Origin of the sequence: Pedobacter hiemivivus, from assembly GCF_004331685.1 — a bacterium.
Lineage (GTDB): Bacteria > Bacteroidota > Bacteroidia > Sphingobacteriales > Sphingobacteriaceae > Pedobacter > Pedobacter hiemivivus.
The window spans coordinates 346,029-403,699 of sequence record NZ_SJSM01000001.1 but is presented as its reverse complement, the minus strand read 5'-3'; the positions used below and the strand labels follow the sequence as shown (position 1 = coordinate 403,699).

The following is a 57,671-nucleotide window of genomic DNA, read 5'->3' as shown; positions in this document are numbered from 1 at the left end:
AAGCCAACCTTATCGTATAATGGCTATGTTGGGGTTTCAGATGCCACCAGAACTCCGGAAATGTTATCGGCCTACGATCAGGCTTTACTATTAAATGATGGCTACCGCCAATCGGGTGCACCGCTTTCCAGTTACTTTTTACCGGCTGATCTGGAGCTTCTTCAAGGTCAGAATTATAAAAGTTGGTATGATGAAATCTGGCAGGCTTCTACTACTCAGCGTCATAACCTTAGTATCTCAGGTGGTAGTGATAAAATCACATTCTTTGCCGGAGGTAGTTACCAGAACGAGGATGCAAACTTTAAAGGCATGAACTTCGATAAATATAGCTTCAGAAGTGGTGTGGTAGCTACTATTGTTAATGGTTTAAAAGCAGACATAAATTTCAATGTGGATTGGAATATCAGAAATGCACAACATAACCTTACGGATCAGGATGATGCATTTTTCGAGAAAATTATTACCGTACCAAGGTGGGTTCCAAACAGTATTGACGGGAAATTTGTAAACTTCAACAATGCGGTAAACCCAAATGCATTACTTAACTCTGGCTATTACGATAGACGTAAATCAAAAGGTTATAGAATAAATGCAAATTTAACGTACCAACCTGTATTCCTGAAAGGCTTTACCGCAAAATTTCAGGTTTCTCAGGGAAGTAATTCGACAAATAGCAGAACTTATATTCCGCCGTATCAAACCTATAACTTCGCTAAAATTGGTAACAATGGCCAAGTGTATACGAATCAACTCGCTGCAGTTTCTCCGGTTGTAGAACAGGTTGCTACTGGAAACCAAAGAATTAATCCTGGACTTTCCGAAAGTAATAGCTATCAGGGATTTTTAACGTTACAATATGGAAGAACATTTGGTAAACATACATTTGATGTTCTTGCAGGTGGGGAACAATCAGAGTCAAATAATGAAACTTTATCTGTATACAGATCAAACCAGTTGATACCAGGCAGTGAAGATTTATGGGGATTCGATGTGAACACACTTACTTTACAGAATAGTTCACGTGGTGAAACCGTAAAAAGATCAGTATTTGGTCGTGCATCATATGATTTTGATAAAAAATACCTGCTTGATTTTGTAATCCGTTCCGATGCATCCTCCAATTTTGCACCGGGTAAACGCTGGGGTTTATCTCCCAGCATAGGTTTAGGCTGGATTATTAGTCAGGAGAATTTCTTTAAAAATACGCCGTTCCTAAGCTTTGTTAATTATCTGAAGTTTAAAGTGAATTATGGCGTAACAGGGGATGATCGCGTGGATCAAAGATTATGGCAGGCACGTTATACCATTGATACGAACAGCGGCTATATTTATGGTGATGCAAATGCCAATGGTTTAAATCCATCATATTTTCCTAATCCAGACCTTACCTGGGAAAAGAAAAGAACGCTTAATGTTGGTATCGAAACAAGCATGTTCAACAATAAACTTGATGTCAATATTGAGGCGTTTCAAAACCGTAACTATGACGGAATTGACAGGGGTGGAAATAACCTGTACCCACTATACGGAGGATTTACCGCTCCAATTGTTAACTATAGGGAGACCTATAACTGGGGCTCTGAGTTCACAGTTGGTTATAAAGCAAAACTGACCACTGATCTGTTTATGAATGCAAGTGTAAACTTCACGTATGGCAATTCTGTAAATACAAGCTTGATTTATGCATCTGGCGACTTGATAAATAACGTAGCTCCGGATTGGGTTACTTCATTCGGTACTAATCCAAATAAATATAACTCCAGTAACATTGGTTTAAGAACTGCAGGTATGTTTAGAACTCAGGCTCAGGTTGATGCTTTTATGACGAAAAATCCTAATTATAGGATATATACCAGAATTCCGGAACCGGGTTTTCTATATTTCGAAGATACCAATAACGACGGTGTAATTACCGATAACGATATGGTTCCGCTTTATGATAAAACGAATTCCTGGTTCGCAGGAGGTTTCAATTTAAACTTTTCTTACAAAGCATTATCTCTGCAAACCAATATCGTTGCCAGGTTTGGCGGTAAAGCATTTTACGATAGTAAGGCGAGAAACGCACCAACTACTACTAGAAACGTATTATCGATCTGGAAAGACCGTTGGACACAGGACAATCCTATGGAAGGAAAATATCCTCGTTTCGATGATCCTTCAATAGCCAAAAACTCTGATTTTTGGGCTGTTGATGGTACCACAATCCGTATCAATACCATGACACTGAGCTATAAGGCACCCACTAAGTTTGTAAATAGACTTGGATTAAGTGGAGCCAGATTGTTGCTTACCGGTAACAATTTGTGGACTTTGGTGAATCCGTTAGATTATAAAGATCCGTATTCGTCAACTGCATATGATTATCCAATCCTGAGAACAGTTTCTTTAGGTTTAAATGTTAACTTATAATTTTTGAATCATGATTAAGCAATTTAAAACCAACATAAAAAGATCTTTAATTATCCTTTCTATGGCAGCTTGCCTGCCAGCTTGTAAAAAGGGCTTTTTCGATCTTCCTGATCGTGGCGGCGTTGATAATGCCATTTGGAGTACAGACGGAGCCGTTCAGCTTCATCTCAACAGGACATACGATGTCGTTATTCCGACATTCCCTTTTCAGGTAATTATTAACGAACGAAATGGTGTCCACCTGGCCAGCGATGAAAATTATTTCTCAGAGACAGATCAATATACACGTGCAGCCCTGGGCTTACAAGGTGTTCTGACGAATAATGATGTAAGATGGACTGGTAATAGGTATAACAATAATTCCGCTATAGGTGAAAATAAATATTTCGACATTCAAAGATGTAACGAAGCTATAAAATTTCTTCCGGAAGGTACTTTGTCTGAAGCAAAAAAGAATGAGTATCTGGGACAATATTATGCCTTAAGGGCGATGACTTTTTTTGAGCTGGTTAAGGTATATGGGGGTATTCCTTTGCCGATTGAGCCTCAAGCTCCGGAAAGCGTTTATACCGGAGGCAGAAAAAGTGCTAAAGTGTGTTTTGATCAGATCATTTCTGATTTGGATAAAGCAATTACCATGCTCGAAGGTTTCAATCCGCAAGACGGGAATGGTCGTGGAAAGATCACAAAGCTGATTGCAGTTTGTCTTAAGGCCAAAGTATTATTTTATTGGGCTAGTCCACAATTCAATCCGACTAATGATGGTAAACATCCTTATCAGCCTGGTAGATGGACAGATGCTTTAAATGCGAACAAATTAGCCTACGATATGAGTATAGCGGCGGGAAGAAGACTACAGGCTAACTATGCGGATATTTTCAGGGTAGAGGGAGGACTAAACACAGAAGCAATTTTAGTTAGAACACATTCAGCTACAATTGAAAGGAGAGGTCATGATACAGAATATAGATGCAGACCTGCTTCTGAAAGCGGAGGCCCTACAACAGGCTTTATGCCTTCTATCAAAATGCTTGAGGCCTATCCGATGAAAGATGGACTTCCGAGAAATACATCAACGGCTTATCCTTACGATCCGATTATGTTTTGGCAAAACAGAGATCCAAGATTTGATGCTACAATAGCCTATAATGGCGGGCCCTGGGCTTTAAGCGGTAATGCTGCAAGAAGGCAATGGACGTATAACCAGGCTGTAAGTGAGAGTAATGGCAATGGTATATATTGTAAACGCTTTACCTCTCCTACTTTAGTCGCAGGAAACGTAAGATATACAAATAATATCGGAGGAAATGGGTTTGACTGGATCGAACTCAGACTAGCGGAAGTGATGTTGAATTATGCGGATTGTTTAAATGAAACCGGAAATTTAGGTGGAGCGAAGGACATGGTTAGACAAATCAGGGTAAGGGCCGGAATAGTAGCCGGTACAGCTGATTATGGATTGAATCCAGCGGGTGGCCCTGACGCAATGCGGACACTGATTCTTAATGAGCGAATGGTCGAGTTTGCTTTCGAAAATAAACGCAATTCTGATTTGAGAAGATCACGCACCATGCATTTGTTAACCGGAAGCATGCAGAAGCTCGAAATTACGTTGGTAAAACCTCCTGTTGGAACTGTGCTAAATGATAAAGGTGTTTTGGAAGCAGTGACAGGTGGTGTCATGTTCAGGGAAACGCTGAATACTAACGATAAAACTGTCTATACCAAATACTTCAATACAGTTATTACTACAAATGGCAGCTACTCACCTTATAACGTTCCAGAGTTTCATTATTTCTATACCTTCCATGATGATTTCGTAAATAATGGTCTCAACATAGCCCCAACAATTGGATGGGCTGGAGGTACATTTGATCCGCTTGATTAAGCTGAATTTATAGAGAATTGCATTTTAAAACTTAAAGAAATGAAAATTAAAAATATATCAAAGTTCTTCCTTCTGGCGTCAAGTGTATTTATGCTGACGTCTTGTAAGAAAGAAGCCGACAGTATTTTCGATATGTTCGAAGATGTTACTGTTACATTTAACAACAGCGACCCTAAAACTGTAGTTGATTATAAACAAGTGGATGATAATACAGAAGTCTGGATTGACTTTACCATCAATTCGGCAAAGGAAGATATGTATACGGTTACTGTGGAAAGAACAACGGGTACAGGTTTTGATCGCTCTACAGTATATACTTTGACCAATGACCAACGCAGAAGTTTTTCTACTATTTTCAAATATAAATTACAGCGCGACGGTCAAACCAGTTTCCGTGTTTTTGCGAGGAACCAAAAGGGAGTTTATATAGGAGATGGATATAAAAAAGTTGTTGTGGATGGAAAAACAAGTTATAAAGTGTTTTTGAATAGAAACATTTATTTGCCTGATACTGTTGCAAAAGTATTGCCATCATTCTTTTCATTAAATGAAGGAACATTGTTTAGTTATAACGATGGTGCGGCAAATGCGGCTAAAATTGATTTTGGAGTTTATAGAAAGGCGTACCTTAATTCAAGTGGTCAGACAGAATATGCTGTAAATCTGTACTCCATTAGTACGCCTACAAGTCCATTAACTGTCTATGACGTGAGTACCTGGAGCCCAAAAAGAACTACGAAATTCAGTGCTCCGATTGCAACTCAGGTAGCTATTTTTGGGGGGAATGCAGTTTCAGGATCGACTATTGAAACATTAGCTAAAGCAAGAACCATTAATCTTAATGCGACTGTAGGCGCGACAGCAGCTGCAGGATTGGTTACAGGAAGTGCTATATTTTTCCTGACACCCGAAGGGAAGTATGGAATGATGCTGATCAATTCAGTTACTTCTGATTTTGAGAAGAAACCATTATTGAATGTAAGTGTGAAAATGCAAAATTAATTGTTGTGAATGTTTATATAAAGCCGCTACCGAAAGGAGCGGCTTTTTTTGTGAATCTTCTATTGAAAAAGTTGCATGTGGCTGACATTTCTAATTTCTGATTCTATCGTTTGTTACACTCCTGTTATATATTCTAGTGGTAGTTTTTTGTAAAATATTCGAGACATAAAATGTTAATTAGACATTTAAAAAATGAATTGGTAAGATTGTACAATTCCTTGAAAAAATGCTACAGTAAACAATGTGCTATTGATTGCATTTTTGAAACCTGGATCAACAACCCTATTTATAAACTTAAACAGCAATCAATTTCAGATTTAAAATTCTGATCATATAAACCATCTACGATGATTTTTGTCTTCGGATAAACTGACCATCAATTCCGCACTCTTTTATTAGAAATACAAAGAAAACTACCAAATTTTAAATCGTTTGACGAGAAGAAGTATGAAACAAAAACCGCTTTTTAAAAGCAAGGGATTAAAGGGGATATGGGCTCCTTTGGTCATGGCACTTTTTTTACCCGTATCAAGTTTTGCAGCAGAATCCAATATTAAAAGTGCTGACAAGGGTGGCATGTTTTTCCACCAGGTAAACATTACAGGAACAATCAAAGATAGCAAAGGGCAACCCCTTCCTGGTGCGAGTGTTAAAATTAAAGGGACTAGTACTGGTACATCAACCGATGCAAACGGTGCTTTTAGATTGAACCTGCCCAGTGGAGCTGAGACGCTAGTCATTAGTATGATGGGTTACAAAACTCAGGAAATACCAGCTGCTGGTAAAACAACTATTTCAGTCACACTTGCAGATGAAACTTCAGATTTGGATGAAGTGATTGTAGTTGGTTATGGTACAGTGAAAAAACGTGATCTTACCGGTGCTGTATCCTCCGTAAAAGCAGATGATATTGTCCTTACACCAACTGCTAATGCGATGAATGCCCTGCAAGGAAAAGTATCGGGTATGGATATCACGACACTTTCGGGTAAATCGGGATCGAGCCCAAAAATCAGACTCAGAGGTAACCGTTCAGCTTTTGGTAGCAATGACCCTTTGTACATCATTGATGGTATTCAAGGTAGTTATGCTGAGCTTAATCCGAATGACATTGAGTCGATTGATGTGTTGAAAGATGCTTCGTCTACTGCGATATATGGTTCCGCTGGAGCAAACGGGGTGGTAATGATCACCACTAAAAAAGGAAAAGCAGGAAGTAGCACCATCAGCTTTGATTCTTTCTTTGGATATAATGGGTTTCCTAAATATCCGCACGGGCTTACCGGAGACAATTATATCAAGTTGAAGCGTGAAGCTTATCGTGGAGCTAATGATGTTTATCCCGAGTTTATGAGTAACATTTTTACCATACCGGGTCAGCTTGCCGCATACGAAGCCGGTAAATGGGTAGACTGGGTAGATTTGGCCCTGAGAGATGGAACACAGCAGAATTATAGCGTGGCCGTTACCGGAGGAACAGAAAAAACAAAAGCTTACCTGTCTTTAAACTATAACAATGAACAAGGCTTGATCAAAAATGATCAGAATAAAAAGTATGCGGTACGTGCGAATATAGATCATACCTTATCTAAGATTTTTAAGGTAGGAACCAATTTGCAGTTAACCTATACTGACAATGATGCGGCTGCCCAGAATATTTTCGGAAACAGTCTTACCTTCGCTCCGCTGGGAGATGCCTTTGATGCTAATGGAAAGATCAACAATAAACCTGTGGAAGGCGTTACCAACCCATTGTCTGATCAGATCGAAAACCAATATGAAAACAATACCTTAAATACCTATTTTGCGGGTAATGCTTATCTGGAAGTTAAACCCATCAACGGTTTATCTTTCCGTTCAGTGATTGGAACTACTTTAGTGTCTTCCAGGAATGGGAAATACTTTGGAACTCAATCTATTGCTAATCCCGTGGCGGGTTATAAAATCCCTGCTGCAGTAATTGAGAACCAGAGAACGGTCAATTATCGTTGGGAAAATATCCTGACTTATGATTTTGACATCAAAGATAACCACCATTTTAGCGTTACTGGCGTAACCTCTCTTGCTAAAAACCGGACTGAAAGTAATTCTGCAGGTGCTTCTGGATTTGATATGGATTCCTATTCTTACCATAACCTCAGTGCCGGAACATCAGCAATTATCAATTCGGCCTATATGCAGGATCAATCCACGTCATTCGTAGGTAGAATGAACTATAACTATAAAGGTAAATACCTATTGTCATTGTCTAACCGTTGGGATGGTGTATCCAGATTATCTGTAGGGCACAAATGGGACTCGTTTCCTGCAGGTGCTGTTGCCTGGAGAATTAGCGATGAAGATTTCTTTAAAGAAGTTAAAAGTCTATCCAGTCTTAAACTTCGCATAGGATATGGTGTAACAGGAAACTCAGGAGGTGTACTTGCTTATGGGACACAGGCAGGAGGCTATAATGCACCACGGCCAGTTGGCTTTGGAGATGTTGCTGCCCCTACATTTATTCTGAACCAGTTGCTGGCAAACAGGGAACTGGGTTGGGAAAAATCTTACAATACCAATATAGGTTTGGATGCTGAATTTTTTAAAGGCATTGTAAATCTGACGGTGGATTGGTATAATACTGATACGAAAGACATGTTGTACCAGCGGGATCTTCCAGCTTCTCTTGGTGGGTCATGGGGGGCGCCATTTAAGATTTGGCAAAATATCGGTGAAATGAACAATAAGGGATTAGAGATCCTGGTCAGCACACGCAATATCGAACGCGACAATTTTTCATGGGGCAGTACATTTACTTTTGCAACCAATAAAGAAAAAATTACCTCACTTCCTGGAGGTAAAGACCTGATATCAAGTAAGTTTTTTTACGGTCAACCGCTAACGGCACACTACGACTATAAATACTTAGGCATCTGGCAAGAAAATGAAGCGGTAGAGGCGGCAAAGTATAATTCTGAACCTGGCGACATTAAGGTGGCTACTGATGGTACATTTAATGCTGATGGAAAGCATCCCTATAGTGCCACTGACAAGGTTGTATTAGGTTCTGAGGTTCCTGACTGGACAGCTGGTTTACAGAATAATTTTAGATATAAGAATTTTGATGCCAGCGTAATGCTTACTGCGCGTTGGGGGCAAATGATTGCGAGTAACCTGATTACACGCTACAATCCGATTAGTGCAACTACAGGAAATAGCCCTGATGATATTGATTATTGGACACCTGAAAATCCAGGTGCATATTTACCAAGACCTGGAATTCATTCCAGCACATCTGGTTATATAGGTTTTGATGCCTTAAAATATGTAAACGGATCTTTCTTTAAAATCAGAAACCTCACTCTGGGTTATACTTTGCCAAAAGGTTTATCGAAGAAAGTTGCATTGCAAAAACTTCGTTTTTATGCTACAGCAAACAATCCATTCATCTTTACCAAAAGTGATTTGTTAAAGTATCAGGATCCGGAAACAAATGGTTCTGATAATTTTCCCTTAACTAAACAGTTTGTACTCGGACTAAACGTTACATTTTAATTTTTTACAGACATGAAGATCAAAAATATATACATTGCCATGCTAGGACTGGGACTATTTACCGGTTCTTGTTCACTGGAAGAGATAAATCCTTCGGGGGTAACGGTAGATAAAGTTGCGGCTAACAAAGCTGGATTCAATAAGCTGGTAGCCAGTTGTTATTTTGACTTGTCAAGATATTTCTATGGACGTAACTTACTACTGGTGACGGAAGGTGGAACGGATATCTGGACCGCTGATCTTAATACCAACAACAATCAAAATTACATGAAGTATGCTTCTGGCGGTGCAATGTCGATTGATATGGCAAAAGACTACTGGAATGGCGCGTACGATGCCATCAACTATTGCAATGTCGTTATCCTAAGGGCAAACGAGGTACAGGATTTTAGCAGTGAGCAGGAAAAGAATGCACTTGTTGCCGAAGCTCACTTTTTAAGAGCATTGTATTATTTCCACCTGGTGGAGCAATTTGGTGCAATTCCACTAAGTACTACAGAAACCGATGCACCTGTTTTAGAGTCATTCCGTACTTCACAGCTGGAAGTTTATGAAAAAGTCATTCTACCTGATCTACGTTTTGCCGTTGACAATCTGCCTACTACCGTAACAGTTGCTCAAGCAGGACGCCCGTCAAAAAAATCGGCTCTTGGTCTTCTAGCAAAAGCTTGCCTTCAGACTAAGGAATATGGAACGGATAAATACCTGGAAGAAGCAATTACTGCTGCTAAAAAGCTAATAGATGCACCAGCCACTTATAACACACGTCTGTACAATAACTTTGTTGACAATTTTAATGCAGCAAATAATAAAAATAACCTTGAAGCACTTTACCAGCTTCCTTATTCACAAAATTATGGTTCTACAAACCTTTATGATCATAATAACGACTTTAAGCGTTTTTATTGTACGCCAACGGCATTTGGGGCGATTGTATCAGGAGGATTTGAAACTGTGGTGGGTCGCTGGTCAGGTGGTAACTTTATGCCAACAAAATACCTGATGGATGTATTTAAGAATCCTGACGGAAGCCTGGATCCAAGATATGCGTTGTCGTTTCAAACCAGCTGGACCGCTAATACAAATTACAGCTGGAATGCAGATGCCATCAGGCAGTTTGATCGGGTAGGTGCTGCGGTACCTGCAGGCACTACAGTTGCAACTGCTGAGCTGTCGATTAAAATTATACGCCCTGAGGAAGCTGGTTACACTGCGGAACAGGCTACAAGATTAGCTCAGAAATATATCGTTGTTGATTACAAAGATTTATATGGTGACGACCAAAAAGTTAAAATGAAATATACAAGGGTAAACCAGGCTCCAGGAGAAGTAGAAAATCCTTTTATCCGTTTTTATCCTTCTTTAACAAAGTTTAACTCAGGCTCACTCATCAGTCCGAAAGCTAATAATTATACTAGTGATGCTTTTGCAACGGTAATGCGCCTAGGTGAAGTGTACCTGATTGCTGCAGAAGCTGAGTTTTACCTGCGTGGAGCAAACGGAACTGCAGCTGGATTTGTTAATGCATTGCGCAGCAGGGTAGTGGGGCAACAAGTTAATGCTGGAGATATCTCTGTGCAATTCTTGCTTGATGAAAGAGCTAGAGAACTTTGTGGTGAGTATACCAGATGGTATGATTTGAAACGTACTGGAAAGCTGAACAAAACTTACTTGACACAAAAGAACCCAGATGTAGGGCAATATTTTATAGACAGTACACACGGATTGAGACCGATCCCACAAGGGCAAATTGATGCGATTAGTAATCCAGCTGGATTCCAGAACCCTGGTTATTAGAATAAATTCAATTTACATAGCTAGACACAAAAGGCTGTTATCGAAAGGTAGCAGCTTTTTTGTTGGTGGTTATTTTTAAGAAAGTAGTTCTCATATTATGAAATGTTTATTGTTAAATTATTGGTATAAGTTTATATATTCGGGGCATCTTAATTAACGAAATAAAATATATGAGAAAATTATTTACAGTTTTACTATTGGCAGGAACCTGTTTTACTGCATTTGCACAAGAAAAAGGTAGTTTTGAGTTTGGATTCAACGTAGGTTATAATGCTGCAACTGTAACAAGTGGTTCAATGACGAATACTAGTTATAGAAGTGGATTTAATGTTGGTGCCGTTGGCGACTACTTTTTTTCAGATAGATGGAGTATTAAAGCAAAATTAACTTACGATCAAAAAGGTTGGGATAAGGGTTATATAACAAACACGGATAATGGACAGAGTTTTGCGACCAATTATCGCTTAGATTATTTGACGATTCCAGTTATGGCAAACTGGCACTTTGGTAAAAAAAGAAATTGGTATCTGAATTTTGGTCCTTATGCAGGAATTTTATTGAGCGCTAAAGAAACAGCGTTTAATATGGATTTAAAAGAATTTTCAAACAATACTGATTTTGGGTTAGCATTCGGCATAGGTGTTAAAATTCCTATTGCAAAAAGGGTGAAAATTATATTTGAAGCCGATAGCCAAAGTGGCATTACAGATTTTCTTAAAGAAAATCAGGGACAAACCATTAGAAGCGCTAGAAGTAGTCTTAACACTGGATTAGTATTCGACTTTTAAAATAGAGTTCGGGAAATTTTTATCGAGGGTGTATCATAAATCATGATCACCCTTTTTTCATTGGAGTTTTAATCTGTTTTAGCGCTCCGCTTGTAACATCTCCGCGACATAAAACGTTATTCTGACGCATATAAAATCAATCTGATAAGATTGTACAATAGCTAGAAAAAATGCTATAGTAAAAGCCATTTTATAGATCGCATTTTTGAATTAATATAGCATCTAACCAAATTTATAAACCGAACATGTCAGACTGATTTCGTATTTATAGTTGAATATATTTTTTATATATAAATTAATTGCGTACTTTTTGTTGTTCAATTATTCGAGACATTGATGAAAAAGAGATTTTTGCACTTCGTATTTTCTGCGGCACTTGTTGTTGCGGCACCCTCAGCTTTCGCACAATATCCTAACATACCGTCTGATATTAAAAAAGAATCAGAAGATATGATGAAAGAAGCTTACCGCCAATCAGACCTTGCGTGGCAAAAAGCACTTCCTATTATAGAAAAAGAAGCTAAAGAGGGGAAACCTTATGTTCCATGGGCAGGCCGCCCGGTAGATCTTCCACAATCAGAACTTTTGGCTTTTCCGGGTGCTGAAGGTGGTGGTGCTCATAGTTTTGGTGGTCGTGGTGGTCGTGTAATTGTCGTTTCCAATCTAAACGATAGCGGTCCCGGTTCTTTGCGCGATGCCTGCGAGCAGGGGGGAGCAAGGATTGTCGTATTTAATGTATCAGGAATTATCCGCATTAAAACACCTTTAATTATAAGAGCACCTTACATTACCATTTCAGGTCAGACTGCTCCTGGTGACGGAGTTTGTGTGGCTGGTGAGTCGGTTTGGTTAAACACTCATGATGTGATTGTTCGTTTTATGCGTTTCAGAAGGGGTGAAACCTTTGTGGGGCGTAGGGATGATGCTATTGGAGGAAACCCGGTAGGTAACATCATGATTGACCACGTATCGGCAAGCTGGGGACTAGATGAAAATATGTCTATGTACCGCCACATGTACAACGATAGCACAGGTAAAACCGAAGTTAAGTTGGCGACTGTAAATATTACTATTCAGAACTCTATCTTCTCTGAAGCTTTAGATACCTGGAATCATGCCTTTGGTAGTACTCTGGGGGGTGAGAACTGTAACTTTATGCGTAACCTTTGGGCAGATAATGGTGCCCGTAACCCATCAATCGGATGGAATGGCATCTTTAATTTTGCTAATAATGTGATCTTTAACTGGAACAATCGTTCAACAGATGGTGGCGATTATACAGCTATGTATAATATTATCAACAATTATTATAAACCAGGTCCGGTAACTTCATTAAAGGATCCAATCAGTTATAGAATATTAAAACCTGAATCCGGCAGGAGCAAATTGCCTTATGTAGTATTTGGAAGAGCTTATGTAGAAGGAAACATCATTGAAGGCAATGAAAAAGTAACTAAAGACAACTGGGACGGTGGTGTGCAGTTAGAAGATAAGAAAGGTAACCTGATGACTTACGAGCAGGCGAAATCATATTTTGCTGCGATGCGGGTTAAAAAACCTTTCCCAATGGCAGAAATGACCATTTTACCAACAATGGAGGCCCATAAATACGTACTAGCCAATGTTGGTGCTACTTTACCTAAACGTGATGCCGTGGATACACGTGTAATTGAGCAGGTGAGAACGGGTAAAATTACTTACGCTGCTAATGTTAAACTATCAGATAAGCCAGATTTTGAGCACCGCAGATTGCCAAAAGATTCTTATAAAATGGGAATCATTACTGATATCAGTCAAGTAGGTGGGTACCCAGAATATAAAGGAACACCATATAAAGATTCGGATAATGATGGTATGCCAGATAGCTATGAGACAAAAAACGGATTAAATCCTAAAGATGCTTCAGATGCAGCTAAAATCACAAAAAGTGGTTACTCAAATATCGAAGTTTATTTAAATAGTGTTGTTCCAGTAAAAACCGTTAAGCCATAATAACATGAAAGTATTTTCTTTGATATTGGCGGTTGCCGCTGTTGGAATTGGAAATAATGTCTTTGCACAATATCCGGTAATTCCGCCGGCAATGGAAGCTAAAGCCGATTCTATTTTAGCGGTTATTGAGCACAATTCAGATCTTCAGTTCGAAAAAGTTAAATCTATTCTAGATCGTGACACAAAAAATGGTAAGCCGTTTATTCCATGGGCAGCTAAACCATCTGATCTTCCACAAGCAAAAATACCTGCATTTCCTGGAGCAGAAGGTGGTGGTGCATTATCATTCGGTGGTCGTGGTGGTAAAGTCTACGTAGTGACTACATTGGCGGATTCAGGTCCTGGCTCGCTGCGAGAAGCTTGTGAGCAAGGTGGTGCCCGCATCGTTGTATTCAATGTAGCAGGTATCATTAAACTGAAAACGCCCCTGATTATTCGCGCGCCTTATATCACTATTGCAGGGCAAACAGCTCCCGGAGATGGCGTATGCGTGGCTGGGGAGTCTGTATGGATGAATACACATGATGTGGTGATCCGCTACATGCGTTTCCGTCGTGGAGCAACTGATGTGACTCGTAGAGATGATGCCATTGGTGGTAACCCTGTAGGAAATATCATTATGGATCATGTGTCAGCAAGCTGGGGATTAGACGAAAATATGTCTATCTACAGGCATGTATATGATCCAAAAGATGGTTCAAAACCCATCAAGCTACCTACAGTAAATGTAACCATACAAAATTCTATATTTTCTGAAGCACTAGATACCTACAACCATGCTTTTGGCAGTACAATAGGTGGTTTAAATAGTACGTTTATGCGAAACCTTTGGGCATCCAATATTAGTCGCAACCCTTCGGTGGGTATGTACGGTGATTTTGGTTTTGTAAACAATGTAATATTCAACTGGCGGAACCGAAGTGCGGATGGGGGAGATAATAATTCCTTCTATAATTTTATCAACAATTACTACAAGCCAGGACCGATTACCCCCTTAGATCAGCCTATTGCCTATCGGATTTTAAAACCTGAAAGTGGAAGAGATAAACGGTATGCCCATGTGTTTGGAAAGGCTTATATCAATGGGAATATTATTGAAGGCAATGAAAAGGTAACTAAGAATAACTGGGATGGTGGTGTACAGGTTGAAGGTGTAGCCAATAAACAAAGTTTATTAGACTCTATGCGTGTAGACAAACCTATGCCCATGGCTAAAGTAACTATATTGGATACTCGTAAGGCTTATGATTATACCCTCATGAATGTTGGTGCAAATTTGCCTGTTCGAGATGTGGTAGATAAAAGAATTATTGAGCAGGTGAAGACAGGTAAGATTTCTTATATTGATGGTGGCAAAACAGGATTGGGTAAATCGTATGTGAAACGTCGTTTACCTGAAGATTCTTATAAGAAAGGTATCATATCTGATATCAGTCAGGTGGGTGGATATCCAGAATACAAAGGCACGCCTTACAAAGATTCTGACAATGATGGTATGCCTGATACATGGGAAGTTAAAAATGGCTTAAACCCTAAAGATGCGTCTGATGCAACAAAGATCACTAAAAATGGTTATTCAAATATTGAAAATTACCTCAATAGTGTGGTATCTTTAAAAGAGGTGAAACCATAAAATCATTCCTTAATTCAACATCTTTAACCAAATATGATACTGACAAATCAACATTCTTTAAAAAAGCAATGCATGGAAAAAGTAAGGCCCGCTTTGCTTTATGCATTTTTGGTTTGTTTAAATGTAAGTCCTGTACTTGCACAAAAAGTAAAAGTAGTTGAGCCACCCAAGCCCATATTTAAAGGTAAAGATGGCAAACTGAACTATACACCTGATGAAAAAGGTAACCGTATCCCCGATTTTTCTTATGTAGGTTTCATGGCTGGTGAAAAGGCCATTCCTGATGCCTTGGTGAAGGTTGTCGTGCCTGTTAAGGAAGGCGATGCAACGCTAAGAATCCAGTCGGCCATAAACTATGTGGCTTCTTTGCCTGTAGGAAAAGATGGTTTGAGAGGAGCTGTTTTACTGCAAAAAGGGAAGTATGAGGTGGCGGGTACGCTGAAAATCGGGGCTTCCGGGGTGGTTTTGCGTGGTAGCGGCATGGAGACAGACGGAACGATTTTATATGCCACAGGACTGGATCGGCTAGGTGTGTTGCGTGTTTTAGGGAAGGATGACCGTGTGAAAGAAAAGCCAGTTATCATTACAGATAAGTATGTTCCTGTGAATGCCTTGAAAGTTATACTAGCTAATGCTTCAGCATTTAAAAAGGGCGACCAGGTGATCGTACGGCGGGCATCGACAAAAAACTGGATTGATGTGCTGGGAACAGATCATTTTGGCGGAGGCATTACTTCACTGGGATGGAAACCTGGACAGCGAGATATCAATTGGGATAGGAAAGTAGTTGCCATAAATGGTAGTGAATTAACTTTAGATGCACCTTTAACGACTGCACTGGATGCAGATTATGGTGAAGCCACTGTATCAAAATATACATGGAATGGCAGAATTTCGAATTCCGGAGTAGAAAATTTAAGATTTGTATCTGCTTATGATGAGCATAATCCTAAAGATGAATACCATCGCTGGACAGGTATTTCATTAGAAAATGTTAAAGACGCATGGGTAAGACAAGTGGTATTTGAACATTTTGCAGGTTCGGTTGTAACTGTTCAGGAAACGGCAAACAGAATTACCGTAGAGGATTGTAAATCATTAGCTCCCGTCTCGGAGATTGGCGGTGAACGCAGGTATACTTTTTTAACTACCGGTGGCCAAACCTTGTTTCAAAGACTTTATTCTGAATATGGTTATCATGACTTTGCAACAGGTTTTTGTGCGCCAGGCCCTAATGCTTTTGTTCAGTGTCAAGCCTATTTGCCATTTAGCTTTAGTGGGGCAATCGACAGTTGGGCATCAGGAGTATTGTTTGATGTGGTAAACATTGATGGACAAGCGCTGAGTTTTATGAACCGTGGACAAGATGGACAGGGGGCTGGATGGGCTGCAGCAAATAGTGTTTTTTGGCAGTGTACAGCGGCAAGAGTAGATTGCTATCAACCACCAACAGCACAAAACTGGGCTTTTGGTACCTGGGCACAGTTTGCCGGGGATGGGTATTGGGATATGTCGAACGAACAGATTCAGCCACGTAGTTTATATTATGCGCAATTAAAAGACAGAATAGGAGTAGAAGCAGATTCGTGCGCATTTATTATGCCTGTGGAAACCGAGGCTTCTAGTAGTCCACCTGTAGATGTTGCTATGAAATTAACGAAGTTATCTGTTAAGCCTGCAATGACCCTTATAGAATATATAGATCAGGCATCCCAAAGACAAAAGATAAATACAGCTGTTGGTTCAGCTAAAAGTATAGATAAGATTGGGATAGAAAAACCAGTACAATCTCGATTGGCAGCGGCAATGTTGTTAAGTAATGGCTGGTTGGTACGTGGCAATGCGGTAGTAACCGGAGATAGGCAGGATGTACAATGGTGGAATGGAAGCGCAAGACCATATGGCTTGAAAAGCACTAAACCGCATATTACCCGTTTTGTTCCCGGACGTTCAGGAAAAGGTTTAACGGACGACCTTGATCAAGCCACTGATTCTATGCAAAATGGAACAGTAAAGATTTTAGATCACAACTATGGGTTGTGGTATGATCGCCGTCGTGACGATCATGAACGCATCAGGAGGATGGACGGGGAGGTTTGGACACCTTTTTATGAATTGCCTTTTGCCAGAAGTGGGCAAGATAAAGCCTGGGATGGTTTAAGTAAATACGACTTGACGAAATATAACTTATGGTATTGGGACAGGCTTAAACAGTTTGCTGATCTAGCCGATCAAAAAAGTTTGGTACTGATTCACCAGAACTATTTTCAGCACAACATTATAGAAGCTGGAGCGCATTATGCGGATTATCCATGGCGTACCGCCAATAACATCAATAATACTGGTTTTCCAGAACCGGTTCCTTATGCGGGAGATAAGCGCATATTTATGGCCGAACAGTATTACGACATTACCAATCCAACTCGTAGAGAATTACACCGTGCCTATATCCGCAAGTGTTTGGATAATTTCAAGGACAACACTGGGGTAATCCAATTGATAGGAGCAGAATTTACTGGCCCTTTGCATTTTGTGCAGTTTTGGATTGATACTATAAAGGAATGGGAAAAAGAAACAGGTAAACATCCAGTAATTGGTTTAAGCACGACTAAGGATGTACAAGATGCGATCCTTGCTGATAAAGACAGAGCAGCTATGGTTGATCTGATCGACATTCGTTATTGGCATTATCAGGCCGACGGAACAGCATATGCGCCGCAAGGTGGACAGAATCTGGCTCCACGTCAACATGCACGATTACTAAAACCTAAAAAGACATCATTTGAACAGGTATACCATGCAGTTTCAGAATACCGTTTACAATATCCTGAAAAAGCAGTTATCTATTCGGGAGATAGTTATGATGCTTTTGGTTGGGCTATTTTTATGGCTGGTGGATCGCTGTCAGATATTCCTGGTTTTAACAGTACTTTGCTTTCGGCAGCTGCAGGAATGAAGTCTGCTGCAATGACAGGGGCGCATGCCGGACAGTATGCTTTGGCAAACCCTGGTAAAGCATATATATACTATAACAATTCAGCAGCTTCATTAAAGATCGATCTAAGCGCTGCTGCCGGTAATTATACTGTAAAACGTATCGATCCACGTAGCGGTGCTATGGTTAATGAGGAAAAGATCAAAGGTGGATCTGTCATCGAATTAAAGAAACTTTCATCAGGAGACGAAGTAGTTTTCATCAACAAAATTTAAAAATATTATTACAATGAATAAAAGGGGACTCTTATTTGCCATGATCTCGTTAGCGCTGTTTGGTTGCGCTTCTAACAAGAAACCTGTGGACTCTAAAGGTTTACAGGTTTCAGAGAATGGCAGGTTTTTAACAGAAGATGGCAAACCATTCTTTTGGTTAGGTGATACAGGATGGCTTTTGTTTAATAAAACCACACGTGAACAGGCTGATCAATATCTGGAAGACCGCAAACAAAAGGGATTTAATGTGGTGCAAGTGATGGTATTACATAGTGTGCCATCCGTAAATATTTATGGCGATTCCTCATTGGTAAATGGTGACATCTCTAAGCCAAAGATTACCGAAGGCAGTTCTTTTGCAGATTCTACACAGTATGATTTCTGGGATCATATTGATTATGTGGTTGATAAAGCTAAAGAAAAAGGTATTTATATGGCGATGGTACCGGTTTGGGGTACCAATGTGAAGAACAAGAAAGTATCTCTTGAGCAGGCAAAGATATATGCAGAATTTTTAGCCAAAAGGTATAAAGATAAAAGCAACATCATTTGGTTAAATGGTGGCGACATCAAAGGCTCCGAAGGTGCTAAAGTTTGGGAAATGATTGGAAGCACGCTTCAGGCTAATGACCCAAATCACTTGGTTACCTTTCATCCAAGAGGCCGAACTGGCTCCTCAGAGTGGTTTCATGATGCCAAATGGTTAGATTTTAATATGGCACAATCGGGTCATCGTCGCTACGATCAGGATACCTCAGCTAAAGAGAAATGGCATTATGGCGAAGACAACTGGAAGTATATTGAAAAAGATTATAACCTAAAAGTGGTTAAGCCGACAATTGATGCTGAGCCTTCATATGAGGGGATACCACAAGGTTTACATGATGTAAAACAGCCAAGATGGAAGGATGCTGATGTAAGAAGATATGGTTATTGGTCGGTTTTTGCAGGTGCATTTGGTTATACTTATGGTGATAACTCTGTAATGCAATTTTATAATCCAGCAAGTAAAGAGGCGGCAGCCTATGGTGCAACAAAATCATGGCAGGAAGCTTTAAATGATCCAGGAGCAGGACAAATGCTGTATTTGAAAAATCTGATGTTATCTCGAAATGCTTATCTAGATAGAGTGCCAGATCAATCCTTAATTGTAGGTGCAGTGGGTGGTGATGGCGAAAAATACAATAGATTAATGGCTACCAAGGGCGAGGATTACATTTTCGTATACACCTATACTGGTAGAAATATTCCATTGAAAATGGGTGTGCTCCCTGGTGATCAGGTTAAAGCCTCATGGTTTAGCCCAGGTGATGGGAAAACGACCCCTATTGGGGATGTTGAAAATAAAGGAACACATCAATTCGATCCACCGGGAGAAGAAAAGAACGGTAACGATTGGGTATTGATTGTAGATAAAATATAATGATGAATGGCATGAAACGTACCTATCGTTTGTTTTTGTTATTTGGTTTGGTGGTAACATTTAGCTCTTGTGCTAAAAAGGGCTATTTGTTTACCTCTTTTCATGAGCCTGCAAATGAAGGATTGCGTATGTTATACAGCTATGATGGTTATAAGTGGGTGGACCTGAATAAGATTTATCTGAAACCTGAGATTGGAAAGCAAAAGATTATGCGAGATCCTTCGATGGTGCAAGGGCCTGATGGTGTTTTTCATTTGGTATGGACTTGTGGTTGGAAAGGCGAGAGGGGCTTTGGTTATGCCAGCTCTAAAGATTTAATTCATTGGTCTGAGCAACAATTTATTCCTGTATTACAAAATGAGCCGACAACAGTAAATGTTTGGGCACCAGAATTGTTTTATGATGAGGTTAAGAAAGAGTTTATTATCATTTGGGCATCGACTATCCCTTATCGTTTTGCAAAAGGGGTAGAAGAGGAAGAGAACAACCACAGGATGTATGCAATTACCACTAAGGATTTTAAAACGTTTAGTGAGGCAAAGTTATTCCTTGATCCGGGATTTAGTGTAATTGATGCGGTTATTGTAAAGAAAGCCACTGAAGATTATGTGTTGGTATTGAAAGACAATACCAGGCCAAACAGGAATTTAAAGGTCGCCTCTAGTAAAGATGCCTTAGGGCCATACACAGGAGTTTCGGAAGCATTTAGTGGTAAGCTTACTGAAGGCCCAACCGTGGTTAAGCTGGGGAAAGATTGGTTGATTTACTATGATGCCTATGGCGAGAAAAGGTATGCGGCCATAAAAACCAGTGATTTTAAAAGTTTTAAGGATGTTTCTGCCGAAACGGTAATTCCGGAGGGGCATAAGCATGGGACAATAGTGCCGGTAAGTAGGAAAGTAATTAAGCGCCTTCGTCATCCTGAATTTATTTCAGGATCTCGAAAGAGAAAGGTGGAATAGTGAGTGCGAGGTCCTGAAATAAATTCAGGATGACGGCTCAAATAAATTGAAATAATAACAATGAAGATATATAACAGAATTTGGTTAGCCTCCGTACTATTCATATCAGTACAAGCGGCACAAGCACAAGATACTTTGCGGTATACCGGTACAACAATCGTTAATGCCGATTACCACCATGGTCAGCTTGTGCCTGCCGTAGGGGTACATAATATCCAGACATTTCGTGCAAATAGGGAACATCCTGAGCTTGCAGATGGACTAAACTGGACTTATAACCATGCACCAATGTTGGCTTATTGGAACAATACATTTTATCTGGAATACCTAAGTGATCCAGTAGGAGAGCACATTCCACCAAGCAGAACTTTGTTGCAAACTTCTAAAGATGGCTACAATTGGTCTAAGCCCGACATTATTTTTCCACCCTACAAAATTCCTGATGGATGGAAAAAAGAAGGTGTTCCTGGGGTGGCAAAAGATTTATATGCCACCATGCACCAGCGTGTGGGTTTTTATGTTTCGAAAGCAGATCGCTTGTATGCTTTAGCTTACTATGGCATTGCTATGGATAAAACAGATGATCCTAACGATGGAAAAGGAATAGGCAGGGTAATCAGGGAGATTAAAAAAGATGGAACTTATGGTCCAATTTATTTATTGAGACCGAATTCTACCTGGGATATGAAGCATACGCTTTATCCGATGTATACCAGTAGTAAAGATAAAAGCTTAGTAATTGCCTGCAAAGAAATTTTGGCCAGTCCGCTGATGATGCAGCAAATGGTAGAGGAAGCAGATAGAAATGATCCTTTAATACCGCTAAACAGACCTGTAAAGGCTTTTAGTTATTATCACATGGCTAATGGCAAAGTAGTAGGCTTATGGAAACACGCCTTAACTTCTGTAAGTAATGATCATGGTAAAACATGGCAGTATACTCCTTTAAGGGCGCCTGGGGTGGTAAATAGCAATGCTAAAATATGGGGGCAACGGACGTCAGATGGTCGTTATGCCATTGTGTACAACCCTTCAGAATTCCGCTGGCCATTAGCGGTTTCAACCAGTGATGATGGTTTGAATTATAAAGATCTTTTGCTCGTAAATGGTGAAATATCGCAAATGCGTTATGGTGGCAATTATAAATCCTATGGGCCGCAGTATATCCGTGGAATTCCGGAGACCGATGGTAAACCAACAGATGGAAACATGTGGCTTACCTATAGTATGAATAAGGAGGACATCTGGGTAGCAAAAGTTCCAGTGCCGGTAACGGCTAAAGTGTCTGGCCCTGTAAATGAAGCATTCAATTCTCTTCCTGATGGACAAGAACTGAAACTATGGAATACTTTTAGTCCACTTTGGGCCTCTGTGAAAATTGAAAAAGCACCTGATGGCACAAAGGTACTTACCTTAAGAGATAAAGATCCTTATGATTATGCGAAAGCAGATCGGGTAATTCCTGCAGCAAGAAAAGTAAACGTAGAATTTTCGGTAACGCCAGTACAAAACAATACGGGATCATTGCAGATAGAGTTTCAGGATGCAAAAGGTACTGCAGCGGCTAGATTGATATTTGGCGCTGATGGCGAGTTTACAGCCAAAGTGGGCTACCGCAATTCTGGAATCATGAAGTACGAAGCTGGAAAAACATATAACGTTCGTGTAGAATTGGATATGAACAAGCGGATGTACAACATTTTTGTAAACGGTGAAAGCAAAGGAACACGTTTAATGTTTGTTCCGGTAGCTTCATTTGAACGGGTAGTGTTCAGAACAGGTGATGTACGTCGTTATCCCGATGTAGATACCCCTACAGATCAAGATTATGATCTGAAAGATCCTGGTACTCCGGTAAAAGAAGCCATTTACTATATCAAATCATTAAAAACAGCAGCATTTTAATATAAAGGATGATGGGCTTAAAAAGATATTTTCTGTTGATTGCGTTACTGGGAATGATGGTTGAGGCCAATGCAAAGATACTTTTGCCGCAAATTCTTTCTAATAATATGGTTTTGCAGCGCGATAAGCCTTTAAATGTCTGGGGTTTTGGCACAGCAGGTGAAGCTGTAACCGTAAGCTTTGCTGGTCAGGTTAAGCAAACCCAAACCGATGCAAATGGCAAATGGAAGGTGGTTTTAGCACCTTTACAAACTTCTGCGGTTCCAGCTAGTATGACCATTAAAGGTACAAACACGATCATTCTTGATAATATCTTAGTTGGAGAAGTTTGGCTTTGTTCGGGACAATCAAACATGGAGTATGGCATGCGCAAGATCGCAAAAGTGAAAAAGCCTCTAAAAGAAAAGCTGGGTTACCCAGTTGATGAACTCGAAAGGGCCAATAACTCCCAAATCCGTATCTTTTTAGTCAACAGAAAGGAGCTAAGCAAACCAGATTCTATCCATAAAAGCTGGAGTATCGCTCAGGATCCTGCTTTAAAGAATTTCTCAGCAGCAGGCTATTTCTTTGCCAAAGAGTTGTACGAAAAACTACATATACCGATAGGGATCATCTCTTCGGCAGTAAGTGGTAGTCCGATTGAACCCTGGATACCCAAAGAAAGTTTGGAAACAGGGTATTTTGAAGGACAGAAGGTAGGGAATGATCCCGGTAAGTTTTATACGCCAATGATTGAACCATTAACGCTCTTCGCTTTGCGAGGGTTTTTGTGGTATCAAGGCGAAACCAATTGCTTTTTAAAGGAGAAGATCAGCTATAGTTATAAAATGAAAGCCCTAATCAATAGTTGGAGAACGGCTTGGAGCAATGCTTCCGGTGTATCTGGCAAAGGAGCCGAACTGCCATTTTATTATGTACAAATTGCGCCATTTAATTATTCAACAACCAAAGGTAAGGTGGTATTAGATGCTGAAACGGAACCTGAATTCTGGGAGGCACAGGCACAATTACTAAGGTTGCCTAATACAGGAATTGTAGTTACTACCGATTTAAATGATTATCCCGAGGATTTGCACCCTACTTATAAATGGGAGATAGGTCGCAGGTTAGCCCTTTGGGCCCTGGCCAATAACTATGGTAAAAAGATAAATTATTCAGGCCCCATTTATCAGTCGGTAACCCTTAAAGGGAAAACTGCTGAATTGGAATTTGATCACATTGGCAAAGGACTGCTAAGTGCAGATGGCAAAGCATTAGATTGTTTTACCATAGCTGCTGCCGATGGGAAGTTTATACCTGCCGACGCCCAGATCAAGGGCAATAAAATTATTGTATCCGCAAAAGGCTTGAAGAAACCAATTGCAGTACGTTTTGGATGGAATGAGGCCATGCGACCTAACCTGTATAATAAGGACGGTTTACCCGCTTTGCCATTCAGGACAGATAACCCATTAACAAAACAATTTAAACCTATATAAATCAGATCCTCTATTCATGAAGCTTACGCTGATCCTTTCTTTTATTTTGCTGATGCTATTCAGCTCTGTCCGCGCCCAGCAGACGGAGCAACTCTATTTGTCTGGAACCGGGAATGACCATACTGTAAAATGGGATTTTTTCTGTACTGGAGGAATGAACTCAGGAAAATGGTCAACTATATCGGTGCCCTCAAATTGGGAGCTGCAGGGTTTCGGTAAATACGATTATGGTTTCTCGAAAGACAGCGTAAGAGGTAAGGAGCAAGGTTTATATAAGTATAATTTTAAAGTCCCTGCCGGCTGGAAGGAGAAAAAGATCAACATCGTATTTGAAGGATCGATGACCGATACTGAAGTAAAGATCAATGGTAAATCGGCCGGAGCAGTTCATCAGGGAGCCTTTTATGCATTTCGTTATGATATAACTGCGCTTTTAAAATACGGAGCAGATAACTTGCTCGAAGCAAAAGTGTCAAAGCACTCGGCCAATAAATCAGTGAATGAAGCGGAGCGAAAGGCTGATTTCTGGTTGTTTGGTGGAATCTTCAGACCCGTATATCTGGAAGCCTTGCCTTTACCACATATAGAAAATGTAGCTATAGATGCGAAAGCAGATGGACAATTTAAAGCAGAGGTTCAGGTAGCTGGGAACGCAGATGAGGTAGCCGTGCAGTTGTATACTGTCGATGGTGAAAAGTATGGTTTGCCGTTTGAAGGAAGCTTGAAAAAAGGATCAGCAGTGATTAATGGAATATTCAATTCCCCTAAATTATGGTCTTCCGAGTTTCCTAATTTATATAAAGCAACCTTTACTTTATATAAAAAGAATAAAGCTATTCATACCTTATCTAAAAAGATCGGTTTCAGGACTGTGGAGGTCAAAGAACGAGACGGTATATATGTGAATGGTGTTAAAATGAAATTTAAAGGGGTAAATCGTCATTCTTTCCGCCCTGAATCCGGCAGGACTTTAAGCAAAAAGAACAGTATTGAGGATGTTGAATTGATGAAGGAGATGAATATGAATGCGGTACGCATGTCGCATTACCCACCCGATGGTCATTTTCTGGATGTATGTGATTCTCTAGGTTTATATGTAATGGATGAGCTTGCCGGTTGGCATGGACATTATGATACCCCAACAGGTACAAAGCTGGTCAAAGAGATGATGAGACACGACCTAAATCATGCCTCTATTGTAATTTGGGCAAATGGAAATGAAGGTGGTCACAATCGCGAGCTTGATCCCTTGTTTGCACAGGAGGATATTCAAAAACGTCCTGTTGTGCATCCATGGGAAGATTTTAATGGTTTTGATACACAGCATTATCGTGAGTACAATTATGGCATAGGTAACTACAGACATGGCCATAGTATTGTGATGCCTACTGAATTTTTACACGGTATGTCTGATGGTGGTCATGGTGCCGGATTAGAAGATTACTGGAATGATATGCTTCTTAATCCATTATCAGCAGGTGGTTTCCTTTGGGATTTTGCTGATCAGGGGGTAGTTCGTACCGATAAAAACAACACGATAGATACTGATGGAAATCGTGGTGCAGATGGTATTGTGGGGCCTTACCACGAAAAAGAAGGTAGCTTTTTTGCCATTAAAGAGATTTGGAGCCCAGTGTTTTTTGAGCACCGTGAAATGACAGCTGGATTTGATGGGGTATTTAATATAGAGAACCGTTATCATTTTGCTAACCTCAATACCTGCCAGTTTGATTGGAAATTATTGAACCTTAAAACTAAGGAAGAGCTAAAAGGAAAATCCACGGCACCGGCTGTTAAACCACTTGAAAAGGGTCGATTAACAGTAGGACTTCCTGTAAACTGGACTTCTTTCGATGTCTTGTATATTACAGCTACAGATATGCATGGAAAAGAGCTGTACACTCGGAGTTTCCCGATTACCCTTCCGAAAAAAGAAGCTTTAATGTTGGTTAAAAAAGAAGGGACATCTGGTGTAACGATCGCAGAAAGAGATTCGCTATTTACGACTACTGCTAATGGTGTTTCCTTGAGTTTTAGCAAGAAAACAGGTGTTCTTCGTGAAGTGAGAAATAAAAAAGGCATTATTCCTTTTACGAACGGACCTATAATCCAGGAAGGGGCAACTAATTTCAGAAACATCAGCCACCGCATGGAAGGGCAGAACCTGATCATTGAATCCTCATTCGATAGAAAAGAAGCTTATAATACTTTGCAATGGACAGTTTATCCTTCAGGTATGTTAAAGCTGAATGTAAAATACTTCCCTGCAGAATACCAGACTAACTTCATTGGATTGAACTTCTCTTTCCCGGAAGACCAGATTAAAGGGGTAGAATATATGGGAAGGGGGCCATCCCGTGTTTGGAAGAACCGTTTAAAAGGAAATCAGTTTGGTATTTGGAAAAAGGATTATAACAATACAGAAACTGGTGAAACTTGGGTATATCCGGAGTTTAAAGGTTATCATTCCAACGTGTATTGGTGTAAATTCATTACGAAGGATCAGCCATTTACAGTGATTACCGAGAATGAGGATATCTTTTTAAGATTGTTTAGTGCGGCTTGGAAAACAGATCAATGGCATAATTATGAACCGTTGTTCCCTTCGGGCGATATTTCGTTCATGCATGGGATTCCGGGAATAGGTACAAAAACGCAAAGAGCAGATAGAAGTGGTCCGATGGCCATGAAGAATATTTTTTACGATTATGAGAAGGACCCTGCCAGGGCGCTGAACATGACGCTATATTTTGATTTTTCAACCAATAATTAATTGCTTAAATTCAATCGAAAAAGCCTGACCAAATGATACTTAAACGATATACGATACTCGCAGCCATTTTAATGCTAAGCTTTACTGGGGCGTTTGCCCAGGTATCGTTGCAAAACTTGCGCTGTGAGCTGCTACAAGATCCTTTGGGTATTGACGTGGTTCAACCGAGATTAAGCTGGGAAATTACCTCAGTGCAACGCGATGTTAAGCAAACAGCTTATCACATTCTGGTGGCTTCGTCGGTAGATAAGCTGACAGAGAAAGATGCAGACATATGGAATTCAGGCAAGGTAAATTCATCTGAATCGATTTACAACCAATACGCAGGGGCGACATTAAAGAGTAAAAACAAATATTATTGGAAGGTTAAAGTTTCCACAAATAAAGGCGATGCCAATTGGAGTACTGTGGCTTCATGGTCAATGGGATTACTACAGTATAAAGACTGGGAAGGCCGATGGATAGGGTTTGATCGCTACTTTCCATGGGATAATCAAACTGAGGGGCGTTTATCTGCTCGTTATTTCAGAAAAGAGTTTTCAACGAATAAAACTGTGGCATCCGCTACCGCGTACATTATGGGTATGGGCTTATATGAGCTGTATATTGACGGTAAAAAAATCGGTAATCAGGTTTTGGCTCCTGCGCCTACGGATTATACAAAGAACATAAAGTACAATGCCTTAGATATTACAGCGCAACTTAAGCAGGGTAAACATGCTATTGGCGTTATCCTTGGAAACGGTCGTTTCTTTGCCATGCGTCAGGCCAAAGCCTACAAGGTGAAAACATTTGGCTTCCCTAAATTATTGGTACAAGTGGTCATTAAATATACAGATGGCTCCACTGCATCAATTAAAACTGATGATACCTGGAAAGGTACTGCTGATGGGCCAATTCTTGCCAATAATGAATACGATGGCGAGGTATATGATGCCCGTAAGGAGTTTAAAGGCTGGAGCGAGCTCGGATTTGACGAAAGTAAATGGCTTAAAAGCGAGTATGTGCAGGAACCTGGTGGGACCTATGAAGCGCAGCTGAATGAAGGGATGAAGGTGATGAAAAATATTGCAGCTGTATCGATTACCAAGCGCCCGAACGGTAAATACATCATAGACTTTGGGCAAAACTTTGCTGGTTGGGTGAAATTTAATGTTAAAGGAACTAAAGGTAATATTGTTTCTTTGCGTTTTGCGGAGTCGTTGGAGCCAAACGGGGAGCTATTCAGAACAAACTTACGTGATGCAAAAGCGACCGATACGTATACGCTTAAAGGAGAGGGGACAGAGACCTGGTCGCCAAGATTTACTTATCAGGGCTTCCGTTATGTAGAATTGAGCGGCTATCCTGGAATTCCTCAAAAAAGTGATTTTATCGGATGTCTGGTTTCTGATGACATGCGGACGGGAGGGACTTTTGAATCCTCAAATAGCCTGCTCAACCAGATTTTTAAAAACTCATGGTGGGGCATTGCATCTAACTATAAAGGGATGCCCGTTGATTGTCCACAGCGCAATGAGCGCCAGCCTTGGTTAGGCGATAGGACTGTTGGTGCCTATGGAGAAAGCTTTTTATTCGACAATACCGCTTTATATAAAAAATGGTTGGACGATATTCGTTATGCTCAAAAAGAAGATGGTGCAATACCTGATGTTGCCCCGGCATTTTGGAGGTATTATAGTGATAATGTGACCTGGCCTGCAACCTTGCTTTTTGTGTCTGATATGTTGTATAAGCAAACAGGTGATATTACTGTGCTTCGGAAAAACTATCCGGCAGTGAAAAAATGGATGGGATATATGAAGGACAGGTATATGAACACTGAGGGGATCATGACGAAAGATAGTTATGGCGACTGGTGCGCGCCACCTGTAACTGCTGAAGATGGAAAAGGTGTAAATGCCGATCAGAAACATCCTAGTACGTTAATTGCTACCGCTTATTATTATCAGCTGGCTACAATGATGGCCGACTACAGTACGATTACGGGCAACGGAGGTGATAGCGCCGGTTATGTTGCATTGGCTTCTGAATTGAAAAAGGCCTTTAACGGTAAATTTTATAATGCACAAGGGTATTATGGCGAAAATAAGCTAACAGATAATCTGTTGCCTGTTTATTTTGGAATGGTTGAAGAGCGGCATAAGGAGAAAGTAGTAAAGCAGATCTGTTACATCATTGAAGAAAAGAATAAAGGACACCTGAGTACTGGAGTACAGGGTACAAATTTTCTGATGCGTACGTTGACTGCAATTGGAAGAAGTGATCTTGCTTACCGGATAGCTTCGCAGAAAACCTATCCTTCATGGGGATATATGATCGAAAATGGTGCTACAGCGATCTGGGAGTTGTGGAATGGAAATACTGCTGCCCCTAAAATGAACTCGCAGAACCATGTGATGATGCTTGGTGATTTATTGATCTGGTATTATGAAAACTTGGCCGGTATTAAAGCTGCAGCACCAGGTTTTAAAGAAATTGTAATGAAACCAGAGCTGATTGAAGGGCTGGATAAAGTAAACGGGGAGTATAATTCTGTTTATGGCTTAATTAAAAGTAGCTGGACTAAATCTGCAACTGATTTTAAATGGAATATAAGTATTCCTGCTAATACAACTGCAAGGATCAATATTCCTGCAAAATCTGTTGGACAAGTAAAAGAAGGTAAAGATAAAGCAACTGATGTTAAAGGATTGAAATTTATTAAAATGGATGAAGATAGAGCTGTATTTGAATTGGGCTCAGGTGATTATTCATTTGTATCTGAACTATAAATTATAGAAATGATGAACAAAACCACTAAGTTTTTGGTGATCTGCGGGATGATGGCAGGTATTTCTTTTTCTTCATTGAATAGGGCGCATGCTCAGAATGATATTGTTATTCCAGGTGACGTGTTGGTGAAGGCAACAGAATATGCCACTGCATTGAAACTGGATGACGCTGCCAAAAGCAAGCGAATAGAAACTGTAGTGGCTATTCATATGACCAAAGTAAAAGACTGGCACAATGATCATCCGGCAACAACAGTGCCGTCGGGTATCAATCCGGTAACCGGGAACAAGCTAAGTGATCTGGATAAACAAATTATAGCAGATTCGGCAATGCCCGCATCTGTACATCAGGAATTGATGGAAGGACTGCGCAAAGACTTAAGCCCGGAGCAGGTAGAAACGATATTAGATAAGTATACGATAGGCAAAGTAGCTTTTACAATGGCAGGTTATAAAGCTATTGTGACCGATTTGACTGCTGCAGAAGAAGCTAAAATTTTGGGCTTTTTGAAAGAAGCAAGGGAGATGGCGGTAGATTATAAGAGCATGAAACAGATCTCTGCCATTTTTGAGATCTATAAAACAAAAGCGGAACAATTTCTTAACAACAACGGTCGTAGTTGGAGGGCCTTATATAGTGATTATACAAAAAAGATTAAGGCTGAAAAGGCCGCTAAGAAACAATAATATTCAATCATTAAGCAATACAAAAATGTTAAAAAGAAGAGCAGGGGTAATAGTTTTACTGATTTGTCTGGCAAGTTTGGGCGTAAATGCACAATCGCAAAAATGGCGGTCAGGTATTATCACAGATGAATTTTTATATGAAAGGGCAGCGTTCCCGTCATGCCATTCGGCAACCATTGCCGAAACTCCAACAGGTTTGGTGGCAGCTTATTTTGGCGGGACTAAGGAGCGTCATCCAGATGTAGAAATTTATATTAGCCGTAAAGTAAACGGGACATGGATAGCGCCTGTTTCAGTAGCCAATGGCATACAAAATGATAAATTAAGATTACCAACATGGAACCCTGTATTGTACCAGGTGCCTGGCGGCGATCTATTACTTTTTTATAAAATAGGCCCTAAACCATCTGAATGGTGGGGAATGATGCGTACATCTAAAGATGGCGGGATTACCTGGTCTGACGCTAAAAAGTTACCTGATGGATACATAGGCCCTGTTAAAAACAAGCCTGTTCTGCTAAGCAATGGCAATTTGTTCAATCCTTCGAGTAAAGAAGGAGATGGCTGGAAAGTTCATTTTGAAGTAACGAAAGACAATGGTCAAAACTGGCGTACAGTTGGTCCAATAGCCGGGAACGGATTGGATGCTATACAGCCAAGTATTTTAGATCATGGAAAAGGTAAGTTGCAGATTTTAGCTAGAAGTAAAAACAGGGCGCTTGTAGAATCATGGTCGGCCGATAACGGAGAGACCTGGTCGCCCTTAGCAAAAACAACTTTGCCAAATAATAATTCCGGGACTGATGCGGTCACTATGAAAGATGGTCGTCATGTATTGGTTTATAATCATGTATTGCCTCCTGGTGATTTGGCTAAAGGGCCAAGAACACCATTAAATGTGGCTATTTCTAAGGATGGCAAAGAATGGTATGCAGCCTTGATTTTGGAAGATTCTCCGATCAGTCAGTACTCTTATCCGGCCGTGATTCAGACCGCCGATGGTATGTTGCATTTCATTTATACCTGGAGAAGAGAGAAGATCAAACACGTCGTAGTCGATCCGTCCAAGCTGAAACTTAAAAAGATTGTAAATGGCGTTTGGCCAAAACTAAAAGGATATACCGCACCTGTGATTACAGAAGTTAAAAACGAGGAGTAAGCTGATGAAACGAATAGCCCTATTTCTAACCCTTGGATTTTCGCTGATTATAAGCGGCGCTATTGGACAAACGCAAAATTCAGACCTGTTATACCGGCAGTCGCTTAAAACGGTGCTGGCGGAGATAGAAAGTCGTTTTAAAGTGAAGATAAAATACAATGATGATCAAGTAAAGGATCGTTGGGTGAATTATGCACTTTGGCGTTTCAGACCAGAACTAGACGAAACATTGTCTAATGTGTTGGCCCCATTGGATTTAAAGGTAAATAAGGAGAAAGAAGGCGTTTATAAGTTAAAGGAATACGAATATTACCGCTGGAATGTACAAGATGGGCAGGATAAGCTGGACCAATTGGCTAAGCTATATCATGATAAAGCCAGTTGGGAAAAACGTAAGGCTTTAATCAAACCAGGTTTATATGAAGTGCAGGGCTTGTCGCCTTTGCCGGCCAAACCTTCATCAGAACCCATCATTACTCCTAAGAGAGTAATGGATGGGTATACTGTAGAAAACATTGCTATCGAAATATTACCCGGACTGTACGTGAATGGTTCATTGTACAAGCCTTTAAAAGTTAAAGGAAAGATCCCGGTAATGCTAAGTCCAGATGGACATTGGGCGCAGCAACGTTATCGGGCCGACTGTCAGATTCGCTGTGCAATGATGGCGCGTATGGGCGTAATGGCTGTGAGTTACGATCTGTTTGCCTGGGGCGAATCTTTGCTTCAGTTTAAGTCGGAAGACCATAGGCGAAGTCTGGCGCATACCATACAAACACTTGGTGGTATCAGGATACTGGATTACGTTTTATCCCTGAAAGAAACCGATAAGGGTAGGGTGGGGATAAGTGGTGGATCGGGTGGTGGAAGTCATACTGTTTTAATGGCTGCTATGGACGATCGTATTAAACTAAGTGTTCCGGTAGTTTCTTTATCGTCTTCATTTTATGGTGGTTGTCCATGTGAAAGTGGAATGCCGATTCATCTGTGTGCAGGTGGTACGAACAACGTAGAGATCGCTGCAATGACCGCGCCTAACCCACAGTTAGTAGTGTCGGATGGGAAGGATTGGACGGTTACTGTACCAGATCATGATATGCCTTTTCTTAAAAAAATATACGGTTACTATGGTCGGCCTGATCTGGTAGAGAATGTTCACCTGCCTGAGGAAGGTCATGATTTTGGACTTTCGAAACGTAAAGCTGTTTATGATTTTGTGATAAAAAACTTTAAGCTGGATGCAGCTTTGGTAAGGGATAAAACTGGTCAATATGATGAAAGCAAATGCACGATTGAAAAAGAACCAGCTATGTATGTGTTTGGTGATAAAGGCGAGCGTTTGCCTGCCAATGCAATAAAAGGATTTGAACAACTAGAACAGGTATTTAAAGCCAGTACTTCAAAATAAAACTATGGAAAATCGACGTCAGTTTATCGGGAAGTTGACTCTGCTTACAGGTGGGTTAATGCTCAGTAATCAGTTTACATGGGCTTTAGGAATGAAAGAGCAGCGTTATAAGGTTGCTGTGGTAGATTTGATGATCCTGAAGCGACAAAAGTTAAGTGCTTTTGAGCTGAGCAAGGAGATTGGTGCTGATGGAATTGAACTGGATATGGGTGGTTTGGGCAATAGGGATACGTTTGACAATAAGCTAGCTGATCCACAGATTAGGCAACAGTTTATGGATAAAGCAAAAGAATTGAACCTCGAGATATGCTCATTGGCCATGACAGGCTTTTATGCACAATCATTGGCTACAAGACCAACCTATCAACAAATGATTGGCGATTGTATTGCTACAATGAAAGCAATGAACGTAAAGGTAGCTTTCCTTCCTTTAGGCGTGCAAGGCGATTTGGTGCAAAACCCGGAACTGCGACCCGCAATTGTTGAGCGCCTAAGAGTAGCTGGAAAAATGGCTAAACAAGCAGGGGTGGTGATTGGTATTGAAACGGCTTTAGATGCTACTGCTGAGTTACAATTCTTAAAAGACATAGGTTCTAGTGCCGTAAAAAGCTATTTCAACTTCTCTAACGCCATAAAAAACGGTCGGGATTTGAATAAGGAACTGCGGATTTTGGGCAAAAAGAACATCATCCAGATTCATTGCACCAACGACGATGGCGTATGGTTACAGAACGATCCTAAGATTGATATGAAAGTCGTACGCAAAACATTAGATGATATGGGTTGGAAAGGCTGGTTGGTTGTTGAGCGCTCCAGAGACCAAAAAGATCCAAGAAATGTGAAGTGGAATTTTACTGCAAATACAGCTTATGTGAAGTCTGTATTTCAATCAGATATATAACCCGTAATGATAAACTTTAAACCTTCTTGGTTGGTCTTGCTTGTGGGTTTGCTATTGGGTAATCTCAGTAGTAAAGCCGCCGATATCTACGTTTCCCTGAAAGGGTCCGACAGGAATGAAGGCACGAAAATAGCCCCCGTAGCGAGCTTATTAAACGCCTTGCGTAAGGCTCGTGAATTGAGACGTTTAAAAGACCCTTCGATAAAAAACGGGATCAATATTTTTATAGAAAAAGGAGTTTACTATTTAACCGAAAGCGTGATTCTGCGGCCTGAAGATTCAGGGACTGCGGAGAGTCCAACAGTCATCACTTCACTGGATGAGGATCAAGCTGTTTTAAGTGGCGGTTTACCTATCTCTGGATGGAAAAAGGTAGTTAATAACGCATCTGGGTTGCCAAATGCAGCTAAAGGTAAAATTTGGGTATCGGATGTATCTAGTCTGGGAAATAGTGTTTTAGAATTTAGACAGCTGTGGATTGATGGAAAAAAGGCTGTCAGAGCCAGAGATTGGAATGGCGAGCAAATGGGCAGGATTTTAAGCTGGAATTTTCCCGCAAAAACCTGCAAGATTCCTTTTTTACCGGGTAAAGATGCTGCTGGATTAGCACAGATAAAAGGTATAGAAATGGTGATCCAGCAATGGTGGGCCATTGCCAATTTGAGGGTAAAATCGATTCAGGTAAATGCAGCGGAAGCGGAGTTGAGCTTTATGGAACCTGAGCGTCGTGTGCAATCTGAACACCCTTGGCCTGCCCCTTGGATATCTACTAAGACAGGCAACTCTCCATACTATTTAACCAATGCTATTCAGTTTCTGGATGAGCCAGGAGAATGGTATGAAGATTTAAAAAATGGCAAGGTTTATTACTGGCCTAGAGCTGGTGAAAACATGAACACTGCTAAGGTTGTTGTACCAAATTTGGAGACTTTAGTGCGGATAGAGGGCACGATTGATAATCCGGTAGCATATGTGTCGTTCAAAGGTGTTTCCTTTCAACACGCGGGCTGGTTAAGGCCTTCTCGCTTTGGTCATGTGCCGCATCAAGCCGGGATGTACATGCTGGATGCTTATAAATTGAAAATTCCGGGTACTCCCGACAAAAAAGGATTGGAGAATCAGGCTTGGGTAGGTCGCCCAGCAGCAGCCGTTGAAGTCAGCTATGCGCAGCACACCGGTTTTGAAGGTTGTAGGTTTGAACATCATGCTTCAACCGGACTGGATTATAAGCGGGGAACCCATGATAACAAAATTAAAGGTAATCTTTTTAAAGATATAGGTGGTAGTGCTATATTGGTGGGTGTTTTTTCTGATGAAGCCACTGAGGTGCATTTGCCATATAACCCAACAGATCAGCGCGAAATATGTACGAATGAAAGTATTACCAATAACCTGATTACCGATGCAACCAATGAAGATTGGGGCTGTGTGGGCATTGGTGCTGGTTATGTAAGGGGGATCAATATCGCACATAACGAGATTGGTGATGTAGCTTATTCAGGCATCAGTATGGGCTGGGGCTGGACTAAGTCCAGTAATGCTATGCGTGACAATACCATTCATGCCAACAAGATTCATCACTACGGGAAGTATCTGTATGATGTTGCTGGCATTTATACTTTGTCGGCCCAACCAGGTTCTGTGATCACGAATAACTATATCGATAGCATTTATAAAGCGCCTTATCCGCATGATCCTGAACATTGGTTTTACCTGTATACCGATGAAGGTTCTTCCTATTTTACAGTGAAGAATAACTGGACCCCTGCAGAGAAATATTTGCAGAATGCCAATGGCCCCGACAATGTCTGGCTGGGTAATGGCCCTAAGGTGAATGATAGTGTTAAAGTTAAAGCTGGGCTTGAATTTGATTATCGTTATTTGTTGAATAGTAGATCAGTAAATAATAATAATCAATCCTTGAATAGTATCGAGTCAGGAAATGGAAACGAGATAGTGATAGAGGTTGTCCTACCCTCATCTGCAGAATTGAGTAAGCCATTGATGGTAGAGATATGTAGAGAAAAGGGCATCTCTGCTTCTGCGATTTATCAATGGAATAATCGCTTATTGGTGTATGCGACAACGAATGAAGCCGAGGCTTTGATGCGACAATTTCAGCAACGGATTAAAGGGGCAGAGGTTAGATTGTACAAGGATGTGTTTTATAAGTTTGACAGGAAAAAGCATTGTGGACAGGAGCCGGTTAAGGAATGGGATAACATCATTTTGAGTACTAATCTGGTAAAGGATGAGGCGATGCAAAAGGAGTATCTGAACTATCATGCTACACAATTTGAAAAATGGCCAGAAGTAGCCAAAGGTTTTTGTAATGCTGATTTTCAGCAGCTGCGAATCTTTAAAAACGGAAGGCAGTTGATGTTGGTGATCAGTATTCCGAAAGGCGCAAGCTTAGATGAGTTAAACCCGAAAACTACGCTGAACAACCCAAGGGTTGATCAATGGAATGCTTTAATGAAGAAGTATCAGGAAGGTATATCAGGCACTAGGCCGGACGAGGTTTGGGTGTTTTTTGAGCGTGAGAAGTAGTTTAAAGCGATTCGTTTTAAGGCGCTTCGTCATCCTGAATTTATTTCAGGATCTCGAAAGAGAAATTGGCTTTGCTAGTGCGAGGTCCTGAAATAAATTCAGGATGACGTGGAGTATAAAGATTGGGAGTTAAAACAAAAGGAATAAAAGAAATTAAGGAATATGTTAAAATTAGGAATATTAGGCTTAGGAGAGGGAAGAAGCACGATGTCTGCTGCCCTTGCAAGTGATAAATACGAGTTGGTGAAAATCTGTGATGCAAATGAGGAGGTGTGTAAACAACGGGCTAAGGAGTTCGACTTCCCTCACTATACCACCAGCTATCAGGAAATGCTAGATGATGCGGCTATTGATGTCATTGCTATATACACCCCAGATCATTTGCACGCAGATCACGTAAAACAAGCGCTGTTGCACGATAAGCATGTCGTTTGCACCAAGCCCTTCATTGATGATTTGGGACGCGCTAAGGAGCTCTTAGCCGTTTCAAAGCAAAGTGGTAAGAAAGTGTTTGTTGGTCAGAGTTCTCGTTTCTTCGAGCCTTACAAGCGACAAAGGACAGACTATACTGCGGGTATCATTGGCGACCTGATCACTATAGAGTGCCATTACAATGCGGATCACCGCTGGTTCCTGGAAAAGAAATGGGCCTTGGAAGCTTCTTTTAAGTGGCTTTACGGTGGCTTAAGTCATCCTGTTGACTTCATTAGATGGTATCTGCCTGAAATTGAAGAGGTAATGGGATATGGGATGATCAGCGCCAATGGTAAAAAAGCTGGCTTAAAAAATGAGGATACCATGCATTTTATCTTCAAATCAACTGACGGCAGGATCGCCCGTGTAAGTGGTTCTTATACTGGTCCGATACAGCCGGCATATCGCGAAAGCGAGATGAGTTGTGTGTTAAGGGGGACAGAAGGCGCTAGTCAGGCCGATTACCACGAACTCCGCTATGCGGTAACCACCAATACCGGAGAAGAGCAATTGATTACCTGGGGAGATGCAAAATTGAAGCATTTCTTCCGTTTCGAAGGACAAAGTCACCATGCCGGAGAATACCAGAATTACCTGGAGTACTTTGCCGACAGCATAGAAAACAATACGGTTGCCTATCCGGATTTAAAAGAAGGAATAGGTACGATTGCTTTGTTACAGGCTATGGATAGGTCTTTGCAAACCGGTATTCCTGTAAAAATCAATGATATTCTGAATGAATACCAGTTGCTAAGAGCTGATCTCGGACTGTAAATAAAACATAAACCAATCAAACCAAAATAAACTTAATGGGAAATATCGTAGAACGCTTAACTAGCTTGGATTACATCATTGTAGTCGCTTATCTGGTTATTCTAATCCTTATCGGCTATAGGGCCAGCTTCTCCAAGAAGAATGAAGATGAAACCCTATTTCTAGCCAATAAATCGCTAGGCTGGTCTAGTATTGGGTTTAACATGTGGGGAACCAATGTTGGTCCTTCTATGTTGTTGGCTTTTGCCAGTATAGGCTATAGCACAGGTATTGTGGCGGTTAATTTCGATTGGTACGCCTTTGTATTCCTATTTTTACTCGCCATTGTTTTTGCGCCTAAATACTTGGCAGCAAAAGTAAGCACCATGCCTGAGTTTATGGGTAAAAGGTATGGTGACTCTACACAGAATATCTTGGCCTGGTATGCACTAATCAAGATATTAATTTCCTGGTTATCGCTAGGGTTGTTTGCCGGGGGCTTTTTAGTACGACAAATTCTGGGCATTCCAATGTGGCAATCCGTAACTGTATTGGTTGCTTTTGCCGGTTTGTTTACTTTTTTTGGTGGTTTAAAAGCTATTGCTAAGGTAAACGTCTTTCAAATGATCCTGCTCATTTTTGTATCCCTTGCGCTTACGATATTGGGTTTGCACAAAGTAGGTGGTATTGAGGCTTTGTATAGTAAAACACCATCGCATTACTGGAATTTGATTCAACCAGCTAGTGATCCTAAATATCCGTGGTATGCCATTTTGTTGGGGTATCCGGTAGCTGCAGTCGCTTTCTTTTGTACAGATCAGGCGATGGTGCAATCTGTGTTGGGAGCTAAGAATCTGGAACAAGGTCAACTGGGCGTTAGCTTTATTGGCTGGTTAAAAATCTTGTCACTGCCTTTGTTTATCATCACTGGCGTGCTGTGTTTTGTGTTGTTTCCAGACTTGAAAGATCCTAACGAAGCCTATATGACGATGGTTACTAATTTATTCCCCCCGGGGATGAATGGATTGGTGATTGTGGTGCTGATTGCGGTGTTGGTAGGAACTATTGGTTCTTCTCTAAACTCTTTGAGTACCGTGTTTACCATGGATGTGTATGTGAAAAATATCAACCCGCAAGCTACCAATAAGCAGATCATTAGGATGGGTAGGATATCTGTCATTGCCGGGTGTATACTTGCAGTAATTGTTGTGCTGGCGATAGATAACATAAAGGGATTGAATTTGTTCGATGTTTTTCAGTCGGTGTTGGGCTTTATTGCTCCGCCTTTATCAGTGGTTTTCTTGCTGACCGTTTTCTGGAAAAGGACCACTCGAAAAGCTGTAAATTTTACCCTATCCGTAGGTTCTGTTTTAAGCTTAGGTACCGGGGTGACCTACCTATGGATTCTTCCACCAGATAAATATCCTTTCTGGCCGCATTACCTGATTCTTTCCTTTTTGATTTTTTCGGGTTTACTGATAATCGCTATAGTGATTTCTTTGGCTGATCGGAATCCAACGGTTTACGAGATCAACGAACTAGACAAAAGTGCAATCGAAAAACCAACGAAGCGGGTCTGGGTATCCTGGATTGCGCTGGCAATTGTAATGGTTGCTTTATATATCTTTTTTAACGGACATTAATTTTAATAGACGCATATGAAATTTTTAAAAACTGGTCTACAAAAGTTTGGAGCGCTTGTGCTCTTGTTAACAGTGCTGTGTGCAGACGCTAGCCAAGCGCAGAGTGCCAAAAAAGCTTCCTGGATCTGGTACCCCGGTGATCTGGATATTTGGGTATCCAATAAAATGCAGAACCGCAGAACAGAAAGGGGAGCTTTTCTTCCACCATTCTGGAAAATGGACAGTCATTATGTACTGGTTGAGTTTCATAAGGAATTTAATCTGGCCAATGCTGAGGAAGTAAAACTTTATGTGGAAGGACAGTACAATGTGAAGATTGATGGACAAGCTTTTTCTGGTTATCCGAAAAAGATTACCATTCCTGCAGGCAAGCATAAGCTGAGCTTAAAAGTGTATGGGCAGGATAAGGTTCCAGCGATATTGGTTCAAGGTAAAACAGTGGTTTCAGATGAAAGCTGGTTAACTACCTTTGAAGATAAGGAATGGATTGATGAGAGTGGAAAGGCCTCTGATAAGTCGGGAACGACCTTTGTTTCGGTGGGCTCCTGGAATTTAACCAATCCGCTATCGCCCCCCTCAAAGTTCAAGTTAGCTACTAAGCAAATGGAGGCTGTAAAAACCGATAAGGTGGATAAAGGCTTTGTGGCTGATTTTGGCAAAGAAACCTTTGGCTTTCTTAAGCTTCATGGCTTAAAGGGAAAGGGGAAGCTGCATATTTATTACGGTGAATCAAGAGAAGAGGCTTTATCTGCTGATAAATGTGAAACCCTTGATTTATTAGAAATCGACTTAAAGGGTAAAACTGATTCGGTGATTGAGCTGTCTAAAGCCTTTCGCTATGTGAACTGTCAGCCTGAAGGTGATGTTACCCTTGATCAGGTAAGCATGCTGTATGAGTATGCACCAGTAACAGAAAAGGGGAATTTTCGCTGTTCCGATGAACAAGTCAACAAGATTTATGAGGTATCCAAATACACGTTTCATTTAAACACCCGTGAGTTTTTCATCGACGGAATTAAGCGCGATAGATGGGTATGGTCGGGTGATGCTTACCAAAGCTACCTGATGAATTACTACTCCTTCAATGAATCGCCAATTGTGAAAAGGACTTTGTTGGCGCAAAGGGGGAAAGATCCGGTAACGGCTCACATCAATACCATTATGGATTACTCCTTTTATTGGTTTCTGGGGATTTATGATTACTACCAGTATTCTGGAGATCAGAAGTTTGTACAGGATATTTATCCAAGGATGAAAAGTTTGATGGATTATGTGTTAAACCGCAGGAATAAAGATGGTTTGTTGGAATGGATGCCGGGCGATTGGATTTTTATCGACTGGGCGGATAAGCTAAGTAAAGACGGGGAAGTGAGTTTCGAGCAATTGCTGTTTTGCCGTAGTTTGGAAACCATGGCGCTTTGTGCGGACATGGCAAAGGATACTGAAGCGGCGGCCAACTACAAAAAGCTTGCTGCGGATTTAAAGGCAAAGATATTTAAACTGTATTGGGACGAGAGCAAACATGCGCTAGTACACAGCAGAGTTGGTGGTAAGCCTACTGACAATGTAACGCGTTACGCTAATATGTTCGGCATTTTCTTCGATTACTTTACACCTGCTCAAAAGCTAGATGTGAAACAACATGTGTTGATGAATGATCAAATCAAGAAGATTACTACACCATACATGCGTTTTTATGAGTTGGAAGCACTTTGTGCGATGGGCGAGCAGTCGTATGTGCTAAAACAAATGAAAGATTACTGGGGTGGTATGTTGGATTTGGGCGCTACTTCTTTTTGGGAAGAGTACAATCCAGACAAGAAAGATACGGAGCATTTAGCGATGTACGGCCGCCCGTTTGGTAAAAGCCTTTGTCATGCCTGGGGTGCAAGTCCGATTTATCTATTGGGTAAGTATTATTTAGGTGTTAAGCCGCTTTCGGCTGGATATGAAACTTATGTTGTGGAACCTGCTTTGGGCGGGTTGGACTGGATGGAGGGTAAGGTACCGACACCTTCAGGAGAGATTTCGTTGTATTGCAGCAAAAAAGAGATTAAAGTGAAGTCTGACGGGGGATCGGGTGTGTTGAGGTTCAAAAGTGTTTCTAAACCGGTTGTGAAAGGTGGAGAGGCTGTTGAAGTAGGGAAAAGGACTTATGAACTTAAGCTGAAAAAAGGTGTAGCTTACGTTGTTTCTTATAAGAAGTAATCACAAAAAAGTCACCGTCTCACAAAGAGCGTCTGAGGCCTCCTTGGTAGACGGTGACTTTTTTAATTGATCATTTTTCCATTGGTTACTGGACTACAGTAAAAGGACTGGTTCGTCGTTGCCAAGTTCCTTTTGCTTTGTCTTCTACTAAAAATGATATACTACCATAAGTGGCACCTAAAGGGAAATCTTGAGGAATGGTGAGGGTGATTTCTGTATCTGTAATCTGCATAGGAACACTACGTGTTATTCTGCTGGTAATGGCAACTGTAGCATATCTGCCTGTTTGTGCATAATATTTTAAGGTACCCGGTGTGGCACTGTGTTTAAAAACGATAGATTGCCCGCGTTTAACTGTGAGTACATCGGCAGGAAGCGTAACGGTTCCGAGTGCCAGTAGAGGTCTATCTATGTAGTATGGACCTTTGGTCAGGTTGCGTTTTCCAGTGATCACTTTAATGTGATAATGACTGGTATCCTGGCTAAGCACCAGGGGTATGTTTACGTTTACTGCGTTGTTAGAAATAGAATTAATGGTCAGTAGTGTTTCTTTTTTATTCTTATCCACCAGATATACAGAGGTCTGTGTTGCGTCAGGAATGAGATAATCACCAAAGAGACTCATTGACCTGTTTAAATTTATCACCAGCTCATTGACCTCAAAATAAGGAAGAGGTTGGTTATTAGCAATCTTTAAAGTGTAAGTATTGATGGAGCCATTCTGCGCTTTTACTTCATAGCTGAAACCTTCTTTGAAGGGGATTTTTGAGCCACTTTTCGGAGTAATTATCGCACGGTCGGAAACTGCAATCTGTGGCTGTATGGAATCCGGCTGATCCTGAAACGGAGGCCAGTAAATGATGATGTTTTTCTCTTGTATAGCGGCATTTAGTTCTGTGCCAGAAACATCTTTGATACTGAATTTTTCGATTTCATTGTACGGGAAATCAGGATACTTCTTTTTACAGGAATAAGTTAGCATCAGCAGGAGTGCTGCCAGCGCATAGTTAAAGACTAAAAGCTTGTGTTTAAAAATCTCTTTTTGCATTTTATATTATTTCAGATCAGTGCATCATCTCATTGCGGGATATGCAATTATAATAGAGGCAACATAACCCACGCTGTTGCCTCTGTTTATTTTATTGGCCGTTGGTTTTACAGCTTGCGGTAACGGATTACTGTATTTGCTTTATTTTGCAAGTTCACACCAGAACCCCAGCTAATCGCATCGGTAAAGGCTACCAATTGAATAGCATAAGTATCTACTCCATCGTTAATAAATACGTAAAAGTTCGGAATTGGTGTTGGCCCGTTTGGTGCAACATAGTTATACCATCCGTTTGGTGTACCACCCCCTGTATTCATGCCAACTATACTTGCAGTCGTTGCTGTGGCATAATCAGACAAAGTAAGATCACAAATTGCTTTACCTGGTGCAAGTAAGTATTTTAATGTACCTGGAGTCGATATGAAAGAATTAGAGCTACTGGTAAACCATGCATTTACATCGGTAAAAGTTGAGAGTGAATCCTGATCGGGCGTGTTCAGGTCAACATAAACCGTATCAAATCCAACACGTGTCCTGGAATAACCTCCTCTGCCTAATACTTTGTAAGAAGAAGTATCACAGGTACTTGATAAGGCAGAGATATTGCTGCTTCTTTTCCCGTTAGCGGTTAAGAGCTCTTCAGTTCCTGCTTGTTCTTTTTTACAAGATACTGCGATCAGACCAACTGCGGCTATGATTGCGACAGTTTTAAACATTGTTTTAATTTTAAGCGTCATAAATTTAATTTTAAATGTTAAAATATAATATAGGAATGTGGATTCGAGGTTAATTGGTTACTGTAATTGAGGCTGTTTTATTTAGGGTAGCCCAGTTGTTGAATAAAATTTTCATAGGAATATAAAGGTGTTCGCCTAATGGGAAGTCATTAGGGATAATTAGTGTGATAGCGGTATTGTTATAGCTTTTTATAGGTAAATCATAAGTAATACCAGCGATAGTAACATTGACCGATTTTAATCCGATAATTACAGTTTCCGGCGCGGCTGAATAAACAATTTCATCACCTCTTTTCACCTCTTTCGATCCGATGAGCACATCCGGTTGTTTATATATAATGTGTATTTGTGGAAGTTCTTTCACATGCCCCAGAAAGCTAATCCGCCCTTTATAGTAGCCTGTATCAATGTCAGTAGGGATTTCTAGTGCGTTCAAATAATATTCGTAAAGACCACTACCAGTTACCAATATACCTCCGTTTAGAAGGGTTTCTTTACTTGTTTTTACTGATATGAGGTGTACTTTTGCTAAACCAGTGCCAGTTGCCATAAAGTTTCCAGTTACACTCAGTGTTGTTCTTGGGTAAAATACACCGGTATTGCTCCATCTTACCGTTAAATCAGGTGTGTTTTGCTGGACAATTTTAAGCTTGTATACCTGTGTACTACCGTCTTTCGCTTTTACGGTATAACTTGTACCAGTTTCATTTAGATCGATAGGTAAAACTTCTTCCGTAAGCCTGGCGCCTTCAGATACTTTAATTTCCGGATCGATCACAGCTAATCCATAATAGTATGGAATATACACTGTAATGGATTTATCAATCTGATCAATAGATCCGAAGATCACCGTATCTGGTAGATTGACAATTTTGAACTCTGTAATCTTGTTTTGAGGAAGAGGAGCAAGCTCCATGGTCTTTGTACAGGAGTAAGTAAGTAACAGTATTAATAAGCTGGAAGCGTAAGAAATGTGTAGTAGTAACCGTGACATTTTAGTTTGGTAAGCGTAAATCATATGTTTTTATTTTTAATCAATCTAAATAAGATTACAAATATGTACATATTAAACTATAGGATGCTAACGCTAAAGGGATTATGTTTTTACTATTTCGGGATTTAATTTTGGATTCGGGATCGGTAAACAATCGCATAAAGTTTGGTGCCTGATTATTAACTGCTAGTTGTCGATTGATTAACTACTAATTAATGGATATTGGACGGCTTAGCCCGTTCAGTGTCCGTTCAGTGTCCGTTCAATGTCCGTTCAACGGCCGTTCAAATGCTGTTCAATAGACTTTAACTTTAAGGAAACTTTTCTGGCCAAATTGGAAGCCGAGAGTTGCGATTTCCAATTTAGTTGTCCATGAACATTGAACATATGTACCGGGATAAATAACTTAGCATTCTGCCAATATACTTGAACCGATATCGACTAAGAATATTGAATTTAGTCGAATGAAGTTTTCTACGATGCTATTGGTTGGTTTTTTAATGGTTGGGTACAGCCATGCAAAAGACATTTATATTTCTCCAAAAGGGAGTGATAAAAATAAAGGAACGATGAATAGCCCCTTCGCAACCTTGTACAGAGCGCAAATGGAAGCAAGGAAATATAAAGCCGGGCAGGTGAATATACTATTGCGAAAAGGAGCTTATGATTTAAGCCGACCTATAGTTTTTACAGTCGAAGATAGTCGTGCTCAAGGCAAGGGACTTAACATTCAGGCATATCAGCAGGAGACAGTCTTTGTTAAAGGTTCGGCTAAATTAAACTTGAGCTGGGAGGAGAAGGATGGTGTTTATTCCGCCAAAATCTCACAGTCAGGGCTAATCTTTGATCAGCTTTATGTAAATGGTGTGTTGATGCAGATGGCACGGTACCCTAACTATCAACAAGGAAAAGTGCGGTTTAATGGTACTGCAGCGGATGTACTAAGTGCGGAGCATATTCAGAAGTGGAAAGCTCCAGAAGGAGCTTATCTTCATGCGATGCAGACGGCTATGTGGGGTGGGTTTGCTTACCAGATTAAGGGTAAGCAGGGAACGAAGTTGGAAATGGAAGGTGGATGGCAAAACAATCGTCCTACTACTATGCACAAAGATTACCGTTTTATTGAAAATATAGCAGAAGAGCTGGATACCTTAAATGAATGGTATTTTGATAGGCAGCAACAAGAACTTTATTTAAAGACCAATGTGAATTTGTCGACTGCCCTGATTGAGACGCCTCAAATGGAAAGTTTATTGGAAATAAAAGGTTCGGCAGTAAAGCCTGTGAAAAACATCACAATAAAGGGGATTACTTTTACCCATGCCCTGCGTACTTTTATGAAAAATAGAGAACCTTTATTGCGAAGCGATTGGACCATATACCGTAAAGGAGCCATTACCATTGAAGGCGGGGAGCGCATCAACATAGAAAAATGTGTGTTTAGTGAACTGGGTGGGAATGTGTTGGTTTATAGTAATTACAATAAACAGAACGTGTTTTCTGGTAACCATATCTATAATTCGGGAAGTAGTGCCGTGGTGTTTGTTGGCGATCCTAAGGCTGTTCGTTCTCCTTCTTTTCAATATAGTCAATTTGTGGACTTAAAGAATATGGATACGAAATTAGGTCCTATTGGAAACAATTTCCCTTCTGAATGTACGGTGTACGATAATCTGATCCATAACATTGGCCAGGTAGAAAAACAAACAGCTGGTGTACATATCTCTATGGCACAAAATATTAAAGTAAGTCACAATACCATTTATGATGTGCCAAGAGCTGGTATTAATATAAACGAAGGTACTTGGGGTGGCCATAACATCGAGTATAACGACGTTTTTAATACAGTACTGGAAACTGGAGACCATGGTGCATTTAATTCTTGGGGCCGTGATAGGTTCTGGCATCCTAAACGGGCTGTAATGGATAGTATTGCGGCTAATCGGCCAGAATTGATATTTCTTGATGCAATGAGACCTACTTTGATTTTTAACAATAGATTCAGGTGTGATCATGGATGGGATATCGATTTGGATGATGGTTCTTCCAATTACATCATCAAAAATAATGTGTGTCTAAATGGTGGCTTAAAGCTAAGAGAAGGATTTAAAAGAGTAGTGGAAAATAATATAATGATCAACAATTCATTTCATCCACATGTGTGGTTTAGGGACAGTCAAGATGTATTTAAACATAATATTGTTGCTGCGATGTATTTCCCAATTCAAGTTAAAGATTGGGGAAAACAAGTAGATGATAATCTTTTTCCAGATGAGGCTTCGCTAAAAAAAGCACAGGAATTGAAGATCGATCCCAACTCATTGGCTGGTGATCCACAATTTATGAATGCAGAAAAAGGAGATTATCGGATAAGGGCAGGTTCAAAAGCCTTTGTTGTCGGATTTAAGAATTTTGAGATGAACTTTGGGGTAGTATCAGCAGGTCTGATCAAAAAGGCTAAAAAAGTAGCTATTCCTTTAATTGTGCCGAAGGTATGGAAAGAAGATGCTGTATATGATTTTGCAGGTGTTAAAGTGAAAAATCTGACTACACTTGCTGAAAGATCAGCGACTGGAATGCCTACTGAGACGGGGGTATTGGTGCTTAATGTAAATAATGCAAGTTTAATGAACAATACAATTAAGCCTAATGATGTGATTCTGCAAATGGGCAATCATCCCGTTCTTACAGTTAAAGATCTGATGGAAGCAAGGCAGTCTTCTCAAAGTAAGACCACTGTTGTACTTAAGGTGTTCAGGAACCAGAAGGAGCAGGAGGTTACGGTAAAATTGAAATAGCTAAGTTCATTTTTTGTCTTCTGGAACTTTGTTTTCGGCGATGCTTTCAATTTCTTTATTTAGAAAAAAGGATAATGCTGTTCTGATGACAACGGTTCCTGCCAATATGCCTAAATCATCGAATGATGGATTAAGGATGGTGTCGATGATATCCGATGCGATCAGGAACTCCAGACCTAGTAATAAATAATAACCCACTTCTATTTTGATTTGAACGGTTTTTGCTAATGAAAAGGAATTCTTGAAACGGCTTAACTCGTTGCTGATAAATTTAAGGAGACCAAGTGCGGCACCGTAGCAGATGATCGCGATGCTGGCATAGCTGATGATCTCGGATAAGGATTGGAGCACGTAATTCATTTGCAGATGGGATTTATATAAAAATAACAAATTATTTTATATCTCCCCTGTATTCCAATTTATTAGATTTAAATCTTATAATTGTAGTGTTATAACATGGTTTAACGGCGCTCTATACTTTTGTTTATTATTAATGACACAGAAAAAAGGTATGATAATTACCGCCGGCCAGTTCGAAATCTTTGTTCGTGATAACTATCGTTTTTTATGTTTGGTCGCATTCAGACATCTGGGGGATATGGATATCGCCAAGGATATGGTACAAGATTTTTTTGTTGATTTTTGGAACAGAAGAGATAAGCTAAATATCCAAACATCTTTAGATGCCTATGCTACCCGCGCGCTCAAGTATCTCTGTATTGCCTATAAGAACAAACACAAGTCGACAATTAGTCTGGACGAGCATCCTGTAGAAATAGAAGCGCTTGGTGTGGAGGACGAACTGAACTATGCACTCAAAAATGAAACGATGCACGATCGTCTTGCCATTGCTATAGACAAATTACCGGTAGAGCGAAAGAAGATTTTTATTTTAAGCAATAAGGACGGGTTAACCTATCAGCAAATAGCCGATCAGCTTGGAATTTCCATTAATACTGTAAAAACACAAATCAAAAAAGCTTACGCTTTTATTCGTGAAGATATGAATGACCTTACCATTCTAGTTATTTTGCTGTCTTCTATAAAAAACTTTTAATTTTTTTTCATTTCCGATCACCCTTTTTTATTTTTTTATCACATACCTATAGATATGGACAATTACGATCAGTATAATTCTTCTGAATGGCAGGTGTTTATTGCTGAATTACAGCAAAAAGAAACTGCTTTGCTTCGTAAAAAAGCGGAATTGACGTTGCATGTTGACGAGGAAGTACAATTAGAAGAAATTCAGAGCGTACTATTGGATGCTAACTTAAAGGCAGCTTTTCCTTTGATTGATATCGAGGATGGTTGGCAGGGAATAAACAGCAAAATGAATGTTCAGGTAAAATCTGTTCGCTTAAACCCAATGCGCCGTTATCTTGCTTATGCAGCTTCAGTATTACTGGTTGTTGGCTTAGGTTGGTTTGCTTTAAGTCAAAATGACAAATTGGACAAGAGTCGGCCAACTGCGATTATAAATGATGTAGATAAACATAAAGCTACGTTGATCTTGGAAAATGGAACTGCTATTGCCTTAGACAATAAAACTAAGCAAAAGATAGCAGGTGGAACAGCTGTATTATCAGATTCTGCTAGAGCAATCAGCTATCAATCGGCCAATGCAGTAGCCAATGTTTACCACACCTTGGTAGTGCCTCGGGGTGGAGAATATAAACTGGTGATGAGCGATGGAACAGAAGTTTGGCTGAACTCGGAAACCAGGTTACGCTACCCAGCAGTATTAAACGAAACAGGTGATAGGATGGTTTACCTGGAAAGTGGGGAGGCGTATTTTAAAGTAACTAAAAATAAGCATGCACCGTTCTTAGTAAACCTGAATGGAATGCAGGTTGAAGTGTTGGGGACATCGTTCAACATCAATACCTTCAATCAAAAAATTAGTACCACGCTTGTTGAGGGAAGCATAAAGGTGAACCGTAAAGGAAAAGCAGCACTTTTCCAGGTACCGGGCGAGCAATCTAATTTTGATCCGATAACAAAGGATATCAGCAAATCAGAAGTTGATGTATACCCTTATACATCCTGGAAGGATGGCTGGTTGGTGTTTAACGACAATTCTCTTGATGAAGTGTTGGAACAGGTCGGTCGCTGGTACGACTATAACGTTTCTTTTGAATCGCCAGAGCTTAAGGTACTTAGGTTTGGAGGTAAATTGCGCAAATCGAAAAGGATTACCGATGTGCTTAATGTTATAGAACGTTCTAATGAACTTAAATACAGGATTTCAGGTCAAACAATTTATATATATAATAAAAAATAATCCACCACAAATCAACTAACAACTAAACCGTATTCAATGAGAGAAAAATTTACTAAACCGATTATCGGAGGGGGCGCTCTTTGCCTAAAAAAACTCTTTTTTCTGTTCGCATTTTTACTGATGACCAGTCAAGTCAGCTTTGCACAGAACAGGAACATTACGTTAAACATGAAAAATGCCAAGCGTACTACAATACTTAATGAGATTAAAAAACAGGTAGATATGGAGTTCTTTTACAATGTTAAAGAACTCGATAAGTATGGCCCAATCTCCATAAATGTTAAAAATGAATCCATAACTGAAGTGATTAAACTTTTGATTAAGGACACCAATCTTAAGTATACCATTGATAACAATGTCGTAAACATCCTGCTGGTAGGTGAGACCACCAAGGCAGGCGAATATTTGGGGCTTATGCTGAATGTTTCAGGAAAGATTACTGATGAAGATGGTAGGCCACTACCTGGTGCTAGTATTAAGGATTCAAAGAGTGGGAATGCGACTAGCAGCAATAGTAATGGAGAATATAGCATCAACGTAAGAAGGGGATCTACGCTGACTTTCAGTTATGTGGGTGCCGAAGCGTTTAAAACTTCTATTAATGCTATTGGGGTTACAGAAGTTAAACAAAATGTACAGCTAAATACTTCAGGAAGTGTTTTGAATGAAGTAACCATATCGACAGGTTATCAGGATATTACCAAACGTAATCTGGTAGGTTCTATTGCTACGGTAAAGGCTGAGGATATTAAGGCTGCGGGTATCAGAAGTATTGACCAGCTTTTGCAGGGACAACTTGCCGGTGTTTCGGTAGCCAATCAGACTGGTATAATTGGTTCCTCGCCAAAAGTTAGGGTTAGGGGAACCTCTACTTTGCTAGGTAATCAGGAGCCTGTTTGGGTCGTGGATGGCATTATCCAGCAAGATCGTTTGCCTTTTGATTATTCGTTGATCAATACCACTAGTAGTAGTGGTATTAGAGACCTAATTGGTAGCTCGGTTTCTTTTTTAAATATTGAAGATATTCAGGATATTTCTGTTTTGAAAGATGCGTCGGCAACAGCCATTTATGGAACTAAAGCTGCCAATGGGGTAATTGTGATTACTACTAAAAAAGGCAAAGCTGGGCCTGCCAGATTTAATTATGTAACTAATTTATCTATTTCAGCAGCGCCATCTTACGATGATTTCAACCTGATGAACTCTAAGGAGCGTATTGATGTTTCTAAAGAGATTTATGCCAGGGGGCTTACCTTTCAATATGTACCGGATAACCTCTCGTATGAAGGATATTTAAGCAAACTACTTAATAAAACCATTACCCAGGAACAGTTTAATACCGAAGTGGGGAAACTGGAAACCATGAACACAGACTGGTTTGGTTTACTATACCAAAACCCGTTTAGCCAGAATCACTCTTTAAGCGTATCTGGAGGAACTGATAAGATCAGGTATTATGCCTCTATGGGCTATGCCAGCAATCGTGGAAACACCATTGGTAATGGTCAGGATACTTATAACGGAAACCTGAGCATTAATGTCGACGTATCTAAAAAGCTAAAACTGGGTTTTAGGTTAGGTGGTAACATGGGTAATACAACTGGCTTTTACCAGATAAACCCGTTTAATTATGCTTTCAATACCAGTCGTGCTATTCCGGCTTTTAATGAGGATGGTAGCTATTATGCCTATAAAAAGAGCAGTGATTTTGACAGTTTTAACATTCTTCGTGAAAGAGATTATACAGGAAATAAAAATAAGTCGACTAATTTTTCTGCCACAACAAATCTGGAGTATCGGTTCTTAAGTGATTTTACCTTTCAATCGCTTCTTGGTATAAATTATACGCAAACGAATGGGGAAAGCTATGCGGCTGCACAATCTTATTATATCGCACAGAATTTCCGTTACAATGCTTATAACTCTGCTGTTCCCGGTACACCAGCTTACCTGGCATCTTATTTACCTCAGGGTGGCGTGCTGAACACTACAGGGATAAACAACCAATCCTATACGTTTAGGAACTCAATTACATACAATAAGAATTTCAGGAAGGATAGGGATAATCTGACCATCCTTGCAGGATCTGAACTGAGAAGTTCGAAGTATGATGGTATGAGCCAAACCAATTTCGGTTACATGCCAGAGCGTGGGCGTACTTTTGCGGAGACTCCAGCAACTTATCTTCCTGTTGGTGTGGGCGCAACACTTCTGCAAAGTCCTTTACTCTATAGAGATATACCTGTCATAACGGATCAGAAATCTAACTTCGTGTCTTACTTTGGTACAGCTACTTATAATTGGAACAATAAATATGTAGTTAATGCTACGATCAGAACTGATGCTTCAAATAGGTTCGGTCAATCTACAAACAATCGTTTCCTACCCATCTGGTCTGCAGGTGTAAAGTGGAATGTAATGGAGGAGAATTTTTTTAGTGACAAAATGAAATGGTTGAGCCAGTTCTCTATCCGGGGAACTTATGGCTTTCAGGGGAATGTGGCTGAAAACTTCGGACCTGAATTGATACTGCAGTATCCTACGAGATCGATTAGTACTGTAACAGGAGAGGGGCTTCTCAATATAAAGAGTCTGGGCTATCCTGACCTGCGTTGGGAAAAAACAGTAACGGTAAACTTTGGGCTTGACTTTGCTCTATTCAGTAATCGTATTTCGGGAAGTGTAGACTATTATAATAAAAAGACCACTGATGCCCTGACAGAAGTTGTGATCCCAGTTGAATATGGTGTTGCGACCATGCCGGTCAATGCAGGAAATATCAACAATCATGGTTATGAACTTTACCTGAATTTTGTACCCGTAAGTTCTAAAGATCTTACCTGGGGGATAAATTTCAATACAGCAAGGAATTTTAACCAAGTTACCAAATCAGGAAATAACCAACTGGAGGGCTGGAATGCCCTGGCTAATGGAACAAGCTACCTAGAGGGGTATGCAGCCAGCAGTTTCTTCGCTTTTAATTATAAGGGGCTGGATCCTGTTACAGGTTATCCAACCTTTAACATCCCGGCATTAACTGACGAGAGTAAAAAGAATGTGTCGTTGTTAATGGATTATGCCGGACAGCTGGATCCCAAGTTTACAGGTGGGTTTGGTACGAACATCCGCTATAAGAATTTTACGCTGAACTCGAGCTTCACAGTTAGCCTGGGTGCCAAAAAGTTTTTGGCACCATTGTACAACAACAGTGACCGCTCTGCCCCATACCCGACGCAAAACCTATCTTCTGCATTAAATGATCGCTGGAGGAAGCCTGGTGATGAAACATTTACCAATATCCCTTCATTGCCAACAGCAAATATTCCTTCTACATACATCGGTAACACAAGTTATCCAATATATAATCTGTATGATTATTCAACTGCAAGGGTCGTTAACGCCGATTACCTGCGTTGCCGAAACATTGGCTTGTCTTATGCCATTCCACCAAAAATGTTGGCTAAGGCACATATCCAACAGCTTAGTTTACAGGCTTCGGTGACCAATCTTTTTTACATCGCTTCAGGCAAACTTGATGGGATAGATCCTGAGGTATCAGGGAACAACCTGCCAATTCCCAGAACGTATTCGTTAACCTTAAACGTTGGCTTTTAATTAGACAGCTATGAAAAAATATATAACCTTAGGTTTGCTCTCATTTACTTTAATATTGGGCTCTTGTAAAAAGTTTCTGGAAGAAAGTAATCAGAATTTATTGCGGCCAACTACGGCATCCGACCTGGCACAAACCTTGTTGGGTGAAGGATTTCCATTGACGGACCGATTCCATACCTATATGGATGTGATCACAGATGATGTGGAAGCTAACTTTCTGAATGATCCGTTTCAGATTGCCGCATTATCCAGATGGGCTCCTGCATTTTTGTGGAAGAATACCATGTTTGAAGATATGCCTGTTTCAGGTATACCCGGAACCGATAGTTATACTACCTATTATTCAAGAATAAAAGGATGCAATGTGGTGCTGGATTATCTGGGTAAGGTTTCGGGATCGGAAGCTGAAAAGGCTAAAATAAAAGGCGAAGCTTTATTTCTTCGGGGCTTCTATTACTTTAACCTGGTCAATTTATATGGAAAAGCATACGGAGCAAATGGAAGCAATCCGGATAGTGATTTAGGGGTGCCTTTGGTACTGAGTTCGGATGTGACTAGGGATTTGATTAAAAGAGCAACTGTTACCCAGGTTTATGCTCAGGTAGAAAAAGATCTGCTAGAGGCTAATACCTTGTTAAGTTCTACATCAGGATCTAATATTTATCATCCGGGTGTCGCTGCGACCTGCCTGTTGCTTTCCAGAGTTTATTTGTATTCAAGGCAATGGGACAAGAGTATAGATTATGCTACTAAAGCTTTGGCTATTAAATCTACCCTGAAGAATCTGAATGAGGTAACTGCTAATCCCGCATCAGGATTTGATGAGGCAAGCCCTCCATACCAGATGGCTAATGCCTTGGTCAGTCCGGAGGTGTACTGGGGATATGGATTTGACAAGGATTATGCTGATGCAGCTTTAGGTGCTGGAGTTTCAGGGATTATGTTTGAAAAAGCGGCTTTTACCGTATCTGCATCGCTTTCGGATGCTTATGAAGTAGATGACAGACGAAATGTGCTGTACTTTAATTACGGTGGACAGTACAATCCGAATACAGGAGTTTTGATTTGGTCCAAATTTTATGGTTTTAAATATGGATCATTAACCTCCATTATACAGAATAGTAAGGCGTTTCGAGTTTCAGAAGCTTATTTGAATAGGGCCGAAGCGAATATACAGAAAGCGTTGGCTGGTAATGGGCAGGGAATCAACGGGGCGCTTGCTGATCTCAATTTATTACGTTCAAAACGTATAACCACATCTAAATTCCAGAACATTAATATTACAGATCCTACTGCGTTATTTGAGTTTTACAAGGCCGAACGCCGCAGGGAATTGTGCTTTGAAGACCAAAGGTGGTTTGATTTGAGAAGATGGAATTTACCGGTTAGCCATTCTATACAGCTATCAGCAACCGCTACGGATTCAAAAACCATTTTACCGGGCGACCCTGAGTTTACTTTGCCGATTCCGCAAACAGCCTTACGCGCTAATCCTGAACTTGTCCAAAACCCTTAATCTTCTAGATGATGAAATACATAGCTTTAATTATAGTTTTCCTGGGATTTGTTTTACCGGGATGCAAAAAAAAGGAAGTGCTTGAGCCGAGTGTATCCAAAATTGAATATAAACTTCCGCAGGGGACAAATGCTTTTGATACAGAGCTGGTTAACATCTACCAGAACTACGGCAGTTATTTTCTTTATAAATTTAATCCTGCTGTAGATTTTGCCTGGGTGCCGGCTGCCGTAGGTACAGATAATTTATTTAGCACTAAATTTTCCTGTGAGCAGGCTGATGAGGCTGCTGTAGCAAAAGTTTTGCCTTTTGTACAGAAAAACTGGTTAAGCCTGTATCCGGATACATTTTTGAAGCGGACGCTACCTTTTAAAGTACTTTTTGCTAAAAATCTGAAAAGACTGGTAAATCCAAATAGCGCTGATTATACTTTAAGCAATACAGGAATTAGTTCAGGAACATTCCCAAATACCATTTTGGGCTATTATCACATTACGATAAGCAACTTTTCTCCTGCTTTTGATGCGATGACTACAGCGCAAAAGACGCTATTTAAAGGGGATATGCATATTGAGTATTGGAATTATATGTTTGCTACTGGGAAAGTCGCCATGGCAACTAATTTTGCCTCGGTTAGTAATTATACCCTGACCGTTTCCGCGTCGACGATGTATGCAAATGGTTTTTTAGATACCAGGGCCAAATCGCAGAATAATCCACAGATGTACGATATCAGGACTTACGTTAAAGCGATAACCAACAATTCAAAAGCTACACTTGACAATACCATACTTAAGCCTACTAACGATACCAAAGGTTTGGTAAAACAGAAGTATAACTTGGTGATCAACTATTACAAAACCGTTCACAATGTTGATCTGCAGGCCATAGGCGACGCAGTATTGGTACCATAATTAAACACAAAACGCAAATGAAATCATTAATAATAGCAGCATCATTTACACTTCTTTTTTCGGGAATGGCCTTTGGTCATGGTTTAAGGCCTGGTATTCCGGTTCCTGAACAAAAAGAAAGTCTGGCAGTTGATACCCTGAAGAGGAAAATTTTAAAAGCCTGGAACAGTGAGGTATTCTGGAAGAATGATATCAGCTTGGTGACGTTTGAAAAAGAGGTTGTCTCTTGCAGGGAAAAGGCTTCGGTGTTGGTCAAACAGCAACCATTGAAGGGAGCTGAAAATAAAGTATATGCTGATTTTGCAGAATTATCTGCTCGCAGGAATTTTGTGAGAAACCAAAAAGACAGATCCGCGATTCCGAAAAGTTTTTATGGTTTGTTGGATGTGCTGAACATCAATGATCGGCTATTTCAAAATAATAAACAAACCAGTGAGTTCTCCAATTTTTTTAATGCTTATGTGGCTATGCTACATTATCGTTCAGGAAACCCAGAACCTACAATGTACGATCAGTCAAAATATGCTTTGACCCATTTGAAAGATGAGGAACTAAAAACTGATTTTGTTGGAATGAATATTTCTAGCAGGAATAGTCGCTATATGATGACTGCTGAGATGATTGACCTGATCAGGGACGTAAATAGGCTGTCTAAAGATGAGGCTTTTAAGAAGAAAGTAAATGAGTGGGAAGTTCTGTATTCCCCGATTATGGCTGGTAAATCGGTACCTGATTTTGAACTGCCGGACCAACATGGGAAAACAGTGAAACTGTCTGATTTTAAAGGGAAGGCCGTGATTATAGATGTTTGGGCTACTTGGTGCAGCGTTTGTATCAAAGAGATGCCTTATTTCGATGCCTTTAAAAAAGAGATGAAAGACCGTAAAGATGTGGTATTCATGACCATTGGCTGGGAGAGTCCGGATGCTATATCGGAATGGAAAAAGTTCGTCGAAGAGAAGAAACTTGAAGGTATTCAATTGCTTTCGGTGCGTACAAAAAATGAGAAGGATAATCTAGAACAGAAGCTAATGCTCCGTACAATGCCCCGCTACATCTTTATTGATAAAGAGGGCAAATTTGTAGATTCTTATGGGCCATACCCCAGCAATCCAGACTTTAAAGAAATGCTATTGAAAACCATTGCCGAAAACTAAAAACAATTATAAAAGAACTAAGATCAAAATGAAATTTTCAAAACTATATATCGCTTTATTATTTGCTGCTGGCTATGTTGTAAATGCAGACGCACAGGTCGTAGTGCCAACCCCGGGAGTAGCGAACAATCCTACTCAAAGGGCAAAAAAGCCAGCGGCCCCTCAAAACTGGGAACACCTGTCTATTGGTAAGGATGGAGTGCATGGTATAGAATCAGATAAAGCTTACAAGGAATTCCCTAAAAGCAAAACAAAGAAAAAGCTTATTGTAGCCATTATAGATTCTGGTGTAGATACTGCACATGCCGACCTGAAAAATATCCTTTGGACAAACGGAAAGGAAATTAAAGGAAACGGTAAAGATGACGACAATAACGGTTACATAGATGACATTCATGGCTGGAACTTCCTGGGGAGCGCAGATGGAAAAAAGAACGTGGTTAAAACAAATTTGGAAGCAGACAGGGAATACCTGCGTTTAAGAGATCAGTACTTAAACGTTTCTTTTGACGACTACCGAAAAAATCCCAAGTATGCTTATTTCCGTTCAGTAGTTAGCAAATCGGTATTGGGTAGCAAGGAGTTTGCTGTTGTTATCGTGAAACGATTGGCGGAAGAGAATAAAAAGCTGGTACAAGAAATTCAAGAGAAAAACCCGGGAAAAGTGCTGCATATGATAGATTATGCCGGTTATCAGCCAACAGATAGTATGTTCATGTACGCGCAATCAGCCGTAATGATGGGGGTGATGTATAATAAGGTACCAGATACTACTTTATTGGCTCCTTTTATCCAGAAATTTTCTGATGATATGATTGCTTCGAATCAAAAAGAGTATCTGAATGCTAAGGAATCTGTAACCGATAACAGGGTTTTAATGAATGATGATTTTAGAGCAAATACTTCCAGGTATTATGGTAACAATATACTCTCATTACCGCATATTGAACACGGTACACATGTAGCCGGTATTGTCGCGGCGGAACGGAACAATGGCATTGGCCTGGATGGCATCGCCGATAATGTTTCAATTATGGCCATACGTGCTGTTCCGGATGGAGATGAGTATGATAAAGATATCGCCAACGCCATTCGCTACGCGGTTGACAATGGTGCCAAAATTATCAACATGAGCTTCGGTAAACCTTTTTCACCCCAGAAACAGTGGGTCGATGATGCCTTCAGGTATGCTGAACAAAAAGGTGTACTTATTGTGAAAGGGGCGGGTAATGATTCAAAAAACCTTGATGTAGA

At 40.3% G+C, this 57,671-nt stretch carries 35 protein-coding genes (2 of these 35 cut by a window edge); 31 read left to right on the top strand and 4 right to left on the bottom strand.

Annotation, left to right across the window (positions count from 1 at the left end; genetic code table 11):
- The 23 genes from EZ444_RS01530 to EZ444_RS01420 form a co-directional block, all read left to right on the top strand.
- Nucleotides 1–2,412, top strand: partial view of a SusC/RagA family TonB-linked outer membrane protein gene (locus tag EZ444_RS01530; RefSeq protein ID WP_131606537.1) — the 3' portion only. It extends 732 nt beyond the left edge of the window; 2,412 of the gene's 3,144 nt are visible here — the last part of the coding sequence; its start codon lies off the left edge, out of view; it ends in the stop codon at nt 2,410–2,412.
- Nucleotides 2,413–2,422: 10 nt separating this feature from the next.
- Nucleotides 2,423–4,300 carry a RagB/SusD family nutrient uptake outer membrane protein gene (locus EZ444_RS01525; RefSeq protein ID WP_131606535.1) on the top strand — a complete coding sequence of 626 codons (1,878 nt, stop codon included), beginning with the start codon at nt 2,423–2,425 and terminating at the stop codon, nt 4,298–4,300.
- 39 nt (nt 4,301–4,339) lie between these two features.
- The gene (locus tag EZ444_RS01520; protein ID WP_131606533.1) at nt 4,340–5,302 is read left to right on the top strand and encodes a hypothetical protein; all 963 of its coding nucleotides are present in this window, start codon (nt 4,340–4,342) and stop codon (nt 5,300–5,302) included.
- A gap of 447 nt (nt 5,303–5,749) precedes the next feature.
- Complete coding sequence (locus tag EZ444_RS01515) at nt 5,750–8,836, top strand: SusC/RagA family TonB-linked outer membrane protein (RefSeq protein ID WP_131606531.1); 3,087 nt, start codon at nt 5,750–5,752, stop codon at nt 8,834–8,836.
- 12 nt (nt 8,837–8,848) lie between these two features.
- Entirely contained in the window at nt 8,849–10,633 is a 1,785-nt protein-coding gene (locus tag EZ444_RS01510) for a RagB/SusD family nutrient uptake outer membrane protein (protein ID WP_131606529.1), read from the top strand.
- Between the two features lie 170 nt (nt 10,634–10,803).
- A complete protein-coding gene (locus EZ444_RS01505; RefSeq protein WP_131606526.1) occupies nt 10,804–11,421 on the top strand; it encodes a porin family protein in 618 nt (205 codons plus the stop codon).
- Between the two features lie 336 nt (nt 11,422–11,757).
- Complete coding sequence (locus EZ444_RS01500; RefSeq protein ID WP_131606524.1) at nt 11,758–13,413, top strand: pectate lyase family protein; 1,656 nt, start codon at nt 11,758–11,760, stop codon at nt 13,411–13,413.
- Nucleotides 13,414–13,417: 4 nt separating this feature from the next.
- Nucleotides 13,418–15,046, top strand: coding sequence for a polysaccharide lyase (locus EZ444_RS01495; protein ID WP_131606522.1), 1,629 nt, complete (start codon nt 13,418–13,420; stop codon nt 15,044–15,046).
- 72 nt (nt 15,047–15,118) lie between these two features.
- Nucleotides 15,119–18,256: a DUF6298 domain-containing protein gene (locus EZ444_RS01490; RefSeq protein WP_225874596.1), complete on the top strand. Its 3,138-nt coding sequence runs from the start codon at nt 15,119–15,121 to the stop codon at nt 18,254–18,256.
- A gap of 13 nt (nt 18,257–18,269) precedes the next feature.
- Nucleotides 18,270–19,679, top strand: a complete 1,410-nt coding sequence (locus EZ444_RS01485; protein WP_131606519.1) for a glycoside hydrolase family 140 protein — start codon at nt 18,270–18,272, stop codon at nt 19,677–19,679.
- Nucleotides 19,680–19,690: 11 nt separating this feature from the next.
- Nucleotides 19,691–20,641 carry a glycoside hydrolase family 43 protein gene (locus tag EZ444_RS01480; protein WP_165503489.1) on the top strand — a complete coding sequence of 317 codons (951 nt, stop codon included), beginning with the start codon at nt 19,691–19,693 and terminating at the stop codon, nt 20,639–20,641.
- Nucleotides 20,642–20,701: 60 nt separating this feature from the next.
- The gene (locus EZ444_RS01475) at nt 20,702–22,546 is read left to right on the top strand and encodes an exo-alpha-sialidase (RefSeq protein WP_131606515.1); all 1,845 of its coding nucleotides are present in this window, start codon (nt 20,702–20,704) and stop codon (nt 22,544–22,546) included.
- An 8-nt stretch (nt 22,547–22,554) separates the two neighbouring features.
- Nucleotides 22,555–24,024, top strand: coding sequence for a sialate O-acetylesterase (locus tag EZ444_RS01470; protein ID WP_225874595.1), 1,470 nt, complete (start codon nt 22,555–22,557; stop codon nt 24,022–24,024).
- A 16-nt stretch (nt 24,025–24,040) separates the two neighbouring features.
- The gene (locus EZ444_RS01465) at nt 24,041–26,797 is read left to right on the top strand and encodes a glycoside hydrolase family 2 TIM barrel-domain containing protein (protein ID WP_131606513.1); all 2,757 of its coding nucleotides are present in this window, start codon (nt 24,041–24,043) and stop codon (nt 26,795–26,797) included.
- Nucleotides 26,798–26,829: 32 nt separating this feature from the next.
- Nucleotides 26,830–29,571, top strand: a complete 2,742-nt coding sequence (locus EZ444_RS01460) for an alpha-L-rhamnosidase (protein WP_131606511.1) — start codon at nt 26,830–26,832, stop codon at nt 29,569–29,571.
- A gap of 9 nt (nt 29,572–29,580) precedes the next feature.
- The gene (locus EZ444_RS01455) at nt 29,581–30,258 is read left to right on the top strand and encodes a DUF3826 domain-containing protein (RefSeq protein ID WP_225874594.1); all 678 of its coding nucleotides are present in this window, start codon (nt 29,581–29,583) and stop codon (nt 30,256–30,258) included.
- Nucleotides 30,259–30,283: 25 nt separating this feature from the next.
- Complete coding sequence (locus tag EZ444_RS01450; protein WP_131606509.1) at nt 30,284–31,417, top strand: sialidase family protein; 1,134 nt, start codon at nt 30,284–30,286, stop codon at nt 31,415–31,417.
- A 4-nt stretch (nt 31,418–31,421) separates the two neighbouring features.
- Entirely contained in the window at nt 31,422–32,825 is a 1,404-nt protein-coding gene (locus EZ444_RS01445; RefSeq protein WP_131606507.1) for an acetylxylan esterase, read from the top strand.
- Between the two features lie 4 nt (nt 32,826–32,829).
- Nucleotides 32,830–33,726 (top strand): sugar phosphate isomerase/epimerase family protein, encoded by an 897-nt coding sequence (locus EZ444_RS01440; RefSeq protein ID WP_131606505.1) that lies wholly within the window; start codon nt 32,830–32,832, stop codon nt 33,724–33,726.
- Nucleotides 33,727–33,732: 6 nt separating this feature from the next.
- Nucleotides 33,733–36,276 carry an L-rhamnose mutarotase gene (locus EZ444_RS01435; protein ID WP_131606503.1) on the top strand — a complete coding sequence of 848 codons (2,544 nt, stop codon included), beginning with the start codon at nt 33,733–33,735 and terminating at the stop codon, nt 36,274–36,276.
- A gap of 162 nt (nt 36,277–36,438) precedes the next feature.
- Nucleotides 36,439–37,524, top strand: coding sequence for a Gfo/Idh/MocA family protein (locus tag EZ444_RS01430; protein WP_131606500.1), 1,086 nt, complete (start codon nt 36,439–36,441; stop codon nt 37,522–37,524).
- A 35-nt stretch (nt 37,525–37,559) separates the two neighbouring features.
- Nucleotides 37,560–39,146 (top strand): sodium:solute symporter family transporter, encoded by a 1,587-nt coding sequence (locus EZ444_RS01425; RefSeq protein WP_131606498.1) that lies wholly within the window; start codon nt 37,560–37,562, stop codon nt 39,144–39,146.
- 15 nt (nt 39,147–39,161) lie between these two features.
- Nucleotides 39,162–41,354 (top strand): alpha-L-rhamnosidase-related protein, encoded by a 2,193-nt coding sequence (locus EZ444_RS01420; RefSeq protein ID WP_131606496.1) that lies wholly within the window; start codon nt 39,162–39,164, stop codon nt 41,352–41,354.
- Between the two features lie 85 nt (nt 41,355–41,439).
- Here the strand turns inward: EZ444_RS01420 and EZ444_RS01415 are convergent, their stop codons facing one another.
- From EZ444_RS01415 to EZ444_RS01405, 3 genes are all read right to left on the bottom strand, one after another.
- Complete coding sequence (locus EZ444_RS01415; protein ID WP_131606494.1) at nt 41,440–42,402, bottom strand: hypothetical protein; 963 nt, start codon at nt 42,400–42,402, stop codon at nt 41,440–41,442.
- Between the two features lie 107 nt (nt 42,403–42,509).
- Complete coding sequence (locus tag EZ444_RS01410; RefSeq protein ID WP_131606492.1) at nt 42,510–43,139, bottom strand: hypothetical protein; 630 nt, start codon at nt 43,137–43,139, stop codon at nt 42,510–42,512.
- Between the two features lie 49 nt (nt 43,140–43,188).
- Nucleotides 43,189–44,133, bottom strand: a complete 945-nt coding sequence (locus tag EZ444_RS01405; protein WP_131606490.1) for a hypothetical protein — start codon at nt 44,131–44,133, stop codon at nt 43,189–43,191.
- Between the two features lie 464 nt (nt 44,134–44,597).
- On the opposite strand from EZ444_RS01405, the gene EZ444_RS01400 reads away from it, so the two are divergent.
- Nucleotides 44,598–46,931, top strand: a complete 2,334-nt coding sequence (locus EZ444_RS01400) for a PDZ domain-containing protein (protein ID WP_131606488.1) — start codon at nt 44,598–44,600, stop codon at nt 46,929–46,931.
- A 6-nt stretch (nt 46,932–46,937) separates the two neighbouring features.
- On the opposite strand, the gene EZ444_RS01395 is transcribed toward EZ444_RS01400, so the two are convergent.
- The gene (locus EZ444_RS01395; protein WP_131606486.1) at nt 46,938–47,291 is read right to left on the bottom strand and encodes a DUF1622 domain-containing protein; all 354 of its coding nucleotides are present in this window, start codon (nt 47,289–47,291) and stop codon (nt 46,938–46,940) included.
- A gap of 133 nt (nt 47,292–47,424) precedes the next feature.
- Between EZ444_RS01395 and EZ444_RS01390 the strand changes: the two genes are divergently transcribed.
- The 7 genes in view from EZ444_RS01390 to EZ444_RS01360 are tightly spaced (at most 54 nt apart) and all read left to right on the top strand, a layout consistent with a single transcriptional unit that may run on beyond the window.
- Nucleotides 47,425–47,988, top strand: a complete 564-nt coding sequence (locus tag EZ444_RS01390) for a sigma-70 family RNA polymerase sigma factor (RefSeq protein WP_131606484.1) — start codon at nt 47,425–47,427, stop codon at nt 47,986–47,988.
- 54 nt (nt 47,989–48,042) lie between these two features.
- Complete coding sequence (locus EZ444_RS01385; RefSeq protein WP_131606482.1) at nt 48,043–49,215, top strand: FecR family protein; 1,173 nt, start codon at nt 48,043–48,045, stop codon at nt 49,213–49,215.
- A gap of 36 nt (nt 49,216–49,251) precedes the next feature.
- A complete protein-coding gene (locus tag EZ444_RS01380) occupies nt 49,252–52,830 on the top strand; it encodes a SusC/RagA family TonB-linked outer membrane protein (RefSeq protein ID WP_131606480.1) in 3,579 nt (1,192 codons plus the stop codon).
- A 10-nt stretch (nt 52,831–52,840) separates the two neighbouring features.
- Complete coding sequence (locus EZ444_RS01375) at nt 52,841–54,346, top strand: RagB/SusD family nutrient uptake outer membrane protein (RefSeq protein ID WP_131606478.1); 1,506 nt, start codon at nt 52,841–52,843, stop codon at nt 54,344–54,346.
- A gap of 8 nt (nt 54,347–54,354) precedes the next feature.
- On the top strand, nt 54,355–55,260 hold the full coding sequence (locus EZ444_RS01370) for a hypothetical protein (RefSeq protein WP_131606476.1): 906 nt from the start codon (nt 54,355–54,357) through the stop codon (nt 55,258–55,260).
- A 17-nt stretch (nt 55,261–55,277) separates the two neighbouring features.
- Nucleotides 55,278–56,417, top strand: coding sequence for a TlpA family protein disulfide reductase (locus tag EZ444_RS01365; protein ID WP_131606474.1), 1,140 nt, complete (start codon nt 55,278–55,280; stop codon nt 56,415–56,417).
- 28 nt (nt 56,418–56,445) lie between these two features.
- On the top strand, nt 56,446–57,671 hold the 5' portion of the coding sequence (locus EZ444_RS01360; RefSeq protein WP_131606472.1) for a S8 family serine peptidase. The gene runs 427 nt beyond the window's last position; only the first 1,226 of its 1,653 coding nucleotides appear in the window; it begins with the start codon at nt 56,446–56,448; the stop codon falls past the right edge of the window.

Excerpts from the sequence above, each read along its gene's own strand:
- EZ444_RS01465 (WP_131606513.1), top strand. The coding sequence starts at position 24,041 with ATGAAGCTTACGCTGATCCTTTCTTTTATTTTGCTGATGCTATTCAGC.
- EZ444_RS01490 (WP_225874596.1), top strand. The coding sequence starts at position 15,119 with ATGGAAAAAGTAAGGCCCGCTTTGCTTTATGCATTTTTGGTTTGTTTA.
- EZ444_RS01415 (WP_131606494.1), bottom strand. The coding sequence starts at position 42,402 with ATGCAAAAAGAGATTTTTAAACACAAGCTTTTAGTCTTTAACTATGCG.
- EZ444_RS01510 (WP_131606529.1), top strand. The coding sequence starts at position 8,849 with ATGAAGATCAAAAATATATACATTGCCATGCTAGGACTGGGACTATTT.
- EZ444_RS01365 (WP_131606474.1), top strand. The coding sequence starts at position 55,278 with ATGAAATCATTAATAATAGCAGCATCATTTACACTTCTTTTTTCGGGA.
- EZ444_RS01475 (WP_131606515.1), top strand. The coding sequence starts at position 20,702 with ATGAAGATATATAACAGAATTTGGTTAGCCTCCGTACTATTCATATCA.
- EZ444_RS01425 (WP_131606498.1), top strand. The coding sequence starts at position 37,560 with ATGGGAAATATCGTAGAACGCTTAACTAGCTTGGATTACATCATTGTA.
- EZ444_RS01385 (WP_131606482.1), top strand. The coding sequence starts at position 48,043 with ATGGACAATTACGATCAGTATAATTCTTCTGAATGGCAGGTGTTTATT.
- EZ444_RS01520 (WP_131606533.1), top strand. The coding sequence starts at position 4,340 with ATGAAAATTAAAAATATATCAAAGTTCTTCCTTCTGGCGTCAAGTGTA.
- EZ444_RS01480 (WP_165503489.1), top strand. The coding sequence starts at position 19,691 with ATGAAACGTACCTATCGTTTGTTTTTGTTATTTGGTTTGGTGGTAACA.
- EZ444_RS01500 (WP_131606524.1), top strand. The coding sequence starts at position 11,758 with ATGAAAAAGAGATTTTTGCACTTCGTATTTTCTGCGGCACTTGTTGTT.
- EZ444_RS01450 (WP_131606509.1), top strand. The coding sequence starts at position 30,284 with ATGTTAAAAAGAAGAGCAGGGGTAATAGTTTTACTGATTTGTCTGGCA.
- EZ444_RS01525 (WP_131606535.1), top strand. The coding sequence starts at position 2,423 with ATGATTAAGCAATTTAAAACCAACATAAAAAGATCTTTAATTATCCTT.
- EZ444_RS01410 (WP_131606492.1), bottom strand. The coding sequence starts at position 43,139 with ATGACGCTTAAAATTAAAACAATGTTTAAAACTGTCGCAATCATAGCC.
- EZ444_RS01375 (WP_131606478.1), top strand. The coding sequence starts at position 52,841 with ATGAAAAAATATATAACCTTAGGTTTGCTCTCATTTACTTTAATATTG.
- EZ444_RS01435 (WP_131606503.1), top strand. The coding sequence starts at position 33,733 with ATGATAAACTTTAAACCTTCTTGGTTGGTCTTGCTTGTGGGTTTGCTA.
- EZ444_RS01440 (WP_131606505.1), top strand. The coding sequence starts at position 32,830 with ATGGAAAATCGACGTCAGTTTATCGGGAAGTTGACTCTGCTTACAGGT.
- EZ444_RS01445 (WP_131606507.1), top strand. The coding sequence starts at position 31,422 with ATGAAACGAATAGCCCTATTTCTAACCCTTGGATTTTCGCTGATTATA.
- EZ444_RS01405 (WP_131606490.1), bottom strand. The coding sequence starts at position 44,133 with ATGTCACGGTTACTACTACACATTTCTTACGCTTCCAGCTTATTAATA.
- EZ444_RS01505 (WP_131606526.1), top strand. The coding sequence starts at position 10,804 with ATGAGAAAATTATTTACAGTTTTACTATTGGCAGGAACCTGTTTTACT.
- EZ444_RS01380 (WP_131606480.1), top strand. The coding sequence starts at position 49,252 with ATGAGAGAAAAATTTACTAAACCGATTATCGGAGGGGGCGCTCTTTGC.
- EZ444_RS01470 (WP_225874595.1), top strand. The coding sequence starts at position 22,555 with ATGATGGGCTTAAAAAGATATTTTCTGTTGATTGCGTTACTGGGAATG.
- EZ444_RS01495 (WP_131606522.1), top strand. The coding sequence starts at position 13,418 with ATGAAAGTATTTTCTTTGATATTGGCGGTTGCCGCTGTTGGAATTGGA.
- EZ444_RS01485 (WP_131606519.1), top strand. The coding sequence starts at position 18,270 with ATGAATAAAAGGGGACTCTTATTTGCCATGATCTCGTTAGCGCTGTTT.
- EZ444_RS01430 (WP_131606500.1), top strand. The coding sequence starts at position 36,439 with ATGTTAAAATTAGGAATATTAGGCTTAGGAGAGGGAAGAAGCACGATG.
- EZ444_RS01370 (WP_131606476.1), top strand. The coding sequence starts at position 54,355 with ATGATGAAATACATAGCTTTAATTATAGTTTTCCTGGGATTTGTTTTA.
- EZ444_RS01400 (WP_131606488.1), top strand. The coding sequence starts at position 44,598 with ATGAAGTTTTCTACGATGCTATTGGTTGGTTTTTTAATGGTTGGGTAC.
- EZ444_RS01395 (WP_131606486.1), bottom strand. The coding sequence starts at position 47,291 with ATGAATTACGTGCTCCAATCCTTATCCGAGATCATCAGCTATGCCAGC.
- EZ444_RS01420 (WP_131606496.1), top strand. The coding sequence starts at position 39,162 with ATGAAATTTTTAAAAACTGGTCTACAAAAGTTTGGAGCGCTTGTGCTC.
- EZ444_RS01455 (WP_225874594.1), top strand. The coding sequence starts at position 29,581 with ATGATGAACAAAACCACTAAGTTTTTGGTGATCTGCGGGATGATGGCA.
- EZ444_RS01460 (WP_131606511.1), top strand. The coding sequence starts at position 26,830 with ATGATACTTAAACGATATACGATACTCGCAGCCATTTTAATGCTAAGC.
- EZ444_RS01390 (WP_131606484.1), top strand. The coding sequence starts at position 47,425 with ATGACACAGAAAAAAGGTATGATAATTACCGCCGGCCAGTTCGAAATC.
- EZ444_RS01515 (WP_131606531.1), top strand. The coding sequence starts at position 5,750 with ATGAAACAAAAACCGCTTTTTAAAAGCAAGGGATTAAAGGGGATATGG.